At 42.1% G+C, this 56,555-nt stretch carries 61 protein-coding genes and 1 pseudogene (1 of these 62 only partly in view); 33 read left to right on the top strand and 29 right to left on the bottom strand.

What is annotated here, in order from left to right; all coding sequences use genetic code 11:
* Window positions 1–178 precede the first annotated feature (178 nt).
* Together rluC and MHN30_RS08335 are read left to right on the top strand one after the other, a co-directional pair.
* Window positions 179–1,129: a 23S rRNA pseudouridine(955/2504/2580) synthase RluC gene (gene rluC, locus MHN30_RS08340; protein WP_130164257.1), complete on the top strand. Its 951-nt coding sequence runs from the start codon at window positions 179–181 to the stop codon at window positions 1,127–1,129.
* Window position 1,130: 1 nt separating this feature from the next.
* Window positions 1,131–1,774 (top strand): annotated as a pseudogene (locus MHN30_RS08335) (HAD-IIIA family hydrolase).
* Here MHN30_RS08335 and MHN30_RS08330 read toward each other — a convergent pair.
* The gene (locus MHN30_RS08330; RefSeq protein ID WP_130164255.1) at window positions 1,760–2,362 is read right to left on the bottom strand and encodes a nucleoside triphosphate pyrophosphatase; all 603 of its coding nucleotides are present in this window, start codon (window positions 2,360–2,362) and stop codon (window positions 1,760–1,762) included. The pseudogene MHN30_RS08335 and the gene MHN30_RS08330 overlap by 15 nt on opposite strands.
* A gap of 119 nt (window positions 2,363–2,481) precedes the next feature.
* Here MHN30_RS08330 and yceD point away from each other — a divergent pair, with 119 nt between their 5' ends.
* From yceD to mltG, 9 genes are all read left to right on the top strand, one after another.
* Window positions 2,482–3,006: a 23S rRNA accumulation protein YceD gene (gene yceD / locus MHN30_RS08325; RefSeq protein WP_010374009.1), complete on the top strand. Its 525-nt coding sequence runs from the start codon at window positions 2,482–2,484 to the stop codon at window positions 3,004–3,006.
* A gap of 10 nt (window positions 3,007–3,016) precedes the next feature.
* Window positions 3,017–3,187: a 50S ribosomal protein L32 gene (rpmF, locus tag MHN30_RS08320; RefSeq protein WP_010374010.1), complete on the top strand. Its 171-nt coding sequence runs from the start codon at window positions 3,017–3,019 to the stop codon at window positions 3,185–3,187.
* Between the two features lie 11 nt (window positions 3,188–3,198).
* The gene (gene plsX / locus MHN30_RS08315; RefSeq protein WP_010374011.1) at window positions 3,199–4,245 is read left to right on the top strand and encodes a phosphate acyltransferase PlsX; all 1,047 of its coding nucleotides are present in this window, start codon (window positions 3,199–3,201) and stop codon (window positions 4,243–4,245) included.
* A gap of 53 nt (window positions 4,246–4,298) precedes the next feature.
* A complete protein-coding gene (fabD, locus tag MHN30_RS08310; RefSeq protein WP_211857749.1) occupies window positions 4,299–5,225 on the top strand; it encodes an ACP S-malonyltransferase in 927 nt (308 codons plus the stop codon).
* A gap of 13 nt (window positions 5,226–5,238) precedes the next feature.
* Window positions 5,239–5,985, top strand: coding sequence for a 3-oxoacyl-ACP reductase FabG (gene fabG / locus MHN30_RS08305; RefSeq protein WP_130164254.1), 747 nt, complete (start codon window positions 5,239–5,241; stop codon window positions 5,983–5,985).
* 216 nt (window positions 5,986–6,201) lie between these two features.
* Window positions 6,202–6,438: an acyl carrier protein gene (acpP, locus tag MHN30_RS08300; protein ID WP_010374019.1), complete on the top strand. Its 237-nt coding sequence runs from the start codon at window positions 6,202–6,204 to the stop codon at window positions 6,436–6,438.
* 86 nt (window positions 6,439–6,524) lie between these two features.
* Window positions 6,525–7,763 carry a beta-ketoacyl-ACP synthase II gene (fabF, locus tag MHN30_RS08295; protein ID WP_010604997.1) on the top strand — a complete coding sequence of 413 codons (1,239 nt, stop codon included), beginning with the start codon at window positions 6,525–6,527 and terminating at the stop codon, window positions 7,761–7,763.
* A 33-nt stretch (window positions 7,764–7,796) separates the two neighbouring features.
* The gene (gene pabC, locus MHN30_RS08290; RefSeq protein WP_045989938.1) at window positions 7,797–8,636 is read left to right on the top strand and encodes an aminodeoxychorismate lyase; all 840 of its coding nucleotides are present in this window, start codon (window positions 7,797–7,799) and stop codon (window positions 8,634–8,636) included.
* A gap of 5 nt (window positions 8,637–8,641) precedes the next feature.
* On the top strand, window positions 8,642–9,613 hold the full coding sequence (gene mltG, locus MHN30_RS08285; protein ID WP_239359227.1) for an endolytic transglycosylase MltG: 972 nt from the start codon (window positions 8,642–8,644) through the stop codon (window positions 9,611–9,613).
* Between the two features lie 37 nt (window positions 9,614–9,650).
* Here mltG and MHN30_RS08280 read toward each other — a convergent pair whose 3' ends face one another.
* The 7 genes from MHN30_RS08280 to MHN30_RS08250 form a co-directional block, all read right to left on the bottom strand.
* Window positions 9,651–10,259 (bottom strand): MarC family protein, encoded by a 609-nt coding sequence (locus MHN30_RS08280; RefSeq protein ID WP_239359226.1) that lies wholly within the window; start codon window positions 10,257–10,259, stop codon window positions 9,651–9,653.
* A 271-nt stretch (window positions 10,260–10,530) separates the two neighbouring features.
* Window positions 10,531–10,923: a hypothetical protein gene (locus tag MHN30_RS08275; RefSeq protein WP_239359224.1), complete on the bottom strand. Its 393-nt coding sequence runs from the start codon at window positions 10,921–10,923 to the stop codon at window positions 10,531–10,533.
* A 99-nt stretch (window positions 10,924–11,022) separates the two neighbouring features.
* Window positions 11,023–11,961 carry a LysR family transcriptional regulator gene (locus tag MHN30_RS08270; RefSeq protein WP_010374031.1) on the bottom strand — a complete coding sequence of 313 codons (939 nt, stop codon included), beginning with the start codon at window positions 11,959–11,961 and terminating at the stop codon, window positions 11,023–11,025.
* Window positions 11,962–11,977: 16 nt separating this feature from the next.
* Entirely contained in the window at window positions 11,978–13,702 is a 1,725-nt protein-coding gene (gene aceK, locus MHN30_RS08265) for a bifunctional isocitrate dehydrogenase kinase/phosphatase (protein WP_239359222.1), read from the bottom strand.
* A 162-nt stretch (window positions 13,703–13,864) separates the two neighbouring features.
* Window positions 13,865–14,341: a DUF4094 domain-containing protein gene (locus MHN30_RS08260; protein ID WP_130164249.1), complete on the bottom strand. Its 477-nt coding sequence runs from the start codon at window positions 14,339–14,341 to the stop codon at window positions 13,865–13,867.
* A gap of 65 nt (window positions 14,342–14,406) precedes the next feature.
* A complete protein-coding gene (locus tag MHN30_RS08255) occupies window positions 14,407–15,927 on the bottom strand; it encodes a DUF3413 domain-containing protein (protein ID WP_239359221.1) in 1,521 nt (506 codons plus the stop codon).
* Window positions 15,928–15,931: 4 nt separating this feature from the next.
* Complete coding sequence (locus MHN30_RS08250) at window positions 15,932–16,144, bottom strand: DUF1414 domain-containing protein (protein ID WP_010374035.1); 213 nt, start codon at window positions 16,142–16,144, stop codon at window positions 15,932–15,934.
* A gap of 65 nt (window positions 16,145–16,209) precedes the next feature.
* Between MHN30_RS08250 and yejK the strand changes: the two genes are divergently transcribed.
* The 3 genes from yejK to MHN30_RS08235 all read left to right on the top strand — a co-directional run bounded on the left by yejK (window position 16,210) and on the right by MHN30_RS08235 (window position 18,869).
* Window positions 16,210–17,223, top strand: a complete 1,014-nt coding sequence (yejK, locus tag MHN30_RS08245) for a nucleoid-associated protein YejK (RefSeq protein ID WP_039497545.1) — start codon at window positions 16,210–16,212, stop codon at window positions 17,221–17,223.
* Window positions 17,224–17,377: 154 nt separating this feature from the next.
* Window positions 17,378–18,454 (top strand): porin, encoded by a 1,077-nt coding sequence (locus tag MHN30_RS08240; protein ID WP_010604987.1) that lies wholly within the window; start codon window positions 17,378–17,380, stop codon window positions 18,452–18,454.
* Between the two features lie 10 nt (window positions 18,455–18,464).
* A complete protein-coding gene (locus tag MHN30_RS08235) occupies window positions 18,465–18,869 on the top strand; it encodes a phosphate ABC transporter substrate-binding protein (RefSeq protein ID WP_039497548.1) in 405 nt (134 codons plus the stop codon).
* Window positions 18,870–18,905: 36 nt separating this feature from the next.
* Here the strand turns inward: MHN30_RS08235 and MHN30_RS08230 are convergent, their stop codons facing one another.
* Genes MHN30_RS08230 through MHN30_RS08220 form a run of 3 tightly spaced genes read right to left on the bottom strand, consistent with a single transcriptional unit; the run spans window position 18,906 to window position 22,177 of the window.
* Window positions 18,906–19,946 carry a hypothetical protein gene (locus MHN30_RS08230; RefSeq protein ID WP_239359220.1) on the bottom strand — a complete coding sequence of 347 codons (1,041 nt, stop codon included), beginning with the start codon at window positions 19,944–19,946 and terminating at the stop codon, window positions 18,906–18,908.
* Window positions 19,894–20,511 carry a penicillin-binding protein activator LpoB gene (locus tag MHN30_RS08225; RefSeq protein ID WP_017219134.1) on the bottom strand — a complete coding sequence of 206 codons (618 nt, stop codon included), beginning with the start codon at window positions 20,509–20,511 and terminating at the stop codon, window positions 19,894–19,896. Before MHN30_RS08225 ends, MHN30_RS08230 begins: the two co-directional genes overlap by 53 nt.
* A 4-nt stretch (window positions 20,512–20,515) precedes the next feature.
* Window positions 20,516–22,177 carry a hypothetical protein gene (locus tag MHN30_RS08220; protein WP_239359219.1) on the bottom strand — a complete coding sequence of 554 codons (1,662 nt, stop codon included), beginning with the start codon at window positions 22,175–22,177 and terminating at the stop codon, window positions 20,516–20,518.
* Window positions 22,178–22,353: 176 nt separating this feature from the next.
* Between MHN30_RS08220 and MHN30_RS08215 the strand changes: the two genes are divergently transcribed.
* Together MHN30_RS08215 and MHN30_RS08210 are read left to right on the top strand one after the other, a co-directional pair.
* A complete protein-coding gene (locus MHN30_RS08215) occupies window positions 22,354–22,932 on the top strand; it encodes an LPP20 family lipoprotein (RefSeq protein WP_039497557.1) in 579 nt (192 codons plus the stop codon).
* 41 nt (window positions 22,933–22,973) lie between these two features.
* Window positions 22,974–24,320, top strand: a complete 1,347-nt coding sequence (locus MHN30_RS08210) for a murein transglycosylase domain-containing protein (RefSeq protein WP_130164246.1) — start codon at window positions 22,974–22,976, stop codon at window positions 24,318–24,320.
* Here MHN30_RS08210 and MHN30_RS08205 read toward each other — a convergent pair.
* Window positions 24,315–25,211, bottom strand: coding sequence for a TIGR01777 family oxidoreductase (locus MHN30_RS08205; RefSeq protein ID WP_130164245.1), 897 nt, complete (start codon window positions 25,209–25,211; stop codon window positions 24,315–24,317). The genes MHN30_RS08210 and MHN30_RS08205 overlap by 6 nt on opposite strands.
* Before the next feature lie 115 nt (window positions 25,212–25,326).
* On the opposite strand from MHN30_RS08205, the gene MHN30_RS08200 reads away from it, so the two are divergent.
* Window positions 25,327–26,364: an AI-2E family transporter gene (locus tag MHN30_RS08200; RefSeq protein WP_039497563.1), complete on the top strand. Its 1,038-nt coding sequence runs from the start codon at window positions 25,327–25,329 to the stop codon at window positions 26,362–26,364.
* 124 nt (window positions 26,365–26,488) lie between these two features.
* On the opposite strand, the gene MHN30_RS08195 is transcribed toward MHN30_RS08200, so the two are convergent.
* The 5 genes from MHN30_RS08195 to MHN30_RS08175 all read right to left on the bottom strand — a co-directional run bounded on the left by MHN30_RS08195 (window position 26,489) and on the right by MHN30_RS08175 (window position 29,586).
* On the bottom strand, window positions 26,489–26,923 hold the full coding sequence (locus MHN30_RS08195; protein WP_010374053.1) for a hypothetical protein: 435 nt from the start codon (window positions 26,921–26,923) through the stop codon (window positions 26,489–26,491).
* Window positions 26,907–28,250, bottom strand: coding sequence for an ATP-binding protein (locus tag MHN30_RS08190; RefSeq protein WP_010374055.1), 1,344 nt, complete (start codon window positions 28,248–28,250; stop codon window positions 26,907–26,909). The genes MHN30_RS08195 and MHN30_RS08190 overlap by 17 nt, the downstream gene beginning before the upstream one ends.
* Window positions 28,244–28,918, bottom strand: coding sequence for a response regulator transcription factor (locus tag MHN30_RS08185; RefSeq protein WP_010374057.1), 675 nt, complete (start codon window positions 28,916–28,918; stop codon window positions 28,244–28,246). The genes MHN30_RS08190 and MHN30_RS08185 overlap by 7 nt, the downstream gene beginning before the upstream one ends.
* A 2-nt stretch (window positions 28,919–28,920) precedes the next feature.
* Window positions 28,921–29,178 carry a PepSY domain-containing protein gene (locus MHN30_RS08180; protein WP_010374059.1) on the bottom strand — a complete coding sequence of 86 codons (258 nt, stop codon included), beginning with the start codon at window positions 29,176–29,178 and terminating at the stop codon, window positions 28,921–28,923.
* Between the two features lie 108 nt (window positions 29,179–29,286).
* A complete protein-coding gene (locus MHN30_RS08175; protein WP_010604975.1) occupies window positions 29,287–29,586 on the bottom strand; it encodes a YciI family protein in 300 nt (99 codons plus the stop codon).
* Between the two features lie 221 nt (window positions 29,587–29,807).
* On the opposite strand from MHN30_RS08175, the gene MHN30_RS08170 reads away from it, so the two are divergent.
* Window positions 29,808–31,232, top strand: coding sequence for a sodium-dependent transporter (locus MHN30_RS08170; RefSeq protein ID WP_010604974.1), 1,425 nt, complete (start codon window positions 29,808–29,810; stop codon window positions 31,230–31,232).
* A gap of 72 nt (window positions 31,233–31,304) precedes the next feature.
* Here the strand turns inward: MHN30_RS08170 and MHN30_RS08165 are convergent, their stop codons facing one another.
* Window positions 31,305–31,946 (bottom strand): CPBP family intramembrane glutamic endopeptidase, encoded by a 642-nt coding sequence (locus tag MHN30_RS08165; RefSeq protein ID WP_069022411.1) that lies wholly within the window; start codon window positions 31,944–31,946, stop codon window positions 31,305–31,307.
* Window positions 31,947–32,036: 90 nt separating this feature from the next.
* On the bottom strand, window positions 32,037–32,606 hold the full coding sequence (locus tag MHN30_RS08160) for an inner membrane-spanning protein YciB (protein WP_010374069.1): 570 nt from the start codon (window positions 32,604–32,606) through the stop codon (window positions 32,037–32,039).
* Between the two features lie 122 nt (window positions 32,607–32,728).
* Between MHN30_RS08160 and MHN30_RS08155 the strand changes: the two genes are divergently transcribed.
* Window positions 32,729–33,001 carry an HU family DNA-binding protein gene (locus MHN30_RS08155; RefSeq protein WP_010374071.1) on the top strand — a complete coding sequence of 91 codons (273 nt, stop codon included), beginning with the start codon at window positions 32,729–32,731 and terminating at the stop codon, window positions 32,999–33,001.
* 42 nt (window positions 33,002–33,043) lie between these two features.
* Here the strand turns inward: MHN30_RS08155 and trpA are convergent, their stop codons facing one another.
* Genes trpA through MHN30_RS08125 form a run of 6 tightly spaced genes read right to left on the bottom strand, consistent with a single transcriptional unit; the run spans window position 33,044 to window position 39,561 of the window.
* On the bottom strand, window positions 33,044–33,850 hold the full coding sequence (gene trpA, locus MHN30_RS08150; protein ID WP_045989645.1) for a tryptophan synthase subunit alpha: 807 nt from the start codon (window positions 33,848–33,850) through the stop codon (window positions 33,044–33,046).
* Entirely contained in the window at window positions 33,847–35,031 is a 1,185-nt protein-coding gene (trpB, locus tag MHN30_RS08145) for a tryptophan synthase subunit beta (protein WP_239359218.1), read from the bottom strand. Before trpB ends, trpA begins: the two co-directional genes overlap by 4 nt.
* Window positions 35,032–35,038: 7 nt before the next feature.
* Window positions 35,039–36,403 carry a bifunctional indole-3-glycerol-phosphate synthase TrpC/phosphoribosylanthranilate isomerase TrpF gene (gene trpCF / locus MHN30_RS08140; RefSeq protein WP_130164243.1) on the bottom strand — a complete coding sequence of 455 codons (1,365 nt, stop codon included), beginning with the start codon at window positions 36,401–36,403 and terminating at the stop codon, window positions 35,039–35,041.
* The gene (trpD, locus tag MHN30_RS08135; protein WP_130164242.1) at window positions 36,396–37,400 is read right to left on the bottom strand and encodes an anthranilate phosphoribosyltransferase; all 1,005 of its coding nucleotides are present in this window, start codon (window positions 37,398–37,400) and stop codon (window positions 36,396–36,398) included. Before trpD ends, trpCF begins: the two co-directional genes overlap by 8 nt.
* 9 nt (window positions 37,401–37,409) lie before the next feature.
* Window positions 37,410–37,991, bottom strand: a complete 582-nt coding sequence (locus MHN30_RS08130) for an aminodeoxychorismate/anthranilate synthase component II (RefSeq protein ID WP_010378569.1) — start codon at window positions 37,989–37,991, stop codon at window positions 37,410–37,412.
* Window positions 37,984–39,561 (bottom strand): anthranilate synthase component 1, encoded by a 1,578-nt coding sequence (locus tag MHN30_RS08125; protein WP_130164241.1) that lies wholly within the window; start codon window positions 39,559–39,561, stop codon window positions 37,984–37,986. The genes MHN30_RS08130 and MHN30_RS08125 overlap by 8 nt, the downstream gene beginning before the upstream one ends.
* A gap of 436 nt (window positions 39,562–39,997) precedes the next feature.
* Between MHN30_RS08125 and MHN30_RS08120 the strand changes: the two genes are divergently transcribed.
* From MHN30_RS08120 to MHN30_RS08095, 6 genes are all read left to right on the top strand, one after another.
* Window positions 39,998–40,843: a PHP domain-containing protein gene (locus MHN30_RS08120; RefSeq protein WP_045989649.1), complete on the top strand. Its 846-nt coding sequence runs from the start codon at window positions 39,998–40,000 to the stop codon at window positions 40,841–40,843.
* Between the two features lie 4 nt (window positions 40,844–40,847).
* A complete protein-coding gene (locus tag MHN30_RS08115) occupies window positions 40,848–41,468 on the top strand; it encodes an L-threonylcarbamoyladenylate synthase (protein ID WP_010378577.1) in 621 nt (206 codons plus the stop codon).
* Window positions 41,469–41,479: 11 nt separating this feature from the next.
* Complete coding sequence (locus MHN30_RS08110) at window positions 41,480–42,274, top strand: segregation/condensation protein A (RefSeq protein ID WP_239359217.1); 795 nt, start codon at window positions 41,480–41,482, stop codon at window positions 42,272–42,274.
* A gap of 53 nt (window positions 42,275–42,327) precedes the next feature.
* Entirely contained in the window at window positions 42,328–42,915 is a 588-nt protein-coding gene (gene scpB, locus MHN30_RS08105; RefSeq protein ID WP_010378581.1) for an SMC-Scp complex subunit ScpB, read from the top strand.
* Window positions 42,912–43,772, top strand: a complete 861-nt coding sequence (gene rluB, locus MHN30_RS08100; RefSeq protein ID WP_039497594.1) for a 23S rRNA pseudouridine(2605) synthase RluB — start codon at window positions 42,912–42,914, stop codon at window positions 43,770–43,772. Before scpB ends, rluB begins: the two co-directional genes overlap by 4 nt.
* A 225-nt stretch (window positions 43,773–43,997) precedes the next feature.
* Complete coding sequence (locus tag MHN30_RS08095) at window positions 43,998–44,402, top strand: GFA family protein (protein ID WP_239359216.1); 405 nt, start codon at window positions 43,998–44,000, stop codon at window positions 44,400–44,402.
* A gap of 300 nt (window positions 44,403–44,702) precedes the next feature.
* Here the strand turns inward: MHN30_RS08095 and MHN30_RS08090 are convergent, their stop codons facing one another.
* A complete protein-coding gene (locus MHN30_RS08090) occupies window positions 44,703–45,446 on the bottom strand; it encodes a YciK family oxidoreductase (RefSeq protein WP_239359215.1) in 744 nt (247 codons plus the stop codon).
* Window positions 45,447–45,642: 196 nt separating this feature from the next.
* Between MHN30_RS08090 and MHN30_RS08085 the strand changes: the two genes are divergently transcribed.
* The 3 genes from MHN30_RS08085 (at window position 45,643) to MHN30_RS08075 (ending at window position 49,612) form a co-directional block, all read left to right on the top strand.
* Entirely contained in the window at window positions 45,643–48,072 is a 2,430-nt protein-coding gene (locus tag MHN30_RS08085) for a VolA/Pla-1 family phospholipase (protein WP_239359213.1), read from the top strand.
* Window positions 48,073–48,176: 104 nt separating this feature from the next.
* Window positions 48,177–49,190, top strand: coding sequence for a protease SohB (gene sohB / locus MHN30_RS08080; RefSeq protein WP_045988127.1), 1,014 nt, complete (start codon window positions 48,177–48,179; stop codon window positions 49,188–49,190).
* Window positions 49,191–49,303: 113 nt separating this feature from the next.
* On the top strand, window positions 49,304–49,612 hold the full coding sequence (locus MHN30_RS08075) for a hypothetical protein (RefSeq protein ID WP_045988126.1): 309 nt from the start codon (window positions 49,304–49,306) through the stop codon (window positions 49,610–49,612).
* Between the two features lie 137 nt (window positions 49,613–49,749).
* Here MHN30_RS08075 and MHN30_RS08070 read toward each other — a convergent pair whose 3' ends face one another.
* Complete coding sequence (locus MHN30_RS08070; RefSeq protein WP_239359211.1) at window positions 49,750–50,670, bottom strand: NAD-dependent epimerase/dehydratase family protein; 921 nt, start codon at window positions 50,668–50,670, stop codon at window positions 49,750–49,752.
* A 154-nt stretch (window positions 50,671–50,824) separates the two neighbouring features.
* Between MHN30_RS08070 and MHN30_RS08065 the strand changes: the two genes are divergently transcribed.
* From MHN30_RS08065 to MHN30_RS08050, 4 genes are all read left to right on the top strand, one after another.
* A complete protein-coding gene (locus MHN30_RS08065) occupies window positions 50,825–51,241 on the top strand; it encodes a MerR family transcriptional regulator (RefSeq protein WP_130164235.1) in 417 nt (138 codons plus the stop codon).
* A gap of 392 nt (window positions 51,242–51,633) precedes the next feature.
* Complete coding sequence (locus MHN30_RS08060) at window positions 51,634–51,987, top strand: hypothetical protein (RefSeq protein WP_130164234.1); 354 nt, start codon at window positions 51,634–51,636, stop codon at window positions 51,985–51,987.
* Window positions 51,980–53,011 carry a trypsin-like peptidase domain-containing protein gene (locus tag MHN30_RS08055; RefSeq protein WP_130164233.1) on the top strand — a complete coding sequence of 344 codons (1,032 nt, stop codon included), beginning with the start codon at window positions 51,980–51,982 and terminating at the stop codon, window positions 53,009–53,011. The genes MHN30_RS08060 and MHN30_RS08055 overlap by 8 nt, the downstream gene beginning before the upstream one ends.
* Window positions 53,008–53,895: a hypothetical protein gene (locus MHN30_RS08050; protein WP_130164232.1), complete on the top strand. Its 888-nt coding sequence runs from the start codon at window positions 53,008–53,010 to the stop codon at window positions 53,893–53,895. The genes MHN30_RS08055 and MHN30_RS08050 overlap by 4 nt, the downstream gene beginning before the upstream one ends.
* A gap of 646 nt (window positions 53,896–54,541) precedes the next feature.
* Here the strand turns inward: MHN30_RS08050 and MHN30_RS08045 are convergent.
* Window positions 54,542–55,513, bottom strand: coding sequence for a transposase (locus MHN30_RS08045; protein WP_239359209.1), 972 nt, complete (start codon window positions 55,511–55,513; stop codon window positions 54,542–54,544).
* 128 nt (window positions 55,514–55,641) lie between these two features.
* Between MHN30_RS08045 and MHN30_RS08040 the strand changes: the two genes are divergently transcribed.
* Complete coding sequence (locus tag MHN30_RS08040) at window positions 55,642–56,106, top strand: nuclear transport factor 2 family protein (protein ID WP_130164230.1); 465 nt, start codon at window positions 55,642–55,644, stop codon at window positions 56,104–56,106.
* 156 nt (window positions 56,107–56,262) lie between these two features.
* On the opposite strand, the gene MHN30_RS08035 is transcribed toward MHN30_RS08040, so the two are convergent.
* Window positions 56,263–56,555: the final stretch of an ABC transporter ATP-binding protein gene (locus MHN30_RS08035; protein WP_130164229.1), read on the bottom strand. The gene runs 601 nt beyond the window's last position; the window shows 293 of its 894 coding nt (coding positions 602–894); its start codon lies beyond the right edge, outside the window; the stop codon is at window positions 56,263–56,265.

The following is a 56,555-nucleotide window of genomic DNA, read 5'->3' as shown; positions in this document are numbered from 1 at the left end:
AGATGCATGATAAAAGCTTTGGAAATATTAGCTCTAATCTGTATGATCTGCCATCCAAGATGTGCATCACGACATTGTTTTTGCGATAAAAAGCACCTCGCAAAAATTTGCGGCCTGATTATCCCACTAATAATGTCGAGATAGCAACTAAATTATTACTCAAATCAGTGATTAGGCAATGTCAGAGAAACCCGCATTACAAGTTAGCTTCGTTACCGTGACTGAAGACCAAGAAGGTCAAAGGATCGATAACTTTTTAGTTACGCATTTGAAAGGGGTGCCAAAAAGCGCCGTATATAAAATTCTTCGTAAAGGGGAAGTGCGCGTAAACAAAAAGCGGGTGAAGCCTGTATATAAACTACAAATCAATGATGAAATCCGTATCCCGCCTGTGCGTGTTGCCGAGAAAACAGAGTTTGTGCCTAAAAACCTAGATAAAGTCGCAAACTTAGAAGATGCCATTCTTTATGAAGATAAGTATCTGATAGTTATAAATAAGCCAGCTGGTATGGCGGTACATGGTGGCAGCGGCTTAAGCTATGGCTTAATTGAAGCATTAAGAGCATTACGCCCACAAGAGCAAAGCTTGGAGTTGGTGCACCGTTTGGATCGCGACACATCGGGTTGTTTGTTGATTTCAAAGCGCCGCGCTGTGCTTAAAGGACTTCATGAGCAGCTAAGAGAAAAGACCATGGAGAAAAATTACCTTGCACTGGTTTCAGGGCAATGGGATGCCAAACATAAAAATGTCACCGAACCGCTACGTAAAAATACCTTAAAGTCAGGTGAGCGAGTGGTGCGAGTCGATCATGAGCAAGGCAAGCCTTCTCATACTCGTTTTAGAGTCGTTGAGCGTTTTGAGTCCGCAACGTTAGTGCAGGCGTCACCAGTAACAGGTAGAACGCACCAGATCCGAGTGCATACTCAATGTAAAGGACATCCAATTGCGTGTGATGATAAGTATGGCGATCAGGTGTTTGATACCAAAATGCGTGAAGTGGGATTAAATAGGCTGTTTTTGCATGCCAAAGAACTCAGATTTATGCACCCAAAAACAGAAACGACACACCATGTAGAGGCGCCATTGGATGGGGCTTTGGAAGCATGCTTAGTTAAATTAAGGAAGTAACATGCGCTACAAGTGTGTGATTTTCGACTGGGATGGCACCGTCATGGACTCTGTGCCAAAAATCGTAAATACCATTCATTTGGCTGCTGAATCTTGTGGAATTGCACCCGTCAGTAACGAAGCGGCGAAAAGTATTATCGGCCTGTCTCTCGATAAAGCGATACTGACACTTTTTCCAAATCATGAAGACAAATTAGCGTCTTTAATTGCGGCTTATAAATATATCTATAAGCATCAAGACAAAACCCCAGCGCCTCTTTTGAAGGCGCTGAAGCGCTTTTAAAGCAATTACATGGCAGTGGTGTCAAAGTTGCGGTTGCAACAGGAAAAAGCCGAATAGGACTTGACCGCCTGATAGCAGAAAGCGGGTTGAGTGATATTTTCGTTACGACACGGACAGCATGTGAGGCGGAGTCTAAACCGCATCCCGATATGTTGCTTCAGATTTTGGCTGAACTAAACGTGGAAGCTACAGAGGCTGTCATGGTAGGCGATACGATAATTGATATGAATTTAGCGAAGAATGCAGGCATTGAAGCGATCGGCGTCACTATGGGTGTTGCAACAAGAGAGCAGTTATCGCAAACATCGGCTGCCCATATTTGCGATAACTATCATGACTTGTCTAACCTATTGTTGGCTTGATTGCTCTGCGAGCACATCAATACCAAACGTGAGCAGTGTTTTAGTGAGTTGAATAAGGGGAAGGCCAATCAGGGTATTGGGGTCTTCTCCTTCAAGTTTATCAAACAGACAGATCCCTAATCCTTCGCTTTTAAAACTTCCAGCACAGTTGTAAGGTGTTTCTGCATCACAATAGTTACTGATCTGTGCTTGGGTGAGTTGGCGAAAGTAAACGTGAAACGGTACCACTTCAGTGACCGTTTTGCCGCTTTCTATGTCGAAAACGGTTAAACCAGTCAAAAAAGTCACGCGATTATTGCTAAATAGGCTTAGTTGCTTAATCGCGTTTTCTTTATTATGTGGCTTTCCTAGGATCTCACCGTTGAATAGCGCAACTTGGTCTGAACCAATCACCACACCTTGTTGATATTTTGCTATTGCTGCTTTGGCTTTTGATTCGCTCAATCGCGCAACAAGTTGCTGAGCTGATTCACCTTCGAGTGCTTGCTCGTCTACATCCGGTGAAAAAGATGCAAAAGGAAGCATTAATTTTTTCAAAATTGACTGCCTAAATGGCGAACTTGAGGCTAGAATAAGGGGCGTTTTCATGAGATTTTTATCTTTGTGACAACATTGCCAACAGGATAATGCGCAATAACGCGAAAAACAAAGGGAAAGTGTATTTTTACTTTGACTAACACAGTAACTATCTATATGATGCAGCCCCTATGCAAAAGGTGAAAATTCCCATCACTATTGATCCATGCAGAGCAGCGCAACGTCGAGCATCTTATGACGGTGTTGTAATGCTTGAAGAACTTTCTCGATTGCAGCAAGTTGTGCGTGATCAAAATAGTGAAATAGCGGTAGACATTCATTTCAACATCGACGAACAAGGTTTGGTTGTTGTGCAAGGCAAAGTCCGAGCCCATCTAACCGTTGTATGTCAGCGTTGTAATGATGAATTAGGGTTGGATTTGGAACAAGACTTTGCGTATTCGCCAGTCGGATTAGGTGCAGAGTCGGATGATCTTCCCGAGCGTTATGATGTGTTGGAACTGGATGAAGAGGGTGAGGTTAATCTAAGACAGATCGTCGAAGATGAACTATTACTCGCAATTCCGATAGTCCCGACGCATGATGAAGCACTATGCTCTTATTCTGATAAGCCAAAGAGCTTTGGTGAAATTGAAGCAGAAGATAGCAAACCAAATCCATTTGAAATTTTGAAACAACTTAAGAAAGATTCTTAGGAGAAGGCTAATGGCGGTACAAAAAAGCAAGAAGTCACGCGCACGTCGTGGTATGCGTCGTTCACACGATGCGATCAGTGGACCAGCTCTAACTGTAGATCAGGTTTCTGGCGAGACTCATCGTCGTCATCACGTGACTGCTGACGGTTACTACAAAGGCGTTAAAGTAATTTCTAAGTAAGAGATTACTTTATGCTGACCGATCTAACCATTGCGTTAGATATGATGGGGGGCGATTACGGCCCCCGTTCATCTATCCCCGCAGCTATCGCTGCTGTGCTTAAGCACCCAAATCTAAATTTAATCCTCTGTGGTAATCAGCAAGTTATTGAAAGTGCTTTGACTAAAGCTAATATGCTGGATCATCCAAGACTCAAAATTAAACACTGTAAAGAAGTCGTCACTAACGGTTGTGAACCTGCCTCTGCACTTAGAAATAAAAAGCAGTCTTCAATGCGTATTGCGCTTGATTTGGTGAAATCTGGCGAAGCGCAGGCTTGTGTTAGTTCAGGAAATACAGGTGCGCTCTTTTTTATGGCCCACTATGTGTTAAAAATGTTGCCTGGCATCAAGCGTCCCGCGTTAATTTCAGCCGTTCCAACAGAGAAAAAACAGCCCGTTTATTTGCTTGATCTTGGTGCGAATGTACATTGCGACCCTGAAACCCTCTATCAGTTTGGTATTATGGGCTCAATCGTGGCTGGAGAGGCATTAAATATTCCTTCACCTAAAGTGTGTTTGCTAAACATTGGCTCTGAAGAAATCAAAGGCCATGATGGTATCAAGCAAGCTGCAAAATTAATGAAATCCTCATCTGTTATTAATTATCAAGGCTATTGTGAGGGGAGCGATATGTTCTCTGGCAAAGCCGATGTAATTGTGTGTGAGGGATTTGTCGGTAACGTCGCCTTGAAAACCTGTGAAGGGATTGCCAAACTCATCATGCATAAGTTTAGCAAAGCGTTAAAAAAGCACTTTTTTTATAAAGCGTTGGCCTTTTTACTTCGACCCGTTATAAAAAAATTGTATAGAAGGGTGAACCCCGACCAGTATAACGGCGCAAGTCTGGTAGGATTGCGCGGTATTGTTGTGAAAAGTCACGGAAATGCCACAACGAAGGCATTTTTAGCCGCGATTGAAGAGGCTGCGCAAGAAGTACAACGCAAGATCCCTGAAAAGATCCAAGCGGTGTTTGCTCAGGTCGACACAGAAAAACAACCGTCAGGTCCGCATCCCTAACACTGCTAAGTGACATGAGGACGTGGCGACAACAGAGAAAATAAGAGCACAATATGTCACAAAAAATCGCATTATTTTTCCCAGGACAGGGCTCACAAAGCGTGGGCATGTTATCTGAATTATTAGCATCTTCTGATATCGTTAAAGCGACTTTCGCTGAAGCCTCAGAAGCACTAGGCTACGATTTAGCCGAACTTGTGCTAAACGGTCCTGAAGAAGAATTAAACCAAACGCATCGTACTCAACCGGCATTATTAACCGCAAGTGTTGCTATCTTTAGAGCATGGCAAGAGAAAGGTGTTGAAGCTGAACTGACACTAGCAGGCCATAGTCTAGGTGAATACTCTGCACTAGTATGTGCAGAAGTATTAACCCTTGCAGATGCCGTTAAGTTAGTTGAAAAACGTGGTTTATACATGCAAGAAGCAGTTCCTGCTGGCACCGGGTCAATGGCGGCAATTATTGGTTTAGATGATGACGTGATTGCCAAGGTGTGTGCCGAATCTGCACAGGGTGACGTTGTTTCGCCGGTAAACTACAACTCACCAGGTCAAGTGGTGATTGCGGGTCACGTTGAAGCCGTAAATCGAGCTTCTGAAGCGTGTAAAGAAGCAGGAGCTAAACGCGCATTACCACTTGCAGTTAGCGTTCCATCTCATTGCGCATTAATGAAACCTGCGGCTGATAAATTAGCCAAAGATCTTGAAGCACTCGCTTTTTCAGAGCCAAAGTTTGATGTGATCAACAATGTTGACGTTGTTGTTGCAAAAGATGCTGCAGCAATAAAAGATGCGCTTATTCGTCAGCTCTATAGTCCAGTAAGATGGACTGAAACTGTACAAGCGGTTGCGAAAGAAGGTGTTACAACAACTTTTGAGTTCGGCCCTGGTAAAGTGATTTCGGGTCTTGTCAAACGCATCGACCGCTCAGTGTCGTGTGTGTCGGTAAATGATTTAGCTGCCATTGCAGCTGCAGAATAATAACGAGAGCATTATGAGTAATTTATTTTCTTTAGAAGGTAAAGTTGTACTAGTAACGGGTGCTAGCCGTGGTATTGGTAAAGCAATCGCTAACGCCTTAGTGGCGCAAGGTGCAAAAGTTGCGGGTACCGCAACGAGTGAGTCTGGTGCAGAACGTATCTCTGAGTATCTAGGCGAAAATGGTAAAGGTTATGCGCTAAACGTGACAAATGCCGACTCAATCGCAGCAACTTTGGATGCAATCAAAGCAGACTTAGGTGATATCGATGTGTTGGTAAATAATGCTGGTATCACTCGTGATAACTTGCTGATGCGCATGAAAGATCAAGAGTGGGATGATATCATCGATACTAACTTGTCATCTATCTTCCGCTTATCAAAAGCGGTACTTCGCCCAATGATGAAGAAGAAAAATGGCCGTATCATTAACATTGGCTCAGTAGTGGGCACTATGGGTAATGCGGGTCAAGCTAACTATGCTGCTGCAAAAGCAGGTGTAATTGGTTTTACAAAATCATTGGCGCGTGAGGTTGCATCTCGTGGTATTACGGTAAATACTGTAGCACCGGGCTTCATTCAGACAGATATGACGGATGAGCTAACTGATGAGCAAAAAGCAGCGACTTTGGCGAATGTACCAGCAGGTCGTTTAGGTCAGCCAGAAGAAATCGCAGCGGCTGTGGTTTATTTAGCATCAGATGCGGCAGCGTATGTTTCTGGTGAAACTTTGCACGTAAATGGTGCGATGTACATGGTTTAACCCGCTAAGATCACAAATCAATTGAAATTTTTGTGATCTTGTCGACAACGTACTTGAAATCGTCGCGAAAATAGGCGATAAAAAGATCCAAAGCTTTGTAACAGGTTTGACCAGAAAAAAAAGTACGGGTCAATCCTTGAATCCCAGAATGATGCGTCGTAAACTGCGCCGCAATCTGAAAATTAACGCAGTAGCGTTTAAATAAAGGAAAGAAGAATGAGCGACATCCAAGAACGCGTAAAGAAAATTATTGTTGAACAACTAGGTGTTAAAGAAGAAGAAGTTAAATCAGAAGCGTCTTTCGTTGATGATTTAGGTGCTGACTCTCTAGACACTGTTGAGCTTGTAATGGCGCTAGAAGAAGAGTTCGATACAGAGATCCCTGATGAAGAAGCTGAGAAAATCACTACTGTTCAGGCAGCTATCGACTACGTTACTGCTCACGCTGAGTAACTAGCTTTTCTATTAGGGCAGCACTCGCTGCCCTAACTCTTTCTAGACCCCCCAATTATTATAATAATCCCTTTTTGGAGGACACCGTGGCTAAACGTCGAGTCGTAGTAACTGGCTTAGGTATGTTGACGCCGCTGGGTAATGATGTTGCATCTACCTGGCAGGGCTTATTAGAAGGCCGTAGTGGCATTCGCAATATCACGCATTTTGACACAGAAGGTTTCGGAACTAAGTTTGCTGGTTTAGTTAACGACTTTGATGTCACTGAGTACATTTCCCCTAAAGATGCTAAAAAAATGGATGTCTTCATCCAGTATGGTATCGCCGCAGGTGTACAGGCTTTAAAAGACTCAGGTCTTGAAGTTAACGAAGAGAATGCCGCTAGAGTTGGTGTAGCCATTGGCTCTGGTATCGGTGGCTTGACGCTAATTGAAGAAAACCACGTTAAGCTATTAAATAGCGGTCCACGCAAGCTTTCTCCGTTTTACGTTCCTTCTACCATTATCAATATGATCTCTGGTCACTTGTCCATCATGCATGGCTTGAGAGGTCCAAATATTTCGATTGTGACTGCATGTACAACTGGCCTTCATAATATTGGCCATGCGGCACGTATGATTGCGTACGGCGATGCGGATGCGATGGTAGCAGGCGGTGCTGAAAAAGCGTCAACCCCAATTGGTATGGGCGGTTTTAGCGCGGCTCGTGCGCTTTCTACGCGTAACGATGATCCGCAAGCGGCTTCTCGCCCTTGGGATAAAGACCGTGATGGTTTTGTGCTAGCTGATGGAGCTGGTGTGATCGTACTGGAAGAGTATGAGCATGCGAAAGCTCGTGGTGCGAAGATCTACGCTGAACTGGTTGGCTTTGGTATGAGTGGCGATGCATATCACATGACATCTCCACCAGAAGACGGTGCAGGTGCTGCACAAGCTATGGTTAATGCATTGAATGATGCAGGGATCAATGCAGAGCAGGTTGGCTATATCAACGCACACGGCACTTCTACTCCAGCGGGTGACGTTGCAGAGACGCATGCTGTTAAGTCGGTATTTGGTTCTGCGGCAAAAAATGTGATGGTGAGCTCGTCTAAATCAATGATGGGTCACTTACTTGGTGCTGCGGGCTCAGTTGAATCAATTATTTCGATTCTTGCGCTGCAAGACCAAAAAGTAACGCCGACCATTAACTTGGATAACCCAGATGAAGGCTGTGATTTAGATTATGTGCCTCATACTGCCCGTGATGCGAAACTAGAGTACACTTTGTGTAACTCGTTTGGTTTCGGTGGAACAAACGGTTCGTTGCTATTTAAAAAGGTGTAGATCAGCCTTAGTAATCTTATAGCAAAGTAGGTTATGATAAAAAAGCTCGGCATTGCCGGGTTTTTTTATGTTTTGGATACCCTTAAAAAGGAAAGTGATGTGGATAATCAACAACTTTTTTCTAACACTGACAGAGGATTGGCCTATGGCGATGGCTTTTTTACCACTGCGTTAGTCTGTGATGGAAATGTTGATTTGTGGCCACTTCATAGAAACCGACTGGTGGAATGTCAGCAGCGCTTGGGCTTTCCTGAGTTACGACTAGACGAAATCGAGTTTTTGGTTCAAGAGCAAGTTAAAGATAAAGCGGAAGCGGTGCTAAAGATCCTTATCACTCGAGGGGAAGGAGGCCGTGGTTACCAAGCTCCTGAGACGCCTGAGCTGAGTGTGAGCATTCAGGTATTACCTTTTCCTTCACACTATACAACTTGGCAGCAGAATGGGATTGAGGTCGCATTAAGCCGAGTTAAACTGGGTATTCAGCCGTTACTCGCTGGATTAAAGACACTGAATCGATTAGAACAAGTACTTATTAAACAAGATGCACTGACATTGGTTTGCGACGATGTCATTGTGACGGACATCAATGATAGGGTGATTGAAGCGTCAGCGGCAAATATCATCATGATTAAAGACAACACGCTGCATACACCAGATCTTAGTGGCTCAGGCATTAAAGGGGTGTTTTTAAGCGCACTTGAAAGTAAACACGACATTAGGGTCAAAAATATTGCTTTTGACGAGTTAAAAGCAGCTGATGGTGTATTTATTTGTAATAGTTTAATGCAGTTGGTACCTGTAGTAAGAATTGAGAATAAACATTTCGATATCGCCGACTTACATGAATTGAAAAGGCGATTTTTAGGGAAGTAATATAAATGAAAAAACTGTTTATCATCGTCGCATTTTTGATAGCAGCAGCGTCATGGTGGTTATCTCAGCAAATAAATAAGGTTAAATTTGAACCACTTAATATCTCTGAGCCATTAGTTGAGATAAAGGCTGGGCAAACATTTAATCAGCTATGTCATCTATGGCAGCGTAGCGGGGCATTATCTAACTGCTTTCCTTATCAACTTTATAGTAAGTTAGAGCCTAAGTTATTCGCGTTACAAGCGGGCTTTTACGATCTTAAAGGGCTAACTGTGCTAGATGCCATCAGCAAAATTAGTCGCGGGGATCAACACAACTTTAGCTTTACAATCATTGAAGGGATGCCCATTTGGGAAGTCAAAAACAAGCTCCTCAGCGCCCCCTACTTAAGGCAAGACATTGATAAACTGACAGCACAACTGAATATATCGCAAAGTTCAGCTGAAGGATGGTTGTACCCCGATACCTACCACTATCATGGAAATGACTCAGCGCTGCGCTTACTTAAACGTGCCCATACCAAAATGCAGAGTGTGCTTGAAAAGGAATGGCAAAATAGAATGCCAGACCTTCCTTTAAACACGCCTTATGAAGCCTTGATCTTGGCTTCGATTATTGAAAAAGAAACGGGCGTAGTTGCAGAAAGAGATAAAGTAGCCTCCGTTTTTATCAATCGCTTACGTAAAGGTATGCGTTTACAGACAGATCCAACCATTATTTATGGTATTGGTGAGCACTTTGATGGTGACATTAAACGTGAAGATATCCGTGAAAAGACGCCATATAACACTTATCGAATTGATGGCTTGCCACCGACACCCATTGCAATGCCGTCTCGTGCTGCTATCCATGCGGCACTTAACCCAGCAACAACCGAATACTTTTATTTTGTTGCGTCAGGAGATGGTGGGCATCACTTTTCGAAAACACTGACTGAACATAATAAAGCGGTGAAGAAATTTATTTTGAAACAATGACATCGAAAGAGAGGGCTAACCCTCTCGTTACTCTCTATTACAACACAAAATATTCTTTAATACCTGCCAGTACACTAGATACTGCGACTGAAGCTAAAATAAGTCCCATTACTCGGCTGACGATACTTGCGCCACTATCACCAATCCATTGGTGAATTTTTGTCGCAACCAGTAAAAATATTAACACGATAGCCAATACGCTGAGCATAATCATCGAGGTTTGGAGTTGTTCAAATACATTGTTTTCGCTGTTTTTAGTCAGCAAAACGGCTGCCAACATTGCCCCTGGGCTTGCGATAGAAGGCATTGCTAAAGGGAAAATAGCGGTGTCGGATGCTTTACTGTCTAACTTAATCTCTTCACTCGGCTTACCCTCGCCAAAAATCATTGTCATGGCAAAGATGAATAGTACGATGCCTCCGGCAATCGCGAATGCAGGTAGGGGAATACCAATTGCGTTTAAAATGATTTCGCCTGCAATAATAAAAAACAGCAATACAATGGCTGCAACCAGTGTGGCTTTAACCGCTATTTTTCGTTTTGTCGCAATATCAAAGCCTGTGGTGGTTGCGATAAATACTGGAATGGTGCCAATGGGGTCGATGACCGCAAAGAAAAAAATGAACGTTGAGATATAGTGTTCCATAGTTCCCTATTATGAAATAAAGGTTGTTCACAAATTATACCAGTTGTATTAAGTAAATGATCTATCTTGAAGCGGGGAAATAGCTTTAGTAGCAAGGCAAAAATTTTGCTATTTAGTTGTTCTAAATGAGAAATTTTTAACGAAGCTAATATGCTATTTCACCCTTCAAATTGATTAGAGAATTAATTCAATTGGTATTACTTATGGTTGGCCGATTGTTATTGACCAACGGCAAATAATATTACTGATATCATGACTTTATTCTGAATATTCACTTAATTTTATATATTTTTTCATTCACAGTATGTACCCAAGCCACTGCGTCGTTGTAGTTCTCGAAGTTCTTAATCGTTAAGCCGTGCTTGTCAGCAAATGCTTCAATTAATCCACTTTTGGTGTCTGAGGGGGAGATTACTCGGGCAAGAGTAATCCCATCGACAAATTGATTGAGTTTTTGTAAAACGGTTAGCACGCTTGGATAGTCGTAGGTGATATGTAATTGAGAGACGTCGATAACTAAACTTTTTAGCTGATTCGATTTAAGTGCAAGTCCTAAATTTTTGTACATCTCGATAATATTGGCTTCCACGCATTCCCCGTATGCGGCTGCGTGGATAAGTTTCTCTTTACTATCAACCGTTGCTCTATAAGAGAATTTCGCCATGCTCTATTGCACCTTTTATGCATATAGATAAAAGGATAGTTCAATTAGCTGGCGATACCAATTTCAAAAAGCGCACCTAAGCAGAGCTTAGTTATATCGCTATGCTAGCTCTTCAGCTACCTCAGCAATTTTTTGTCTCAACCAAATGTGGCTCGCATCGCGGTGTAATAGCGGGCTCCAAATCATATCTAACTCAAACGGCGGAATAGGGAATGGCGGTTCCAGAACCGCTAAGGTCGGATCATCACGATAGATATTCGCGGCTTTTGACGGCAATGTTGCGATTAAATTCTGCTCTTTTGCTAAGTGAATTGCAACGTGATAATTACGTGTAAAAGTTGCGATGTTTCTGTGTTTTCCAAAGTGTGCAAGCGCCTCGTCAACCCAGCCAAGCTTCTGTACATCAGCGGGATCCATTCCAACCCCAACACCAAATCCGGTTTTACTTACCCAAATATGGCGAGATTTTAAATAGGCATCAAGCGTAAAGTTGGTAATAACCGGGTTATCGGATTTCACCAGACAGCAAAAACTATCCTTCCAAATTCGTTTGTGGTGAAACGATTGAGGTAGATTTTCGAAGCGGTTAATTGCCATGTCTACCTTGCCATTTTCTACATCATGAAAAGTAACATCACTCGGCGTGAGAATATCAAGGGTTGTATCTGGGGCTTCTTCATGAAGTTTAGTTAGAAGTTTCGGCGCAAGCGTACTTGCAGCATAATCGCTGGCCATAATCCTAAATACTCGATTACTACTCGCTGCTTCAAACTCCCTGTTAGGGGCTAAGGTTTCTTCCAAAGTCATGAGTATGCCACGGATCACAGGCTGCAGCTCAAGCGCGCGCTCTGTTGGCACCATGCCTTCGCTGGTACGTACCAAAATAGGGTCGTTAAAGAGGTTTCTGAGACGCTTAAGACCGTTACTCATTGCCGGTTGGGTAATACTTAATTGATTTGCGGCACGTGTTACATTGCACTCTCGAAGTAAGGTATCGAGGTAAACCAGCAGGTTAAGGTCAATTTTACTAATGTTCACTCAGTTTTCCTTTGTATTATTCTTCTTTTTTGGCATCTTGGAGAAAGCGATTTTCATGTGGATAAGGGTAAATATGTCTTACGACTTTCTCACGAATATCTCGTTGTGCTTGCTGCCAAAACAACACCTCAGCCAAATCAGCATGATGGCGCAGAAACATTTCCTTTAGTGTAGGATTTGTCAGAACAAATGTACACAACTGTTCAGGAAAGACGTCTTGTGGTGCACTGGAAATATCGCCAGAGTCGTACATATTATCAAGTCCTTGTTTTGGCAGCGCTCTAAAGTTCATTTCTGTGAGATATTGCACCTCATCATAGTCATAGAAGATAACTCTATGATGTTTACTTACGCCAAAGTTTTTTAACAGCATGTCTCCTGGAAAAATGTTTACAGCGAGCATTTCTTTGAGCGCATAGCCATAATCTCTAATGACTTGCTCGCACGTTTCTTCATCGGCTTGCTGTACAAAGAGGTTGAGCGGTGTCATGCGGCGCTCAATATACAAGTGCTTTATCACCATATTATCCCCCTCAATACGTATACTTTGAGAGATAGAATCGAGCAATAGCTGATAAAGGGCTGGTGAAATACGTGCAAGTGGGATCACTACATCGGAATATTCAATTGTATCTGCCATTCTACCCACACGATCGTGGCGCTTTACGAGTTGGTAGCGCTCTAAAACGGTTGTCTTTGTAAATGGCTTACTTTCTGGAAATTGGTCACGGATCACTTTAAAAACATAGGGAAAGCTTGGCAGAGTGAATACCATCATCACCATACCCGGTGTACCTGGTGCGACTTCAAATTGTTCTTCGGAATTAGCTAAGTGGTGTAAAAACTCACGATAAAATTCGGTTTTCCCCTGCTTATGAAAGCCGATGGCGTTATAAAGCTCAGCCTTTGTTTTATTTGGCATAAGTTGATTTAAAAACTTAACTAGCGCAGATGGAGCATGGGTCTCTACTAAAAAGTAAGCACGTGCAAAACCAAAAATCACCCGCATTTGTGAGCTATTGGTAAGCAGCGCATCAATCAGTAAGCCCCCTGTTTGTGCATGTAACACTGAAATGATAAACGGCTGTACACCAGATTTAGATACCACTCGGCCGACAATATAGGCACCTTTATTACGATAGAAAGGTGCGCTGAGGATATCGAAGCGCATTAAATGCGCCTGATGATGCGTGTTGGGTGCTTGTTTAAGAAACGCCTTAACGAGTAGTCGAATATCTCTATCTAAATCTTCAAACTCACAATGGAAGTCGATATGTTCAATGATTCTTTTTATGGTGGGCTTAAGGCCACTGACGACTGGAAAATAACTTCGATACTCAGCTTCTACAGGGAGTGATGTGGCGTTAGCAAGCTGGGTTTCAACAAAAATGAAATCGCTATTGTAATATCGGCGGTGAAAGAGACGACAAAAAACTGAATTATAGAAAGTTTCAGCAAGCTCTGGTTGAGGGTGAAAGGTAAGACGCTCAAGGTAAGCCTGTTTTACTTGATACCATAGCGATTCATCCAGTCGCGTCGAGCCATAGAGTTGCATTAACTTCTGTGCGGTTTCATCAACTTTGCTATCGTATTGGCTGATCCTCGCTTTACTTATTCGCTCTATCTCTCCCCAATTTTGAGCAGCAAAAGCGATGGGTGCCAGTTTGGTAATTTTTACAAATGCGTGATAGTGGTTTTGAAAACCTGATAAAATTCGCTCTGCTAACTGCTGTGCTTGCATCTACATCCCTCATAAATTATCCACGCGTAGTGGTTTCACTTTACAAGGTAATGTGCGAAAAGTCATCTGGTAATACCAGTCAAGGCATTTGCATAACTATAGCGAATGCTCATTGACCAAGTGTGATTCTCAAAAAGCAATCAATGTAAATGAGCGGCTATATCACTCATATTCTTTGAGTTGCTTTTCTAATTTTGAAATCTCTTTCTCTAGGCTTTTAATTGCTTTAGCATGTGCCTTATTAATGGCCTTTATTTCCTTTTTAACTTGCCTTACAACCTTTTTACGCCTGTCTTCATTCATCAGCTTAGTTAATTTATCCTGTTGCTCTCTAACCGCGGTATCTCTTTTGCGATTGAGCACGGCTTTTTCATGGTGTTTGGCTCTGAGCGCACGCTTTGTCCTTTTCGCAATTTGGTTACGTTCCAAATTGTTTAACGTTTTATAGTGCTGCTCAGAGGGAGCCGAGGCTTTAGGATCGGATGTAGTTATTGTATGCTGAGTCGCATTGGCCGAGCAGGGAAATTGGCTAAAAACGATGCCTCTGTCGGTCGTGCATTTGAAGTATTTTACCGTTGTTGTGGCGAAACAATGAGTAGAGACAAAAATCAGTACAAATAGTTTTAGATATAATTGCATGTGGCATCCTTGCTGTAACAGTTAATATCTACTTAACCATAGATGACATCCCACTTTGTTCAAGGTTATTGCGCTTCAGGGGCCGTGAATTTTTTTAATGTCTTAATACTTTGTATTAAAAATGGAATATCTAGATTACCGTTTAACACAAAGCCTTCCTTTGCTGACATCTGCTTGAAGCTACCATCTTGATTGACTAAGGTGATTTTGTCTTTTTTGAAGGCAACTAAGACACCTTGCGTAAAGTTGACGCCTTCTGCATGAGAGCGAGTTTTAATGTTCGATGCCAGCATACTTTGTTGAGCAAGGGGGTCGCAGCCTAGATAAGAGCTTAATAGGGTGTAGGTGATGTCATTGGGCTGCACAAGACCAGAAGCCTGAGCAAACAGCTCAATGTTCGTTACCGCAGAACTGGTTAATACCGTCGCTTGCTGTGCACTAATATCAATTGCCACGAACGGCTTTGAACTATCAATGTCAATTTTGTCACTTACTTCAATGATTGTTAATTTACTTGCTTGATGAGAAGGAACAAAAGAGAACTCGCCGTTAGCATCAACACTCATTAAGTCATTATTAATTGACCATACCGGAACTTGCTGCTGTAGCAGAACAGACTCTTTATAATAACTCGGTAGACCGTATATCAGGCTGAATAACGCATCGCTGCTATTTCCTGCGCGTAAAACAGAATCCATTCGGAACACGTTATTTTTACCGTTGCTCTGAAGTGCTGTTGCTGTTTTTTGGAACAGCGCCTCATCTGTGTAAGCATAAACGTTGATAGGTTGCTTTGTGGTATCTTTCTTTTCTTTGCATACCGCCGAAATTACAGGGGCTTTGTATTTTGAATGCGTATCACCAATGCTTAGTGAGTGCGCTTCTTCATACTGCTCGATATCAAGTAAATCATGTCTGGCAAGTAAGCTCTTTGCGGTTGTAGGATAAGAGAGGGGTAATACATTATCTTGCTTAGTGATATCGAAAAAGGCATTCGCATCAGCCCAAATATGCAAGCTGTGACTGAGCGCAAAGCAGGTAACAATGGTGCCAGTAGCATAGCGAGGGAATTTATAGGATTTAAGCTCGGCCAAATGACGCCAAGCATAATTGCCTGCGAGTAGTTCAAAAGTGAGCACCAGTCCAAGCATTGCAATGGTAATGATGAGATTAACTAGGGATGATCCGACTAAGGTTTCCCACAATAAAACAAAAATATCGGAAAGCGAAGCTGGGTTTATATGGTAGCCAAGTTGTAAGTAAACAAAGGCATCTACTGTTAGTACAACAATACCAACCGAGGCAATAATTGCAGCCATCCCGCGAATATGTCGCGGGTAAGGGAATATTAAACTAAGCGGAAAGATAGTTAATACAAACGCACAAAAAGTGATAAAGCTGGTATGGCTTATCCACGTGATCAGCATATAAAACCAACCGACAAAGGTACTTGGCGCTTTGTCGGCGAACAAATAAACTGAGCTAATCAATAAAACCAAGCCAATGTTAGCAAAGGTAAACCAGTGTCCCCAGCTGAGTAATTGACTTGCTTTTGATGAAAAAGGGCTGTGCGGTGTAAGATTCATTCCGTTACTTTACTGATTGTGTAAGTGCTTTGGCAAAATTTTCGGCAACAGATTGTCTCTTACTCTCTGGAACATGTTCTTTTAGAATGTGCGTGATAGAATTACCCAAACACATTAAGCTGAGATCAACTGGTGCGTTTTGCGAGCTTAATACATTAACTAATTGGTCAACAATTTCTTCTACTTGTTTATTGGAATACTTTGATTGGATAGGCATCAGTTGGTTCAATTTATAAAAGCAATAATTTTTACATTTTAACATTAGAGGCGTGAAAAACAAAGATGAGCGTTGAGGTAAAAAAACTAGTTGTTCACTATGTAGACAAACAAGACGAAGATACCGAAATACATCTACGTGACGATGAAATGCAAATCAATGACAAAGTTAATGTTTTCATTGAACAATTGCATCATGCCTACAATGGCAAACCGGGTAAAGGGTTCTGTGCTTTTAGCGGCGAAAAAAGCAGTGTGGTCGCGTCTGCGATGCAGAGTTATAGAAATAATGAGCTTAACTTTTGGAATTTAACCCAAGAAGCAACCAATGTGCTTAAAGAAGAGCTTAATAAGTATGCATTTCATGAAACTGGGTATTTAGTGTTTTGTCATTATCAGTATGTTGCCAGCAATTTTATTATGATTGCACTGATTAATATTAAAGAGCATTACACGATTACCTCAGACCTAGACTTATCCGCAGCAAAACACTTAGATATTTCACGTATGCAATTGGCTGCTAGAATCGATTTAGATGCTTGGGATACAGCCGCAGAAGAAAACCGTTATATTTCCTTCATTAAGGGGCGAGCTGGTCGAAAGGTTGCTGATTTCTTTTTAGATTTTCTTGGTTGTGAAGAGGGGATCGATCCAAAGCAGCAATCGCAAACTATGTTACACGCGGTTGAGGATTATTTGTCGACACAGCAATTTGAAAAGTCTGAAAAAGACGACATCCGCAAGGAAATTTTTGATTACTGTAACGACTGTGTTTCAAGCGGCGAGGATGCAGATGTTAACACACTGTCCGAGACGCTTTCTAAGTCTTCAGACGTAAAGTTTGAAGACTTTTATAAAGAGCAGGGCTATGAGCTGGAAGAAAGCTTTCCTGTCGATAAAAAGACAGTCACGAGTATGGTGAAATTTTCTGGGCTTGGCGGTGGAGTAAGCGTTGGCTTTGAACGTAAGCATTTGGGTGAGCGGGTTATTTATGATGCTGCGACTGATACGCTTACGATTAAAGGTGTACCGCCAAACTTGAAGGACCAAATTGAACGTTATTATAACGACGAATCTTAATTGTTAAAAAGCAGCGTAAGCTGCTTTTTTGTTCCTATTTCATCCCTTTTTCTGCAAATATTTTTATCAATTTGCTGCTTTTGCTAGCATTTTTTTAAATTTAACTATACTTGCAATGTAGTACTTGTAGAACAAGCAATTGGGATGAATCACAATGAAGATGAAACTAGCTTTAGGTTGTACCCTTTGCCTTGCCTGTTTTTCAGGGCATGCAGAGGTTAACTTTTCCGGATTTGCAAGTATCAATGCTGGTAAGGTGTTGAGCGGAAGTGGTGTTCCACAATTCGGAATAAACGATCCAATATTTCTCGCCGATTATCCTATCGTCAGTGTTTACGACGAGGATATCTCATTTGAACCTGAAACATTGATGGGCCTTCAATTTAGTGCTGATCTAACCGAAGGTTTAAGCGTTACTGGTCAGATTGTTGCGCGCGGCGCAGACGATTTTGATGCAAAGTTTGAGTGGGCTTATTTGTCCTATGAGATTAATGAGAATTGGACGTTCCAAGCAGGTAAAAAGCGCTTACCGCTATTTTATTATTCCGACTTTTATGATGTGGGTTATGCCTATATTTGGATGCGTGCACCCGCGGACAACTACACCTGGCAAATCTTTAATTATAATGGCATCAATATGCTCTACAGCGGCAGTATAGGCGACTGGTCATTAAGCGGGAATATTTACGCTGGTAAAGAAGACGATGATGACAATAAGCTGTTGAGCGAGTTTTTCTTTCAAGAGCCAACTAGAGAAATCTGGAAAGACATCCTAGGCGGCGTAATTCAAACCAGTAATGATTGGCTTGAAGTGCGTTTAACCCACATGCGTTACACCAACCAGCGGTATCGCTCTGGAGAGCCCGTCTTATGGGAGGGGAGTGATGAGCGAGATGGTAAGTTTTATGGTTTAGCAGTAAATGCAGACTGGGGAAATTTCTTTATTTTATCTGAGCTAAATCGGTTGGACTTAGACGGCAATCTAGACACCAAGATGCTGACACTGGGCTATCGCTTTGACAATATCACGCCATTCGTATCTTACGCAGATTTTGAAGGCGAGGGCGACGATGCCGAAAGCCATGAAACCACTTCGTTTGGAGTACGTTGGGATTTCCATTCTTCCGCCGCTTTCAAGATCCAGTATGATGAGGTAGAGGATAACTCCGTTGGTTTAGCGGTCGCAGGTGATAGTAAAGCCATTACAATTGGTATCGACATGGTATTTTAAGGAGAGAAGCATGAAAAAATTATTTTTACTTACTCTACTTTGCAGCGCTTATAGTTGCCTAGCCGTGGATGTCATTGTCAATCCTGCCAATACTTCTACACTGGATGAGAACGAAATTAAGCAAATTTTTATTGGTAAATCAAAGTCATTCTCCGATGGCTCTAAAGCACTTCCGATAACACAGGCTGATGGCTCGACGGTAACCGATGAGTTTAATGAAAAGGTACTTAATAAGTCATCAAGCCAACTTAAAGCTTATTGGTCAAAATTAGTATTTACTGGAAAAGGGACGCCACCAAAAGAAGCCGCCGATGATGCTGAGGTACTTAAACTCGTTGCGAGTAACCCTAACCTAATTGGGTTTGTGTCTTCGGGAGCTGCAGATAGCAGCGTTAAAGTGGTGAAATCATTCTAGGAAGGGATAAGTAAGGCCCTATTAAAGGGCCTTACTTCAGATTTTGCTATCAATGATTAACATCGTCAGCTTTTTGCTTAGCATTTTTGCTGACTTTTCTTCAGCATTAGACTTAGCCATGTTCTCAAAACTAGACGCTGCTTTTATTTGTGCAGAAACATGCGCCTTTTCTTTATCGTTTTCCATGAGTGTTAAACTCGAGTTGGCAAAAACATAATAAGTGCTGTTTTTCTTTACATCTTCGAAATCTACGCGAAAGTCAATTTGAAAGTCTGCACTTTGTTTTTCACCCACAACAGTAAGACCTTGCTTAGTCAAGCTTTCGGCTAACTGGTTGCGGATAGACTCCTGTCCCCAAAACTTTGATGAAATACTAAACGTTAATGACTGAATAAAATCATTCAGCATTTTGTTTTTGTTGCTCACTGAGGTTGGTATGGCAATGCTGCCGCCACCTAATTGCCTGTGATATTCGTTTGCTTTGCGTCTTTTGGCGATTAGTCGCTTAATTGCCATCGCTTCTTTTAGTTTTTCTGAATTGGTTAGTGCCGAAATAGTCGCGTTACTGATCTCTTCGTCAAGTTGCCTAATATCAAGCTCAGCGTGCATCCTCGACTCAACCTTGTTAAATGAGGCAAGGGCATAGGCCGTTTTTTGCTCCGAGGAGTAAAACTCCTGTTCAATATTGATCCCCTGTAATTGTATGCTTGGGACTCGAGAATATAAAATCTCATCCACTCGATACGAAAAATCGCCATTAGCCTGACTTTGAGCAACTTGTGTCGTTCCTTCAATTTCCACATTTAACTGTTTGGCAATCGCCAATCTAGCTGCTTCTTGGGCGGCAAGTTTGGCTTCCGTCCTATCTACAATATGACTCGCTGAACCAACGCCATACACTAGATAATCGGAACTCGGTTGCTGCGTAGCCCAAGTGGGTAAGCTTTCTTCCTTTGCAACAGCCTGCTTGGTAGACTGACAGGCAGATAAACTAAGGAGAATACACAGAGGTAACGCTAGACGTTTAGAAACCATACCCGCTGCGCTCTTGAAGTTTTTGAATTTTCTTCTGTCCATTCCACACCTCTCGGTTAGTCGTCATGTCTATTAATCGAAGATCTACTTGGTAAAAAGTGACTCGACTACCACCTTGTTCATCAACAAATGAGTTAATCGTGCCGGATAGTGCATAATCAGCACCTTGCTCTTGGCCGATCTCATTACGAGTTTCGAGGCTTGAATTAAGCTCTTGGTCTCGTCTTTCCTCACGAATTTCATCTCGTACATAGCGGTTTGCGACGAAGTCAGCTTGCCCGCTTCGCAATATGGCGCGCTTGAGGTCATTCAAAAAGGTGTCAACTGCAATATGCTGATGCGACTTGTTACGAACAGATTGGATAATGATAGCGGGTCGAGTGCCTTCTTTGGCACGGTGTTCACGTACCCAAGGGAAGCCGAGCATATCGCTTATCATTGCTTCAGCAACTAACTGAGAGTCTTTGGCATTCCATTTATCTGAAAGCGCTATTTCTTCATTGGTGTCCACGCGACTCACTTTGGTTGTTGAAGAACAACCCGTCATCGCTGCGCTAGACGCGATGAGCATTGGGACAACTAATTTAACTGCAAATTTAGGCTTCATGTATTCAGTCCATGTTAGTTAAAGATGATAAATAATTTTGTTTTTCTGGTTCAGCTACACCGGTGAAGGTGCGAATGTGGCTAAGCAACGGTGCTGTTTGATTCAGCGGTATATCCTGTTCAATCACTCTGCCAGTCCTTAATTGGGTTTGCAATTGCAGGCGAGTGGTATTTTCGGGTAATTTCACTCGAGCCACTCTAATTTCACTTGGTAAAGATTGCCATTGTCTAGTATCTGCCGCTGCTGTAATGGCGTTGGTGACAGATGATGTTAGCTGAGCAAGCCCTGCCAACAGCGAGTTCTGCTGGATGCCAACTTGCTTTATAGCTTTACTTGCTGTGACTGCTTTTAACACTTCTCGAGAAATAGCGGTGTAAATTTCCATATTGGCATTACCTAGCGCGTCATACAGTGTGAGTAAGTTTACCGAATAAAAGGGGTGTAATTCTGTAAGTTTTTGTCCGTTAGCGAAAAGCGCAACATGTTGGATATCGTTTTTATGGGGTTGTAAGTAAGTAACGGAGATTCTACTGCCATACTTGAGTGCATCAATCACCCCTTCGTCTACGGCTTTTTGCCATAATTTATCACCGAGAGGTAAGCGTTTTGTGACAGTGCCTAATACAACATCACTAAAGTCGCCTGTTGCATAGTTTTGAATGAGATCAAACAAACTGGTATCAGCAAACATTAAATTAAACCATGCGAACTGGGCTTGGCGTTCTTCTTTTGTCCCCCAATAAATCGGCGTAATCACTATCGCTTGTGCCTCTTCATCAGGTCTAAGATAAAGGTTAAACTCTTTGCGCTGCGGTGATACACCTAAGCTTTGAACTAATGTGAAGTAGTTTTCTTCCTTGTCTGCAACCATTCTGTTGAGATCTTGCTGTGCTTGTTGGCCTGCATATTGACCTAGTTTGTATTGTTTACTAAAGCCATTTTTGTATGCGCTCACCGCTCGCTCATATTGGATCCGAGCACTATCTAGCTCGCCTTGTTGTTCATATAAAACGCCACTTAAATACTGTGCAAATGCATCATCTTTATACTCAAGTTCACCGCTGATAAATGGTTGATTAAAAATAGCTTTAAAAATTTGCTCAATATCACTTCCTGCTTTTTGTTGATTTACGTAGCCTCCGGTTTGTTGCTGTAATTGAGATAGGTATAAGTCCAGTTGGCGCATTTCTGTCAGTGCAGAGTCATACAAAGCAACACGGTTTACCTTCGAGACGTTTGCCAACGACACATAATTAAGCGCCATTAATGTATGGATCATGGGTTTATGAAAAGCGCGACCAGTATATTTTTTGTAACTTGCGCCAGTAAAAGTAGAAAAAAGCTGGTCGCTGATGCTGACAGTGTAGGCAGCTTCAATGATTTCCTTTGCGTGAGAAAGGTGTTGATTACTTAATTCATAATGGTGTTGTAAATGCGCTAACATACCTGATTCAAGATAATACAATAGCTCGTCACGAGATGAGTTTTTATAGGCATAGTCAATACGCTGTTGGGCTGAGATAAAATCTCCTTGCTCCGCGTATTCTATGGCCTGCTTGTTAGCTTTAGGGGTCAAGTTACAGCCGCTCAGCATCAAGCAACCTGTAAAGATCAAGAGTTTTATCATGAAGTTATATAAATCAATTTGGAATCGCATTCCTTGCATACTTGTTCTTATAATGGCAGTGTTGTTGTGTTCAATCATATAACAATAAATTAAATAGTAAAAAATTGAATTGAAAGTGCTAAATTGTTAAAAATCGTTTTTACAATTTATTACTGTTAATCAATGATTTTTTTGATAAATTTTATTCCGTAATCAGGGCAATTAAGGAACCCAACATGAAAGCAAAACAACTACTTATATCAGTGGCCGTTATAGGGATACTATCGGCTTGTAGTTCAAGTAAAGACGATGCGGCTTCAAGTCCAAGAGTTAATATTCCAGAGTGGGTTCTCAATCCAACAATCGAAGATGGTATAGCGGCCGCAGATTGTGTGAAATACTCGGGCAATATTTCAATCGATCAAAAAATGGCGGTTGCAAATGCACGTCTTGCTCTTGCTCAACAGATTGAAACACGCATCGAAGGCCTTGATAAGACATTCGCGAACCGTACAGATGCAAACGAGGACACAACGGTAGGCGCAACCTTTAGCTCTGTATCCAAACAACTTACTAAACAAACATTAAATGGCTCCCGTATCGTTAAGGCCGATGTTATCGATATTTCTGGTAAAGACTATTTCTGTGCATTGACGACGTTATCACCTGATCAGACTAAAGAGCTTTTCAAAGATTTGATCAAAGAAAGTAAGCGCAGTGTAAACCCTCAGGATGAAAAGTTTTTATATCAAGAGTTTAAAGCTTACAAAGCAGAAAAAGATCTTGAGAAGGAAATTGCAAGGCTAACTAATTAAAGCGTGAGTTTCACGCTTTAATTTTTTGAAAGGAACGCTCTATGCGCAAATCGGTATACTCATTTTTAGTCATGGCGTTAAGTGCCATTCCAAGTGCAGTGGCGAGTCAAGCCCAGCTTTTTGAAGAGCTGTCAGAGAAAATGTCACGTTGGCAAACCTCCGAGCCTAGTGATGAAGAGCTGAGCGAGTTTGAGCAATATAAACGCCAACAATTAAGTGAGTTTGCTGATTATGTCGAAGAGCATTTTGAAGAGTACGATGCCTTTCGTGATAACGTGATCCAACAGTGGGGAGATATAACGGTTTCTGATCAAGCCGCATTTGTCACCTACAGTGATGATTTATCATCCAGAATGGTTGTCGACTTTGAAGCCAATGAGCTGGTCGTAAGCATTAGGCATGCGGCAGATGAAAAGGTATCGCAGGCTCAACTTCAAGCCCTATATAAAGAATTTATCGCGAAAGACCGTGCAGTAATTGATGTATTTAATGCTGATACGCTCGCGATAAACCAAAGTGAAACAACAAAACGTGAAGTGGATAACGCTGCTCGTGCAAAAGCATTGATCGCAGCGAAAAAGCAAATAGATAGCCAATTTGAACAACAGCAACGTTATATAGAACGCCAGACAGATGAGGCCATCATTGACGGCGAAGATACAAAATTAGCAGAGGCCCAACAACAAGCGCAACAGAAAAAGCTTGAACTGTTAAAGCAAAAACGTCTTAAAAAGCTATTAGAAACTGCAAGTAATACCGGTAAAAGTGAAGCAACAGTCGTATCTGAAATCGTGCTTAAGCTACCCAAACAGACTGAACTTTCCAAGCATCGAGCAGAACGTTATGTTAGCCAAGTGAATGCACAAGCGAAGCGCTTTGACATTGAGCCAAGTTTAATTTTTGCTGTTATGCACACCGAAAGCCACTTTAACCCAATGGCAAAGTCACATATTCCTGCGTTTGGTTTGATGCAGATAGTACCGACGAGTGCGGGTGTTGATGTGAATCGTATGTTGTACAATCGCGATGAACCGATGTCGGCGCCTTATTTATATGTGACGGACAATAATATTGAAGCGGGGACCGCTTACCTGAATATTCTCGATAAACGCTACCTGAGTAAAATACAGAATCCAATTAGTCGTAAGTATTGCATCATTGCGGCTTACAATACGGGTGCTGGCAATGTTGCCCGTGTGTTTAATGCTGATGACTCAAGATCAATCATAAAAGCGGCAAAGATCATTAATTCACTCTCACCAGAAAACGTACTAGCGGCGCTAGACAAAAGTTTACCTTATGATGAAACCAAACATTATCTGGACAAAGTCTTAACGCGAGAAAAGCTCTATATAGCGCCAGAAGAAGGTATTGCACAAAAGTTATAAGTTAAGCGCGCTCAAGGCACCTTCAATGTGATCGTGGCGGAATCGATAACCTGCATCGAGAAGTTTTTTTGGTACGACGCATTGGCCGTACAATAGCAATTCTGACATTTCACCATATGCCAATTTGAGGACAAACGGTGGTACGGTAAATAGGCAAGGGCGTGAGATAGCGCGTGCTAAGGCTTGAGAAAATTGCTTATTTGATAACGGGTTAGGGGCTGTAGCATTAACAACACCGCAGAGCTCGTCATGTTTAAGGATATACAGTATCGCCTGAATCATATCGTCGATATGGATCCAAGACATTATTTGTCTTCCTGAACCAATCGGACCGCCAACGCCAAATTGAAAGGGTGGCAACATCTTTGCCAAAGCGCCCCCAGATTTTGAAAGCACAATGCCTGTTCTTAATATGCAGACTCTAGTATGGCTTGACTCGGCTCTAAAGGCGGTATCTTCCCAATCTTTGCACAGCCTATGAGAGAATTCATCATGGTAATCCTTGAAATCTTCAGTGATGGTCAAGTTATCCGGTTGGCGTCCATAAAAACCTATTGCACTACCTGAAATAAACACCTTGGGCGTTGACGTCGCAGTATTTATCGCTGCAACGATTTGCTCAGTGATTTTTATCCGGCTATTGTAGATCTCTTGTTTTTTCTCTTTGCTCCACCGGCCATTGGCGATTGGTTCACCCGCAAGATTAATGACCGCATCAAGCTCATTAAAGTCGACATCATCAGTATCAGTAACGCAGCTAACCCCACTTGGTAATAGGTTTGCAGCTTTTGAAGGCGAACGGCTCAATACAATCAGATTATGTTTGTGTACTAAAAATTGGCATAACTTTTTACCAATTAATCCAGTTGCGCCTGTTATGAATATATTCATGCTCAATACTCTTTATTGTAATCAAATAAACCTACGTTTTAGCAAGGAGTTAGATCACTCATTTTCATTATAGGTGGTTTGTTTTAGAATGGTAAAAAAGCAAAAGGAGTGAACTGTGTCTTCACTGACTGGAATTAACAAAACGCTGGTGGTTTTGGCCTCGCTATTTTTAGTGTTAGGTGGTATCAAGCTTGCGTCTGAGATTGTTGTGCCGTTTATATTAGCCGCATTCATTGCGATTATCTGTAATCCCATGCTCAAGTTTTTGGCTCGCTTTAAAATACCAAAAGGGCTGGCCATTCTGGTGATTATCGCACTTGTGATTTTAATAGGTGCAAGTATTGGTGGGCTTGTTGGGCAATCAGTCAATGACTTCTCTAAGCAGCTGCCAACTTATAAAGAAGACTTACAAGAAAAGTTCGTTTGGTTGGTCAGTACTGCCGCGAACTACAATATATTATTGGATAAACAACAACTTATTAGTATGCTAGACCCAAATAAGCTAATCGATGTGGCCACCAACATGCTGACTGGCTTTGGTGGTGTGATGGCAAATAGCTTTTTAATTTTGCTTATCGTCGTCTTCATGCTTTTTGAGGCACCTTCTTTGGGCCACAAAGTGCATCTTGCCCTAGACGATCCAGAGATGAAAATGCAGCAAATTGATAGATTTTTAGATTCTATCAATAGCTATTTGGCGATTAAAACGCTGGTGTCATTGGCGACAGGTGTCGTAGCGGCTGTTTTTTTATGGGCGTTAGGTGTTGATTACTTCGTGCTTTGGGGCGTAGTTGCATTTTTGCTTAACTATATTCCAAACATAGGTTCAATCATTGCGGCTGTGCCGCCTGTTTTACTGGCCTTAGTGACACAAGGACCATTGGTGAGTGGCATTGTTGCTGTGGGTTACATTTGTATTAATACCTTAATGGGCAACATTATTGAGCCGAGGTTTATGGGTCGAGGGTTAGGTTTATCGACTTTAGTCGTGTTTCTCTCGTTAATCTTTTGGGGGTGGTTACTCGGAACTGTGGGAATGCTGCTTTCTGTGCCACTTACCATGGTTGTGAAAATTGCCCTTGAAACCAGTGAAGAGGGTAAATGGCTTGCAATCCTTCTCGGTTCAGAACAACCCGATAATAGACCATCTTAACCATGCTGAGAACCTGCAAATAAAAAGGAGCTAAAAACAGCTCCTTTTCTAAGCGTTTTACTCGTCATTAGCTGAAGCTCAGGTTATTAAGGCTTGCCACCTAATAATCTAATCAAAAATGCCGCTAGAGATTCAAATCTTCTTTCAATACTTTACTGCTTTTCAGCTCAATGATGTGGGCTTTTAAAAATGCAATTTTGCAATTTTTATAAGCCGTCGCTGAGCGCGTCGCGTTTGGCATATCTAGTAAGTATCGCCACCGGCAGCTATCTTCCATATATTCCTCCTGATTGCGAAGGGCACGTTCCATAATTGGCAAGATCTGAGTATTACCCGTGTCCGCTTGATACTTTTTAGTATCAAGCAATAACTTAGTGATCCAGGTTTGACGGTGACGTTCAAGTAAGTTGATATTGCCATCCAGGCACATGAGGAATTTTTTTGCTTTTTCCGGATGCGTTGACTCATACTTCGTACAGTCTTGTAGTGTGACATCGTCGTCTGCAATCACAAAAAAGGTTAATCCCGATACCAGTAGACTGCTAATTATTCTTTTCATGGTTAAACTCTATCGTAAATTTTGCGCCACCATGTTGGGAAGTACCGATTTGCATCAAGCCATGATATGACTTAACTAAATCAGATACGATAGCCATTCCTACGCCGTGGCCAGCTTCATAGGTGTCTAATCTTGCACCTCTGGTCAGTAGCTCTGAGCGGCGATGCTCTGGAATGCCTGGGCCATCATCTTCTACTTCTATGATTAGTAGGCGCTTTTTAGGTGCACTTACTTTTATATCGACCAAGGAACCACATGCTTTACAGGCGTTATCTATAATATTACCAAGAATTTCCATTAAATCCGTTTTATCGCCAAGAAATGCAACCTCCTCACCACATTCGGAGGAAAATTGAATGTGCTTGTCGTGATACACTTTAGTCATGGCGTTGAGTATTGAGTCTAGTACGGGTTTTACTGATGTTTGTTTCTTCCATGTATCGGATGCACCCGTTGCAGCACGTTTCAATTGATGTTCGATCATCGCATTGATTCTGTCTAGTTGCTCCTGAGCGTCTGCATCTTTTGCCAGTGGACTGGATTTGATCACCGCAAGGGGCGTTTTTAACGCGTGCGCAAGGTCGCTAAGTGACGCTCTATATCTCTCTTTTTGACGCTTTTGAGATTCCAATAGTAGGTTTAAGTCGGATTTGATTGTTAGGAGTTCGACGGGGTAAAGACCCGTGATCTTATCGCGCTCGCCAGCCTCAATCTCTTTAATTTCTTTATCCAATCGCTGTAACGGCCTTGCATTCCATACAAACCCAAATGCCATCAATCCTGCTATCACCACACCCATAACCAGCATCCAGTTGACCAAGGTGTTTCTAAACCCTGACATTAACTCCATCAGCGCGTCATTTTTCTTTAAAAGCACAAAGCGGGCTTGCTGCGATTGCTCTGCATTTCCGAGAATAACAGTTAGGCTAAGTTGCCAAAACAGTACACCATTATATTCAACTCGTTTAAACTCAGATGCTCCAGCTTGGTTTTCTGAAAAGTCAGGTGAAATTGAGAGATTTACAGCCGACTCGGAATACCAAACGAGGGAGTTATCTTGATAGACCAGAGCATAAGTATCAGAATTCAGTCTGTTTAACTCAGGTGCAAGAATACTGCGAGGCATTTCGAGTCCGTTAGAGACAAATTCGACTTCAGAGATAAGTGAGTAGAGGTGGGCTTCCAATGTTTTTTCAGTCGCATCGACTAAAGAAGAATAATAAGCCCTGCCCACGGAGAAAAACAGCGCGGGAAGGGCAATAATAAGCACAAAGACAAGGATAAATCCTTGTCTTATTTTAAGCGAAATTTGAGAGCTGTTTACCACTGATTTTTGAACCTATATCCACGTCCTCTAAGGGTTTCAACAGGGTTCAGAGTGCCATCAGGGTCTAGCTTTTTACGCAGTCTTAAGACAAACACTTCAATGACGTTAGAGTCTAAGTCAAAGTCCTGATCGTATATGTGCTCTGTGAGTTCAGATTTAGAAATAACTTTTTGTGGGTTAACCATTAGGTATTCTAAAACTTTATATTCATAGGCCGTTAGTGATAGCTCGTTATCGTTAACCCAGACTTGCTGTGAGCGAGTGTGGATTTTGATTGGGCCAATACAAATCTCTGGATTTGCTTGTCCAGCGCTACGTCTAATCAGTGCATTACAGCGTGCAATCAGCTCTTCAACATGAAACGGTTTAGTGAGGTAGTCATCAGCTCCTGCATCAAGGCCTTCTACCTTGTCTTGCCAACGGTCGCGTGCTGTTAAGATTAAAATAGGGATCTTTACGCCGTTAGCACGTGCTCTACGGATAATTTCAATACCGTCAAGTTTTGGCAAGCCGAGATCGATCACTGCCATATCTAACGGATATTCTTCAAGGTGAAATAATCCAGACTCACCATCATGACACAAGTCAACGCTATATTTTTCTTTCTCTAATGCATTTCGCAGGTTTTCTGCTAGTTGAATATCGTCTTCGATAACTAAAATACGCATCCTTAGTCCTTATTTACTTCACCTGTCTTCTTGTTTACTTTTAAGTCAACAATTCGACCATCTGGTTGGAGAATTCTTACCACAAAAAACTGATTTTCTTCAGAAATCTTAAGCGTCTTCCCAGCGTACTTATCAAGCGCCAGAGACACAGCTTCTTTTTTTGTAATCGTCTTTACATTCTTATCATTGCGGCTATTGGCGTCTGCTACACTCGAAGCGAACGCCAAGATCAACGCTAAGAGAGTGAGTTGCAATCGCATTTTAAGCTCCACAGTTTCATAGATACTAAGTGTCTAAACTTCATAAATCTCAAACAAATTTAGTGCTTTTGTAATTAACCTTTGCTGAACTTAACGTTCAGTAAACTTTTATGGCAGAACTCGCTTGTACGGTTTTACAATACTAGCAGTATAGACACCAGCATCAATATAGGGATCGGCGCTCGCCCATTGCTGCGCACTTTCTAAGTTTTCAAACTCAGCAATAACCAAAGAACCCGTAAAACCCGCTTCACCAGGATCTTCCGAGTCAATAGCTGGTAACGGGCCTGCTGCAAACAATCGATCTTGTTGTTTTAATTCTTCTAAACGAGCTAAGTGAGCAGGGCGCGCAGCAAGACGTTTTGCTAATGAGTTTTCAGCATCGGTTGAATAGATCATGTAAAGCATAAGTATTAGTTCCGGATTGGTTTCTAGGTTATTATTGTTATTTTTACGTATCTTGTCGGCTTTTCAGGGCCGTTTATCAATACTATGATAAAACGCCCTCAGTGCAAAAGTAAATGTACACAGAGTTTTTCAGTGATTAGACATTTAAACTTGAAAAACACTCAGCTTGACTGGTAGAGTCCTTCGGATATTTATAGAAAATAATAATAAGGTTGATTGCAATGAGTGCAAACCGTGAGCATTTTAGCTCCCGATTAGGGTTTATCCTTGCCGCTGCAGGTTCTGCTGTTGGTATTGGTAACTTAGTCGGCTTTCCTGTTTCCGCCGCAAAAAATGGTGGTGGGGCATTTTTACTAATCTATGCACTATTTGTAGTGTTTATCTGTTTACCTGTCATGATGGCCGAAATGGCAATGGGTAGGAAAGCCCAAAAGGACCCGTTTGGCGCATATAAGCTGCTATCGAATCACGATAAAAAGTGGTCAATAGCTGGATTTTTGGCTGTACTCACGCCGTTTATGATTGCCGTCTTCTACATGGTTATTACCGTTTGGATCTTTGGCTTCTTAGCGCAAACAGCTTTAGGTAACTTAGATGTACTCGCCTCTCCGAAGTACTTTGGCACTTTTATCAACGATACCAATGTTTTCATCTATATGTTGATAGTGGGTGTGATCGTTAATCTTATCTTGGTTGGCGGTGTAAAAGAAGGGATCGAAAAAGCGGCTAAGTTACTCATGCCAGCGTTATTTGTCATGTTAATTGGCCTTGTCGCATACGTACTAACCCTTGATAACGCAATGGCAGGTGTACGCTATTACATCGTTCCTGACTTCGAAAAAATGAATGCAAGTGTGCTAAATGGTGCGTTATCACAGGCTTTCTTTTCACTGTCTTTAGGTATGGGTATATTGATCACTTATGCTTCCTATATCTCTAAGAAAGACGACATTGTCGGTAGCTCTAAAATGGTCGCTATTACAGATTCATTAGTGGCATTCATTGCCGGTCTTATGGTACTTCCGGCTATCTTTAGTTTTAATCCGAATACCGATCCAAGTAAGTTATCGGACTCTTCAGTATCTATGATTTTCGATTACTTACCTAAATTGTTATTGGCTTTACAAGATGACATTGGCTACGTCGGTGCCTCAATTGTTGCTGGTACTTTCTTTTTATTGGTTTTCTTTGCCGCGATAACCTCGCTTGTGTCAATTGTCGAGGTGCCTACCGCGACTTTGATGGAAGAAAAATGTATTTCACGTAAAAAGGCTTTGATTATCTTAGCGTTGACCACAGGTATTTTGACTGTGCTATCTACGATGTCTTTTGGAATGGTGGATTGGCTTACAAGTTTTGTAAGTTATGGCGATGCTCAGAAGAGCTTCTTTGATCTAATCTACGACGTGTTTTACGACACTATTTTACCGTTGAATGGTTTGCTGTTGTGTCTATTCGTTACTTATCGCTGGAAAAAATCTGGTTTGAATGAAGAACTTGCGCAAGGCGCTGAGGGGTACGTAGGTAGCTTCACTGAGAAATACATTAATTTCTCTCTATCTACATTCATCCCAGTGATCCTGTTGGCTATTTTCATTAATACCGTTGCAACTAAATATTTTGCATTCAGTATCTTTGGTTTCTAGCAGCTGGACATTCGTTTTGGGCACGATGACATCGGCGTATTAATGCGCCGATGTTTACTCTCCACTAAGCCACTAAAATTTTACGCCTGAATCTAAGTACTGCCCAATTCCTATTGTAAACATCCACAGCCCCCACAAGCTATGTTCTAACACACACACCGCAAGCGAACGACTATGGGCGTAGGTATAAGAAAATAGTAGCCCTCCAACAAAAGATAACGCCACGGCTATCCAGTTGTCATAGATGCAGTGAGCAAGCGCAAACACTAATGCACTTAGCAAAACTCGATTGTTTTTATTTGGTAAAATCCTTTTATAGCGATGAAAGAAGTAGCTCCTAAAAATTAACTCTTGTGGTAAGACGGAAAGAATAGGGTAAGCAACTAATAATAATAACCAGTCGCTGGGGGAATTGAGCGGTAGGGAAAACCAATTTCCTTGGCTAACTAAACCATAGAGCATGGCTGAAAACATTGCACCTGCGAAAAACGTGGTAAATAATCGCTTTTTGACGGACGAAAACTCCCCCAAACTGGTTAACCTGAAGCGTTTGAAATGGGGGTCGGTTAGTAGTAAGTGGGTACAGACTGCCATTAAAATGATCAGTGCTGGAAAAAGCCAATTGTTGAGGTGATCACGGAATTGATAAGCGATAATGGGCAGGACAAAGAATACAAATACGAGTTCACACCACCGGTATTGGCTTGCGTTCAAGGCTAGTTCCCCAAAATATTTGGCGGCTACAAGCCGCTATAGTTAGCTCTCACTCGTTAACTATAGCAGCTGCAGATGAACCTTGAATGGTTACTCTTCAGGTAAATATTTTTGAATTTTAAACATGGTAAAGAGGAGGGCAACGAAGGTGATCCCAATTAAACCAAAGACTTTAAAGTTCACCCAAAAATCAAGAGAGAAGTGGTACGCAACGTAAAGGTTTAGGCCTGCGATGAAGAAAAGTAATACTGCCCAAAATAGATTTAATTGGTCGCAGTCTTTGGCTGGTAAATCAATATCAATCTCGCTTTTTTCCTTCTCAGCAACTGACTTTAACACGCCTTCGAGTGCGCCTTTTACCAAGTTTTTATTAAACAGGTATCTGGATATGAGCAGTGCCGCACCTAAAATGGCATAAATAATCGTGGCTTTCCATTTTATAAATTGCTCATCATGGAAGAAAATCGTCATCCCACCAAGGATCAACGCAATCGCTAAGAATACCCAATGACGTTTTGCGACTTCGCGCTTAGTGATGTATTGGTGTGCGACCTGTATAAGAGAGGCAATGATTAGCACACCCGTTGCCCAAAAAATATCGACAAACTTATAAACCGCAAAAAATAAGATGAGCGGTAAGTACTCAATTAAAAATGACATTTTTTATCCTAACAAAGTTGGTTGTAAGGGTTTTACCAAGATACGGCGAGAACATCAACATTGACTTTCTTTGATGAAACCCATAGCCTGCTGCGCTCATTCTATGGTTCAGAGGTATTTGCATGAATAAGAGCGATTTAGTTACAAAAATGGCGGAAATTAGTGGATTAACAAAGAAAGATTCACAGGCGGTGTTAAATGTCATTTTACAGGCCACTAAAAAGCGCTTGTCAGAGGGCGATCAGATGCAAATCAATGGACTTGGGACATTCGCGTTAAGTTATCATCCCCCAAAGCAAGGACGTAATCCTCAAACTGGTGAGACCATCACCATTGAGGGGCAAAACAAGGTATTGTTTAAACCGGCAAAAGCCTTAAAAGATAACTTGCGTTAATTCTAAGAAAAGCCAGTGTCTAACACTGGCTTGAAAGTAATATTACTTCTGCGTTGCAGCTTTCATTCGCGCAACAAAGGTTTTAAGCTCAAAGCACATAGTGCTAGGGTCATCTAAGTGTTTTTCGATGATTTTTACCACCGCCGAGCCACTAATTGCACCTGCCGCACCTGAGCTAATCGCATGCTTTACATGCTCCGGTTCAGAAATACCAAACCCTAGCAGTGGCGGCGCAGCATGATACTCGATAAGTTTGGTGATCATCTCTGTTGCCGGCATTTGTGCCGTCGTTTCTGTACCAGTCACGCCTGCACGCGAAAGTAAATAAGTATAGCCACGACCTCGGGTGGCGCATTCTCGTAACGTATCATCGCAGGCATTCGGTGTGGCAATGAAAATTGGCGCGATATCATTTGCCATTGCAGTGAGCCTAAACGGTTTGGCTTCGTGCAGTGGCACATCAGCAACTAAGATAGAATCCACACCCGCAGTTTTGGCGTCTTGATAAAACTGCTCAATACCACGAGCAAAAATCAAGTTTGAGTAAAGCAACAAACCAATTGGGATATCACTGTTGTAGCGACGAATTTCAGCGATGATCTCAAGACAGTCTTGTGTATTAACATCTTGCTTTAATGCACGGATGTTAGCCGCTTGAATAACAGGACCATCGGCGATGGGATCGGAAAACGGAATACCGAGCTCCAATGCATCAGCACCACCGTCAATCAGGCTTTTGATGATCTCAATACTGAGAGCCTTATTGGGATCGCCAATCGTCACGAAAGGAACAAATGCACCTTGGTTTTTTTCATTTAAGTGCGCGAACATCGCGTCATAACGTCTCATAGTTCACCTCGCTCAGATAGTACCTGGTGGACGTGAGCTAAGTCTTTGTCTCCGCGACCACTTAAGTTAACAACAATCACCGTTTCTTCGGTTTGCGCTTCTGCATATTTTAGTGCGTATGCCAGAGCATGGCTTGACTCTAGGGCTGGAATAATACCTTCGTGTTTAGCAAGCGCTTGAAAGGCATTTAATGCTTCAGTGTCGGTAATGCCAACATATTGTGCGCGGCCTGTTTCATGAAGGTAGGCGTGTTGTGGACCAACAGCTGGGTAGTCAAGACCTGCTGACACAGAGTAAGATTCTTCAATTTGGCCATCTTTATTCTGCATGATATAGGTATAGGCGCCGTGCAAGATGCCTTTACTTCCTTTACATAGTGCCGCGCCGTGCTCATCGGTATCTAGGCCTTTACCAGCCGGTTCCACCCCGATTAATTTAACGTCTTTTTCGTCAATAAAGTCTGCGAACATACCAATAGCATTTGAGCCGCCGCCCACACAAGCGATAACCGCATCAGGCAAACGACCTTCCGCTTTTAGTACTTGTTGTTTTGCCTCTTCACCAATCATTTTTTGGAACTCACGGACAATCGTCGGGAACGGGTGAGGACCTGCAGCCGTGCCGAGTAAATAATGTGCCGTTTTGTAGTTTGCAGACCAGTCACGTAATGCTTCATTTACCGCGTCTTTTAATGTGCCTGAGCCAGCGGTAACTGGGATAACTTCCGCACCCATCAAACGCATTCTAAATACGTTTGGTTGCTGACGCTCAACATCTTTAGCCCCCATGTATACTCGGCACTTTAAGCCGAGTAAGGAGCAGGCTAGGGCGGTTGCAACACCATGTTGTCCAGCGCCGGTTTCAGCAATGACTTCTTTTTTACCCATACGTTTGGTTAAGAGCGCTTGACCTAATACTTGGTTGGTCTTGTGTGCACCACCGTGAAGTAAATCTTCACGCTTTAAGTACAGTTTTACCTTAGGGTTTTTAACTAAGTTGCGTGTCTTGGTCAGTGGTGTTGGGCGACCCGCAAATTCATTCAAAAGTTGATAAAACTCCTGCTGAAATCCTGGGTCTTTTTGTGATTTATAAAATTCCTGTTCTAACTGCTTTAACGCAGGTACGAGTAACTCGGGCACGAACATGCCTCCGAAGTCACCAAAATAAGCTGAATTACTCATGTCCACCTCAATATTTTCGAATTTGTGTAAACGCGTTAGCGATTTTTTGAGCGCATTTTTTACCAGGCGATTGCTCAACACCTGAATTTAGGTCAAGACCATCGGCACCTATATTAACGGCGCCGTGAATATTGTCGGGATTTAGGCCGCCAGCCAACATATAATTGCTCGAACTACGATTTAATAGCTGCCAATCAAACACTTGTCCCGTGCCACCAAATGCAGTGTCGGTTTTGGTATCGTACAATTGCTTGTCTACGCCAGCGAAGGGGCTTGGCAGTGCTGTGTCCACCCCCTGTGCTTTCCAAATTTGACAGGTAACTGGAAGTTGTTTTCGCAGATTATCGATGTACAGCTCATCTTCATTGCCATGTAATTGCACTGCACTCAGTTTTAAGATTTGCGCATACTCTGCAACTTGCTCAAGCGGTGCGTTAACGAACACACCAACGTACTTGAGCGGCGCACTATCAGCAACGGCCTTCGCACAATCAATGTCGACATAACGAGGCGATTTTGGATAAAAGATAAGACCGCCGTATACCGCTCCAGCTTCATAAGCTGCTTGCGCATCTTGGCTTCGAGTAAGACCACACACTTTGTTTTCGCCCAAAATCAAGCGTCTGCAAGCAAGTTCCAAGTCTTGCTCAGCCATCAATGAACTGCCGACCAAAAAGCCGTCACAAATCGGTGATAAGCGTTTCACATCTCGGTGCGTGTATATGCCAGACTCTGAAATCACGACTTTGTCTTCGGGGATTAACTTTCTTAGTTTCTCCGTTGTTGCTAAATCCGTTGATAAATCTCTCAGATCACGGTTGTTAATACCGATAAGCTCAGCATCTAACGCAAGCGCTCTTGTCACTTCTTCTTCGTTGCTTACTTCCGTTAAAATCGACATATTAAGTGATTTGGCCACGCTCGCTAGTGCCAAATACTCTTCGTCATTTAATACAGACAACATCAAAAGAATGGCATCGCCACCGTGTAAGCGGGCGAGATAAACTTGGTATTCATCAATAAAGAAGTCTTTACAGATCAGAGGCTGATCAACCAGCTTTCTCACCGTGGCAAGGTATTCATAACTGCCTTGAAAGTATTTTTCGTCGGTTAGCACACTAATACATGTCGCGTACTTACGATAAACACTGGTAATTTCAGTCAAATCAAAATGTGAGCGAATAAGGCCTTTTGAAGGTGACGCCTTTTTGCACTCTAAAATAAATTGTGTCCCAGCTTGCGCCAACGCAGCGGTGAAGTTAAGCGTGGTGGGGGTTACTTCGTCGATAAAGTCACTTAACGGACGCTGCGCCTTACGCGCTTTTAATTCTTCGACTTTATCGGCAACAATTTTTTCTAATACATTAGCCATTACTCACCTCTACAATGTTAGCCAAGGTTGTCATGGCTTTCTTGCTAGCAAGCACTTCGCGTACTTGTTGGCTTGCGGTTTTAAAATCTGTGGCCTTATCGGTTAATACCAACAAGGCTGCAACGTTTGCAATGATCGCTGCATTGTGTGCAGCTTCGCCTTCACCATTTAAAATCGCAAGGCTCGCTTTCGCGTTATATTCTGGCGTATCACCAGCAATAGATTCAAGTGAATAGTTTTCTAGTCCAAAATCGCTTGGGGTAACGGTGTATTGCGTCACTTCACCCTGCTTTACTTCTGCGACTAGCGTTTCGCCGTGTAGGGCAATTTCATCTGTGCCACTACCGTGAACTACCATCGCTCGTTTCGTACCTAAACGGTTTAACGTTTCAGCCATGGGTAAAACAAGGGCAGGGTCGTAAACGCCGAGTAATTGCACCTCAGGCTTAGCAGGGTTTGCCAATGGCCCGAGAATATTAAATATCGTGCGTGTTTTTAGTTGCGTGCGAACCGGCATGGCATGTTTTACACCGGCGTGGTAATGCGGCGCAAACAAAAAGGTAAAGCCGGTCTCTGCTAAGCACTTTTCTGCAAGTGCGGGGGTCATATCAATGTTGATCCCAAGTGCTTTTAGTAAATCCGCGGAACCTGATTTACTGCTCACGCTGCGATTACCGTGTTTGACCATATTAATACCACATGCTGCGGCGACAATGGCGGCGGTGGTACTCACGTTGATGGTATTTGTGCCATCGCCACCCGTACCACAGCTGTCTGCTGCGAGTAGATTTTGCTTGTCAAATGCGGTGGCATGATCACGCATGGCCTGAGCTGCTCCGGCTATTTCCGCCGCTGTTTCACCTTTAAACTTTAGCGCAAGTAGCGCTGCGGTAAGTTCGATGTCGCTCAGTTGTCCAGCCATAATATCGCTAAACAAGGATTTGGCGGCGTCGAACGATAAATCTTGTTGCTGTAATAGAGGTTGTAACTTTTCCATCGTGCTCTCCTAAGCGCTAAGGTACGCGATACTTTGTTGTAATAGCTGAGCGCCATTGGGGGTCAATATTGATTCTGGGTGAAATTGATAGCCAATCACTTTGTGTTCACTGTGATAGATAGCCATCGGAATGGCCTGATATCTCGCGATCACTTGCAGTGCTGGTGGTACGCTTGTTGCCATCAGAGAGTGATAACGCGCCACGGGGAATTGCGTCCCAAGTCCGGCAAATACCGGATGCTCATCCGCTTCAATAATAGAAGATTTGCCATGTACCGTCTCACCCGCTTTGCCAACTTCACCACCATAACTTTGGGTTAGGGCTTGTTGACCGAGGCAAATCCCAAGCATGGGGAATTTACCTTTGCATAGCTCAATTAACGCGAGCAAACAGCCTGCTTCCGATGGCGCGCCAGGTCCAGGTGATAAAACTAAGATCACAGGATCAACCTCTGCACACATTTTATTGAAAATGGTTTCGGCAGAGATATTGTTACGATAAACGACCAAGTCAAGTCCTAGCAAACTAAGCTCATCCACAAGGTTATAACTGAAAGAATCAAAATTATCTAAAAAGTATACCTTAGTCATGGTTTGCTCCTTCATACGTGGACTGTACTGCTTTAATCACTGCCATGGCTTTAGCTTTGGTTTCATTTGCTTCACTTTGTGGATTTGAATCAAACACAATACCCGCACCCGCTTGCACGTAAGCAACGTTATCTTTTACAAACGCGGAGCGAATGACGATGCAGCTGTCCATCGCGCCATTGCCCATCAAATAACCTACCGCTCCGCCGTAACTACCACGACGCTGCTTTTCTGTATGGCGAACAAGTTCTGCGGCTTTAACTTTTGGTGCGCCGACGAGAGTGCCCATATTCATACAAGCCTGATAGGCGTGAAGCGCATCTAAATCCGGCTTTAATTGGCCAACGACGCGCGATACTAAATGCATGACTTGTGAGTAGCGGTCCACTTTCAATAATTCTTTTGCATGTCGAGTGCCTGCAATACTGATCCGTGCGACATCGTTACGAGCAAGGTCAACCAGCATAAGGTGCTCTGCACGCTCTTTTTGATCGTTGCGCAGCTCAAGTTCAATGCGGCTATCTAAATCTGGATTGATACTGCCATCAGCAAACTTACCTCGTGGTCTCGTCCCCGCGATGGGATAGACTTCAACTTGGTTACTCTGCTCACAATATTTGAGCGCCGACTCTGGAGATGCGCCAAATAGCACAAAGCGTTCATCCTTCATATAAAACATGTAGGGACTAGGGTTTTGTAGTTTGAGCTGTTTATAGGCGGCGAGTGAATTATGGCAAGGAAGTGAAAAAGTGCGAGAGGGAACGACTTGAAATATGTCACCGTTGATAATGTTGGTTTTCAACTTTTCAACGTGTTGACAATATTCGTCGTCACTCACATTGACTTTGACGTCTGCGCCGCCACTTTGTGGCTCAAACTGAAATTCAGTGATTTGATCACATTGACTGTTTAGCTCTTCTAGCTGTTTGCCTACTTCAAAACAATTGGCGTGAACCTCAGGGCCATTGAAAACATTACCAATGAGTTCAGTAGTTCGTGCTTGATGATCGATCACAACTAAGGTTTCAGCGAGATAGAAAACATAGTCAGGACAGTCGTTGTCCCCATCTGGTACTTCAGGAAGTTGCTCGAAGTTTGCCACCATATCATAGGCGAATACTCCACCTAAAAAGACGGAAAACGGCGTATCTGAGTTACGTTTAATTTCATTGATACAGGTTCTGAGCGCACTAAAGGCGTTATCCGCTTTTAGTTTTGTATGCTCATCAATGTTACTTTCCAATGCGTTGTACGTGAGCGTCAAAGTATTATCATTGAGGATCACGTCACAATTTGTGACCTTTTGCGCAAGGTACGGTAGCAACTGAGCACCATTGTTAGACAAGGCTTTGGCAATGACTTGGGCGCCATTACATTCGAATCGAATCGCACTATCCACAAGCACGATACTTTTCACATTGTCTTTAGACTCTATTTCTGCTGATTCGAGCAGTAACGAGTTTGCTTTGTTTAAACCTGCGTATAAAGACAGTGGGCTGGCAATATAATCGCGCCTTTGTCTTATGCTGGTGACCTCACCTGGTGTGGTCGTTATATGACTAAAAATCAAACCTCATTCCTCTTAATTTCTAGATATTCTGTTTAGAAAATAAAAAACCCCCGAAAGCTGAGCTCTGCGGGGGTTATTGTTCAGACACAACAATACCGTCCCGCTAGGGCATCCACCACCACCAAATTGTGTTTACTGTGATATTGTTGTTCATATAAGCCTCTAAAAAGTATAAAAAAACCCGCGACATTGCGCGGGTTGATAAATCGTAGATATAACGAAACACACCCGCTTAGTTCGAGTGCCACCACCAAATGTTTTTTTGAATTTGTTTGTTCATTTGTGAATATTTCGTTGTTTAATCTAAATTAGCTACAGTAAACCCTATTCTTGCTACGAGTGTCAAGGGCAAATATCAGAAAATAACCTAAGGTCGTATCAGTTAACTTGTGATATAATCAAAACGTTGATAATTCATAGAGATAGTTAATACATTTTGATTAAATATGACCTCCATAGCCATACTACTTTTTCCGATGGCCGCTTAGCTGTTGATGAATTGCTTGAGCGAGCAACGGAAAAAGGCGTTGATATTCTTGCAATTACAGATCATGACACGATAGATGCGATCCAGCCTGCCCGTGACTACATCAACCAAAATAATCTCACGTTAGAACTTATCAATGGTGTTGAAATTTCCACAAAATGGGAAAGCTTTGAGATCCATATTGTTGGATTGAATTTTGACCCTGAGCATGAAGCATTAACAAAGTTGCTGCATGAACAGCAGCAAAAGCGAGAAGCTAGAGCAAAAGAAATCGGCGAGCGATTAGCCAAAAAGGGCTATGAGCATGTCTACGAAGATGCCCTTGCACTTGCTCAAACTGCGCAGATCACCAGAGCGCATTTTGCTCAAGTGCTGGTTGAGCGGGGCGTGGCTAAAAACGTGCAAAGCGTTTTCAATAAATTTTTAGCACGTGGCAAAACTGGGTATGTGCCAAGTCAGTGGTGCGATATACAAACGGCCGTTACCGCTATTCACGCAGCGGGTGGAGTAAGTGTATTGGCACACCCTGCTCGATATAAGATGTCGAATAAGTGGCTAAGAAAGTTAATTGCTGAGTTTAAAGCGGTTGGGGGAGCTGCAATGGAAGTTGCACAGCCGCAGCAAGCGCCTACTGAGCGCCAATTTTTGGGGCGACTAAGTCAAGAGTTTGAATTGTTAGCAAGCCAAGGGTCAGATTTCCACTTCCCAATGCCTTGGGTCGACCTTGGTCGTAACTTGTATTTACCTAAAGATTGTCAAGGAGTTTGGCGTCATTGGGGAGGCAAAGAGGAATAAGCTTATGAGTCAATTTTTTCATATTCACCCAGATAATCCGCAAACGCGTTTAATTCGCCAAGCGGCTGATATTATTGAACAAGGTGGCGTAGTGGTGTTTCCAACCGACTCCGGCTATGCGATTGGTTGCAACCTCGGTAATAAGCAAGCTAAGGAGCGGATAGAGCGGATCCGCGGCATCGAAAAACACCATAACTTCACTCTTTTATGCCGTGATCTGTCGGAGCTTTCGACCTATGCCCGTGTCGATAATCAAATGTTTAGGATGATTAAAAATAATACGCCCGGTCCGTACACGTTTATTTTTAAAGGGACGAAAGAAGTTCCTCGTCGTTTGCTCAATGAGAAGAAAAAAACCATCGGGATCCGTGTGACTGATAACCCAATTACTTGCGCGTTGTTGGAAGCACTAGGTGAACCTTTGATGTCATGCTCTTTGATTTTGCCAGGAGAGCAGTTTACAGAGTCTGACCCCGATGATATCCGCATGCGTCTTGAGAAGCACGTAGACTTGATCATTCATGGTGGCTATTTAATCGAGCAAGCAACCACTGTTATTGATATGTCCGAAGACACCATTGAAATTTTGCGTCGTGGCTGTGGCGATACGTCGCCTTTTGAATAACGCATGTTGAGATGACAGAAGCACTCCAACAGAAATTACCGCTAGCCTTTTTACACGGTGAAGCGGTAATTGAAAAGCCGGAAGATCTTTATATTCCCCCCGAAGCCCTAGAAGTTATCTTAGAGACCTTTGAAGGTCCGTTGGACTTACTGCTTTATCTTATAAAAAGACATAAATTAGATATTCTAGAATTACCGATTTTTAGTATTACTCAGCAGTATGTTCAGTATGTTGAAATGATGAAGGACATGCAGCTCGAACTTGCGGGTGAATACTTAGTGATGGCAGCTTTGCTGGCACAAATAAAATCAAGAATGCTACTACCAAAACACGAAGAGTTAGAGGAAGAGGAAGACCCCAGAGCAGAGCTGGTGAGGCGCTTACAGGAATACGAGCAATTTAAGCAAGCTGCTGAGAACTTAGATGAGATCCCTCGTGTTGAGCGTGATATCTTTGTCGCTCATGCGCTGGTAGACAGTAGTGCCGACAATGAGCCAGAATTCCCAGACATTGAACTGAGGGAATTACTTTTGGCGCTGTCGGAAGTGATGGCTAGAGCCAAGACCTTTGAGCACCATCATATATCCGCTGAAGCACTTTCGACTCGAGAGCGTATGAGCTTTATATTGCAATTGCTACGAGAACAGAATAAGCCGGTAGAATTTGCGCGATTCTTTACCTTGGACGAAGGGCGCAGTGGTGTGGTGGTTACTTTTATTGCCATGCTCGAACTCATTAAGGAGCAATTGGTTGACTATATTCAGTCAGCAACGGCAGCGTCGATTTACCTGCATTTAAAAGGCTAGGGGATGGCTGCAGCCTCTGCTATACTCCGCATTTTTATCTTCAAGCATAAAATATGAAAAGACGCGTTAGCGATGAACAACTGGTTGAATTGGTTGAAGCAGCGATTTTCGTTTCAGATAAGCCGTTATCTAAAAAGCGCTTAAAAGAAACTGTGCTGGAAGATATCAGCGTGTCATCACCGCGTATTGATCAGGCACTGGAAACACTGGTTAATCATTATCAAACTCGCGGTGTAAGGCTGGTTGAGGTTGGTACCGGATACCGTTTTCAAGCTTGCCCGAGCTTGAGCCCTTGGTTAAGTAAACTGTGGCAGGAAAAAGCACCAAAATACTCACGTGCTACACTTGAGACTTTGGCATTGATTGCTTACCGACAACCAATCACTCGAGGTGAAATAGAGCAAGTGCGCGGGGTCACCGTGAGTTCTAATATTATCAAAAGCTTGATAGATCGCGAGTGGATAAAAGTGGTGGGTTACAAAGAGGTACCGGGTAAGCCTGCATTGTATGCAACGACAAAACAATTTTTAGATTACTTCTCATTATCTGGTCTCGGGGAATTACCTCGATTACCTGAACAACATAATGAGAAAATAGAACAGTTATTAAACGATCCTTCTGTGAGAGAACCATCTGAATGAGTGAAAAACTACAAAAAGTATTGGCAAGAGCTGGCGTTGGCTCAAGACGCGAAATGGAAAAGTATATTGAGTCTAACCGCGTAAGTGTAGATGGAAAAGTTGCCAAGCTAGGAGATCGAGTAGAAGAGACTTCGGTGATCCGTGTAGATGGACATATTGTTAAAATAGAGCAGCAAGAAGAGCGCATCTGTCGCGTACTTATGTATCATAAGCCAGAAGGGGAGCTGTGTACTCGTCGCGACCCTCAAGGTCGTCGTACTGTATTCGATAGGCTACCAAAGTTAGATGGTGACCGTTGGATAGCAATTGGGCGATTAGATATCAATACATCAGGCCTGTTACTCTTTACCAATGATGGTGAGCTAGCTAATCGCTTGATGCATCCAAAATACGAAGTCGAACGTGAATATTCTGCCCGGGTATTTGGTGAAGTAACAAATCAAACGTTGCGTACATTAACCAAAGGCGTTGAGCTAGAAGACGGTCCTGCAAAATTCCTTAAGATTAAACCACTTGGCGGTGAAGGTCTGAATAAATGGTTCAATGTAACACTGACCGAAGGGCGTAATCGTGAAGTTAGGCGTCTTTGGCAGTCGCAAGAGGTTGAAGTGTCGCGTTTGATCCGTATCCGTTATGGTAAATTGGAGCTTAACAAACGCTTGCCACAAGGTGGATGGGAAGAATTAAAATTAGAAGACGTTAACTACTTACGTAAATCGGTAAGCATGAGAGCCGAGCAGCAAACTAAGTTGTCGGTCATGCCAGAAAAGCGTAAAGACAAGCGCGCGAAAATTAATAAAATTCGCAAAGCAGTGAAAAAACATAATCAAAGGGTCAAAACCCCAAGAAGAAAGTAATTTAAGCTTTTTATACCAATTAGCTTATTTAAGTGAGCTATTTTGAGGCGAGAAAATCTTGTCGATAACAAGGCAAAAATTTTGCTATTTAGTTGTTCTAAATGAGAAGTTTTTAACGTAGTTAGCGTCAGATTTGCTCCTTCAAATTGATCAAGTATTAAGACTAATTGGTATTAAACACCAGCCTAGTGAGCTGGTGTTTTTGTATTTGATAAGGAGATGCAAATGAAAGAGATGTTTGCTGGTAGTTGTCTGTGTGGTCAGGTTAGATATCTTGTAGAGGGCAATGCGCAGGGCTTTTATTTATGTCATTGTGAATATTGTCAAAAAGACACAGGCTCCGCACATGCTGCGAATTTATTTTTTCAAAATGCAGTGTTAACTTGGCTTACGGGCGAAAAGTTGATAACGCGCTTTACTTTACCGAATACTAAGCACGTTAAAGCCTTTTGCGCTTGTTGTGGTTCTGCATTACCAAACCAGCAGCCTGTTGGTTTAGTGGTACCTGCCGGTAGCTTAGATGATGCACCGAGCCTTACGCCAACCGCACACCTATTTATCGCGAGTAAAGCTGAGTGGGATGAAAAATTAGAGCAAGTGCAGGCGTTTGAAACCTTGCCGAGAGATTAACTTAAGTAATATAACCTGAGCTGCGGATAATTAATGCCTTTCTAGCAACCAGTTTTAGCGCTAACTGCGTTGAATTCACTTCCAATAGCCAGCTATTGGAAGTGAATTCGCCTTGCCTACAGGATGTAGGTACCTTAGCGAGAGCAGGACGCGGAAGCGGTGTTTTCCCTAAAACTCGCTGGCTAGACAAGGAAAAAACTAAGTTGTGCTTTAGCGACAATGAGTTGGAACATTCCTTATCCAAACCTCAGGTTAATATAGAAGGCTGCAATTGTGGATCTGCAGCCTTTAAAGTACTAGTTAGTAGGTTTGGGCATCTAAAGATTGGCCATTAACTCCGATTGAGTCATCAGACATCAAGTACAGGTATGTTGGCATTAATTCTTCAGGTGTTTTTAGTTTATCTTTATCTTCACCTGGGAATGCTGATGCACGCATACTTGTTCTTGTCGCACCAGGATTAATGCAGTTAATACGAATATTGGTTTTACCCACTTCTTCGGCCCAAGTTTGCATCATACCTTCGGTTGCGAATTTAGAAATTGCATATGCTCCCCAAAACTCGCGACCTTTGCGTCCTACACCCGATGAAGTAAAGACTATAGAAGCGTGAGGCGCTTTTCTCATTACTGGGAATAGCGATTTGGTGATCACCGCTTGGGCTGTTACGTTTACCTTCATTATGTTTTCAAAGGTTGAAACGCAAAAGTGTTCCATTGGACCTAAAGAGCCTAAAATAGACGCATTATTTAGCAAGCCATCAAGCTTCCCAAATTGCTGCTCGATGGTGGCAGCCAAGTCTCGGAAGTGTTGTTTGGTTGCACCACGTAAATCTAAAGGTACAATTGCAGGCTGTGAGTAACCGGCGTTAACAATTTCATCATAAACGGCTTCTAGTTTACTGGTGGTTTTGCCCAATAAAATAACCGTTGCACCATATTTGGCGTAATTAATCGCCGCAACACGGCCGATGCCGTCGCCAGCACCTGTTACTAATATCGTTTTATTCGCAAGTGCGTTTTCAGGAGCTTGATAAGTCTGCATTCTGGACTCCAATTAAGATGTTTGGGCTATTTTATCACAATGCAGTAGCAAGTTAGCGAATTTATTGTAAATATGGCTGGCGAAATAACAAAGTTTGAGTTAAGTTTAACTGGTCTAATGTCTTATTAAAAATGCTATTACATAGATTTAACGAGAATTATCACAATAATAATAAGATTATGTCGGAGCCTATAAAATGAAAAAAATGCTACTCTCACTCGCAGTATCAGCAGCACTCGCTGGCTGTGGAGGCGGTGAAACGTTAGAAGATGTAAAAAATGATACTACACCCGTTTCTCCAACGATTTCTGTTAAATTTGATCCATCGGGCGGTGTGATCTCAGTTCCAAACGATATCCTTTTATCCGGCACTCAAGACGGTACCTTAAATCTACCTGACGAAATGTTAGGAGTGAAAGATGGTGAAGGTAACCCTCTGGTAACGCGTGCAAGCTATGCAAACCCTAGTATTGTGATTGGCGCCTTAGATGGTTGGTCGACACAAATGCCTTACGTTATCGACATGACGACACCGAATGGTTTGACACTTGATGCGCAAAGCGTCATGACTCCGGGCTCTGTACGAATTTTTGAAGTTGCAATGGGTGGACCATTACAAACCGACGAAGATTGTGCTCAGGTGCCTTCAGGTATCGCTTGTAAGCCAATTGCTGAATTACAATTTGGCCCTGATGGTGATTTCGTTACCATGGCTAATAGCACAGGTAACGGTTTAGTTATTATCCCAGTTAAACCATTCAAACCTGAAACTACGTATATTACTGTTTTGACCAAAGGTCTTAAGGACTCAAAAGGTCAAAGTGTAGATGCTTCTTCGACTTACACGTTGTTGCGCCAAGACGCGCCATTGGTAACTGATGCTCAGAAATCGCTACAGGCTGTGATTCGTAGCTATGAAGGGGCGGTAACTGCAGCGGGTTCGGTGAGTAAAGAAGAGATTATATATACAGCTGCAATGACGACACAGTCGACTGGTCACGCATTGGCGGCGACTAAGCAATTGTTAGCCGCTAAATTACAAGGTGGTGCTAATCCTGTTGTCGCTGTACCTGCACAACCGGTGATCACCGTTGCAGATGCCCTTGTAGGAAAAGTGCCTGATGCTATTTTACCTGCTTTTAGAAGCGTGCGTTTATTGCAAGGTCAAATACAACTACCTCAGTACTTATCACAACCAAAAAATAAAGATATCTCTGCGCTAGCTGATACCTATTGGCAAGCACGCTGCGACAGCGCGGTAGCTGTCGCTGGATATGCGGCGCAAGCTGGTGGTTTACCAGAGCCAACAGAACCAAATGATATCGCTTGTAATACACTTTCGGGTGGAAAGCTGAGAGATTTAGGTTTAGACGGTACTAAGTTCTTGACTAAGTACAATCCAATTCCTAAAGAGCAGTGGCTTGCAAATGTTCCTGTGCAAATCACAATGCCTGCGGATGAGTCTCAGCGCCCTGAAGGCGGCTGGCCTGTGGTTATCTTGCAACATGGTATCACGAGTAAAAAAGAAGACATGCTCGGCTTGACGTTGTCATTAACGCAAGCTGGATTTGCCACAGTTGCAATTGATCACCCAATGCACGGTGCTCGCGGTTTAGATATCGATGGTGATGGCACTGATGATTTTAATGCCTCGACAGGTAGCGTGTTGTCCTACATGAACCTAACATCGTTGTTAGTTGCGCGTGATAACTTAAAGCAATCAGCTGCAGATTTAATGGGTTTACGTTTAGGCTTAAACTTCATCAATCTAGCATCTGGCGGTCAAGTTAACTTTAATACCCAGCAAGTTAGCTACTTAGGTCACTCACTTGGTTCTATTGTAGGCCCAAGCTTCCTCGCTCAAACCAATGCGCCATTAAATCCAGCAATTGATGGCTTCTTTAAAGTTGAGTCAGCAGCACTTGCAAGTGGTGGCTCGGGCATTGCTAATTTCTTGATTGAGTCAAAATCATTTGGCCCGTTTGTTCAAGGCTCCGTGTTAAGCTCTGCAGGCAACCTCGCATCGCAAGCGTTTAATGCCTATCTGCAAGAAGGCGCAATTGCTGACTGTGGTACGTTTGCTACGGATCAAAGCAAATATGTTTCTTGTGCATATGGAACGTTTAGAGCGAATTTAGAAGCGGCTGGAGACACCGCGACATTAGCACTGATTGATGGGACGGTGACGCAGTTTGGTTTTGCAGCACAAACCGCATTAGGTAGTGCCGATCCACTTAACTATGCAGCTTCCGTGAAAGCGCTACAAACGCCAGTATATATGAGCGTTGTTACGGGTGGTGTTGATGGCAATGCAGCTGACTTGGTTATTCCTCCAACAACAGAACGTAGCTTCTTGTCTGGTAGCTTACCACTTGCTGGTTTCATGGGCTTAATGCCTGCAAGTGAAACGCAAATGAGTCAAGACGGAACACCTGGAAGTTATGTAGTGAAGTTCTCTCAGGGTCACCATAGTTCAATCTTAACGACAGGCTTTGATGAAAAAGCCGGTGGCACAGCAGCAGGACACGCAGCGGCGTCGATTGAAATGCAAACACAAGTTGCAAGCTTCTTGAAGTCAAAGGGTTTGGTTTTACAAGTATCTAACTCGGATGTTGTTGCAAACTAAGACATTTTTCGAGACTATAAAAGGCCGCAACTAGCGGCCTTTTTTGTGTTCATTTTATATTGAAAGAAAATGGGCCCCTTTATGAGCTAAATGAGGAGAACGACTTGGCATTTTTGTTTGAATATGGGTTATTTCTAGCCAAGACAGTAACCATTATCTTTGGTATTGCAGTCGTCATTATTTTGATGGTGGGAGCAAGCTCAAAACCAAAATCGAAAAAGGGTGAAATTGAAGTTACCGATTTGAGCGACAGTCTGTCGCAATCTAAACAACAGTTTTTGCAGCAAACGCTTGATAAAAAGGCGTTAAAAGCTCTAAATAAGTCGCAATCAAAAGCGCAAAAAAATAAAGATAAAGAAGCAAAGAAAAACGTTTTTTATCTTGAATTTAACGGAAGTATGGACGCTCACGAAGTCGCGGGTTTAAGAGAAGAGATCAACGCTATTTTAACAATTGCAGATAAAGAAAAGGATCAGGTTGTTGTGTCTGTAGAAAGTGGTGGTGGGGTTGTTCACGGTTATGGACTTGGTGCATCGCAGCTTACGCGTATCAAGCAAGCGGGTATTCCTCTAACAGTCTGTGTAGACAAGGTTGCTGCAAGTGGCGGATATATGATGGCCTGTGTTGCAGATAAGATTATTGCAGCACCATTTGCAATTATTGGTTCAATCGGCGTAATTGCGCAAATCCCCAACTTCAATCGTTTATTGAAAAAGAATAACGTTGACTTTGAAATGGTAACCGCGGGTGAGTATAAGCGTACACTCACGCTGTTTGGTGAAAATACGGATAAAGGCAGAGAAAAGTTTAAAGAAGAGATTGAAGAAACGCATGGTCTGTTCAAACACTTTGTCTCTGATAATCGTACCGAGCTTGATATTGAGAAAGTAGCAACTGGAGAACATTGGTTTGGTACACAAGCGTTAGAGCTTAAACTAGTCGATGAAATATCAACCAGTGACGATTTACTCATGTCCCTAAATGAAAGTCACCAGCTTTATAAGGTGGCTTATAAGGCTAAAAAAGGCGTTGCTGAGAAGTTTGGACTTCAGTTAGGGCTCGCTATTGAACGTTTCTCCGTAAAAGCGTTAACAAAACTAAATCAATCTAAATATTAGTGATTGTTGTTCAGTTTATATCAATAAGCTTTATTTCAAACTATTAACAATACTTTATAGACGGCATCGTGTTCACAAAGCGCATGATGCCACGCTCTAAAAGAGAGGTTGTTATGAATAAAGTTATTGTACTTTCCCTACTTACCTTTAGTCTGACTTTAGGTTTAAATCAGGCGAATGCTAAACCGGAGAAGTTACCACCGGGCCTTGAGAAAAAGTTGAAGCAGGGCAAGCCTCTTCCACCGGGTTGGCAAAAAAAGCTCCAAGTTGGAGAACGCTTAGATCCAGATATCTACGACCATGGCAAAGTGATTTATCGCGACAGAGATCGGGATTTGGTAACGATAAGCGTTGAAGGTAGAGTCATCAGGGTACTTGAAAACACCCTAGAAATTGTCGAAATTCTTAAAGGGATGAGATAAAAAGCATCAACTCTGTGCGGTGCAATTTCCCGTACAGAGTCCAAGTTTAGCAATTTAAGTGTTTGTTCCTCGCCAAAGCGTATGTTAGTTGTAGCACTTAACTTAACGCCTAATGATCTAGGTATCAAATAACGTCGTCATTCCTTGAGAGTTGTTGTTAGTCCATCTCGGTAAGTGGTAATTTCAAACTCCGTAAAGCGCTGCTTAAATTTATCTGATACAAATATGTTGTCGACTGCATATCGAGGTAACAGTTCTCGTGTTTCTCTTATAGGTTTGCTAACAATGCTTAGCAGTGATAGCTGCCATTTCTTTAATATTGAATACTTGCCTTGAATGCCGAGTATTTCGCTCGCTAAGTTAACGATTTGCTTGTAAGTGAGTCGATTGTCATCACATGGTAGATGCCATGTCTGGCCATACGCATCAGAGGTATTGCCTAGTAACGCCATTGCTCTGCTAGCATCTGGCGTGTATATCAAGGTACGTAACGTATTATCGCTGATAAAGATTTTCGCAGCATCGCCTGTTCGCAGCTTATCAAGAACCGCTGTATTGGTGATACTTTGCGTTTTACCCGGCCCATAAAACTCAGGCGCGCGACAAATCATCGCATTGACTTGGCCTGTGCTCATCGCATCGAGCAGCATATTCGCTATTAGGCCTCTAACTTTGCCTTTTTCGCCATATGGCAAAAAAGGTGTTTCTTCTGTGAGACGTTCATTGCTTTGCGGATACATATAGGTGTTATCAAAATACACTAATTTGGCATTATGTTTTGCGCACGCATCGATGACATTTCGCATCATAATAGGAAATTGCTCAACCCACATGTTTGTGTCAATCGGCAGTCCTGCGGTTAAGTAAACAATTTCAGAGCCAGCTACTGCTTTTTGCGTTTGACTGCCGTCAAGTAGATTAGCGCTGAGTAATTCGTCCGTGTTGTTTATCTTTTTTGGTGTTCGGCTGACAAGACGAATGTTATCGGTAAAGTCTTTCTTTAAAGCTCGGGCGAGTTCACTACCAATTTGGCCGTTTGCTCCAAGTATTGTTTGCATAAAAATTACCTTAATTTGTATCTGTTTTGTGCAAGCATAAGGTTAAAGTAAACTTGAAGGTCAATACTTAATTTATGATATCTGCTATTGTTTGGGATAAGTACAGACTTTTTCATTTAAGGTAGCAGACTGAGTGCAGTAGGAACTTGAGTTTATGAAAATTGGTGAATTATCAAAAATAACAGGCTTGGCGACGTCGAAAATTCGATTCTATGAGGATATTGGCCTACTTAAATTAGTTAAGCGCGCTGCCAATGGTTATAGGACGTATCCTCCTGAAGCTGAAACTGTATTGCATTTAATTTCAAATGGTCAAAAAGCAGGCTTTAGTTTAGATGAGCTGAGTAAATTACTTCCGAGTGATCTAAGTGACTGGAAACATGATCAGTTACTTAACGCTTTACGTCAAAAACTTGCTGATATTGAACTGATGGAGAAAAAGCTTGCAGACAACAAACGACAATTAAACTCCATCCTTAATGACATAGAAGCCAAACCGCGTGACATGGCGTGTGCCGACAATGCCAAGCGAGTGATATCACAAATAGGGATGGGTAAAGGTAGGAGGTAGATGCAAAAAAATGCAGTAAACTTGCCAAAGCGGAGATTATTTTTTGTAATGTTTGTCAACTGAGTAGTATCAAGATCAGCGCGATATCTGAAAGCAATCAAATCAATGAAATCTATCATTATTTGTATCTATACTGGAAAAGTGAGATTAAAAAGTATGGAAGCACTTAAAGAATACGTGGATAGTGATAATGTAATTGTTTTTATTTTATTCTTGATTTTTAATTAATTTGGTGCCAATGTTATTTACGCATGGTCAAGGAAGCCCAGTATTCTCCCCACCTTGTTATAAGACAGCTTTATCAAAGCAATGTTGAAGTCGTTTGTAATGTCTGAAATTTTATTGATAATAAAATTAAAATCTGATTATAAAAAACAATTAAGGTTTTTGTTATGGCGATCAATGAAGCGAAAATTGGAACGAAAAATTTTGTTATAGATAGTAGTCTACCTAATTCGAATGTGGTTCTGGATAAAAACTCTGACTCTGATATTCAACCAACAAGTTCGACAATTGGAAAAAAATTAGAAAGCGTTAATGAAGATCTAGTTGAGCTAATGGAAAGTTTAAATAAAGAGTTTCAATATTGTTGGGAAAAAGCTGTTGAATCCGGTCGAAGCCCTGATGAAATGACTGTAGAAGTTGCTTTTGCGTTTGAAAGTGCAATAAATGCTTGGGTACTTTCTGGGAAAGGTTCTGCTGGAGTGAAAGCATCATTTAAATGGGTTAAAGGTCAGCATGGGTAATAAAAAAAATGTAGAAATGCTTGATCGGGTTGTACGTATTATCGATAAAGAAAAGCGTTTTTTAGGTACTGGATTGCTATTAAATGAGAATGGGTGGGTTCTAACTTGTGGTCATTTATTTAAAGACTTAAGTATTCAAGATGGAATATCTTTGAATAAAAAACTTGATTTGGAGATTCAAACTTTCGATAACAATGTTTATGAGTGTGACTATTTAGAAGAAAAATTTTATGACGCACAAAACCTATTTGATTACGCCATAATTAAAACCAAGTGTAGTCATAAATGTAAAACAAAGTTAAACGTAAGAAGGAAAATTGAAGAAAACACTAAAGCGCACATGCATGGTTTCAGTGGAAATGCAGACTTCCTCTTACGTATCAACGGAACTATAATCGGACCTACATACTCTTATAGCACATGTTCAGACCTTCCTGCATTGCAGCTCCAGTGGGATAGCAACGGCACATATAGTGGTTTTAGCGGTTCCCCTATTCTTGTAAAAGATTCAAGACTGGGCTTATTTCTTGCGGGAGTTCAAAACAGCGAATTAAATAAATTAGATATGCAATTTGGTACGCCATTGATAAACATATTAGACCATTCGAGTATTCTAACTGATACGGTTGAAGGGGTTTCGGATATGGAATACCGAAAAGCTGGCTTCAAACTAGAATACCTAGTTGAACTTAATACTTCTGAACCTAGCGAGTCGGATATTAATTTTGAAGGTCTCATGGCTGAAATCAAGCAACATACTCCTAAGTTAGTTGGCCAGATTTCAGAAAAAAAATTGTTAAATCGACTGATTAAAAAGGTTTCTAAGAAAAAACACATCGTTGGTTTTGTTGTTTGTCATCAAAGACCTAATAAGAATACTGTTAGGAGAAGCTTAGCAAAGCACTTTGGGCGAAACAAATGGACTCAAAACATGTACGATGTAGTTACAGAAGAAGAGCTGGTGCAACTAAGGAAATATTTAGAATATGTTCAAGTTTTACTTTTTAAGGGCATAGAAAAATGAGTTATTGTGCAGCGATAGAACTTTTCGGAGCAATCGAAAATGGACGGTTTGATTCTGACCTGTTTTACAATATGTGCAATAGACTTGCTCTAACTTTGGATTCAATTCCACCTGATAATGTCACTTGGTTTGTTGATATATATACAGTGTATGCTGAATCCACAGATGAAGAATCACTCTTTCAGTGGGTATCAAAGCTTTGCGCATATAATACTAAAGATAATCAAGAAGATATAGAATCACCATGGATCTATAAAGGTATTATTTTAGATGGAAAACTTGGGGTAAAAAAGACGAAAAATGGTCTTGTTGCTTCACACCAATTCGGAGCTTTCGCTGAACTTAAAGCATACTTGAATAAGTTTCAAAGCATTGGAGTAAAAGTAGGTTATGTTCCTACTTCAGAGAATGCTAGGAAGTTTATGTTTACGAATGTTTTTTGGACTGGTCATAAAGATGTTCCCTACGGTCTTTTTACAGATGTAAAGCCGGTCTTGGCCGAAAATATGGAGCTAGAGTGCATTTCTAAACTTGCCACATTAGCAACAAATACAGCGCGCTACTCAAGAACATGGGCACGACATTATATTTCTGCAATAACCAGGATACTGATAAATTCAAACGACATTGAATTAGATAAGGTTATTGAAATTCTATCAAAATCTAGGTCTGTTGACGGAATCGAACTTGCGGGACTAGTTTTGATTAATCATGTTTACAGAGAGCAAATTACTGATTCTAATCTCTCTAATGCTATGCTCTCTTTTCCTCGGCTAGGAAAGTTATGTACATTATTAGAGGATAAACACGCATTTCCCGTAGGTATTGTTGAGAAAGGCTCTATAAAACAATATTTAAATTTATTAAGAAATGGCAGTCGATAAAAGTGAGATAGTAGACGATAGCGACTTTAGCTGAAGAAATACGCCCAGAGAATCATTGATGACATATATGGACGCTCTGCTGCTGTCAAGTAATACTCATCCAACATGATTGTTTTTAACAGCCTTGTTGCTTCTTTTATTTATCTCTCATTTACTATTTGTATGTATTGATAAACAGTCACTTTGAGTCACCCTAAATAAGGTGCTGCTCTGACATATATTCGGGCTTAACTGACTTTCAGCGCCCCTAATGAGTTTCGAACCTAGTCACCCAAAAAGTAGAATACACCCACGCGGCATTGAATGCCTTGCCTATAACGGGTTTAACTAGGTAGGTTTGACCTTTTGTTCATCGTTATATTTACAGCAATGAGAATATGGCTATCAAGGGCCCATAAACACCCACTCGTGGGGGATCTATGAGGGATCAATGGGGATCAATGACACCCACCGTTATTTGTATCTAAGCTGGCAAAGTGAGATTAAAACGTGCAGAAACACTTAAAGAATATGGGCAAAAAGCGTTCTTAGATAGGGTGACCTTTGGCGGATAAGCGTATCGCTACACTAAAATTGGATTATCGCGCACGGCAAAGCGCTGTAAATACAGGAGTAAGAAATTCTAGCGTTGAGAATGTGAGTTTTGCTAAGTCAACAAGCGCTCGCAGTTTGTCAGATTCGTCCGCCGTCGTTTTTGCAGTGTTTCACAGTAAGTGGTTATTGTTCGCTCTCGACCAACGGCACCGTGAAATACCCGAGAAAATTGCGTAGTGAGTTTTATCCAGTTCTCCGGTTCGATATTTAATCGAGTAAGGATGGGTTGAGACTCAAAGATATAGCCACGCTTGTCGGCGCGAATACATTGGCCTGTGAGTTCAATCAATTCAATATAGGATTTGAGTTCAAAAGGCAGGCCTTTTGGCATATGTTTTCGTGGGCTGCCCGCAAAACGTAACAGACTTTTTGGTTGTTTACCTAATTTCGCATGGTCAATGCGTTTTTTGATGCTTGTGTGGTCTGAAGTTTCAGGCGTTGCGGCAATGTTGGCTCTAATGGGGTTTAGGTCTACGTAAGCGAGGCAGCCAGCCAGTGCAGCTTCATCCAGTAGTGCTTGGGATTTAAATCGTCCTTCCCAAAATCTGCCTGTACAGTTATCTTCTATATTTGCTCGGCGGGCGATGTCTTCGTTAAGCACCCGCATAAACCAACTAATATCCGCGAGTCTTTCTCTGTACTTATCAACCAGCTCATCTAGCATCAATTGCTCCGACTCATTGAGTGACTCACCTTCAGTAAATTTTTGGCTTATCCAATTGCCTTTAAACAACTTATGCCACCGTATCACAACCGCTTTATCCGACAGACGCTTAGCTTTTTTATCATCAACATATAAAACAATGTGGGTGTGATTACTCATCACGGCATAAGCACAGATATCAATACAAAACACGGAGCCCAACATCAGGAGCTTTTCTTCAACCCAATCCCGGCGATGTTCATATGATTTTCCGGTAAATTTATCTTCACCGCACAGAAAGGCACGTCTTACGCAACGGGAGATACAGTGGTAGTATTTGGTGTCGGTTAAACTGATTTGCTTTTTACGGGCAGTAGCCATAGTTTGGTTTCCTCAATCCTTTGAGTGCAGAATTAAAGCTTAGGCGGTATCTTAGAAAGGTGCAAATTAGTGGTGGGTGTCAGCGATTTGAGCGATTTGGCTTTAGGTACAGCAGGAAGGAAAGATCCGTGAATAAATTTATATTAGTGTTATTTTGTTTGCTTTTTTCGTTTTCTAGTAGTGCACACGATAATTTCACATCAGAGCAACTAATTGAGAAAGCAAAAGTATTTGTAGCGGCAAAAAATGCGCGTCAACAACCCAATTCAACAATTAAAGAAATAGAAAACTATATCTCATTACTTTCTGATGACTTTATCGATGAGCACGTCAAATTTAAATTTACTTATACAGATAAATCTAAACTCCGAGAAGATATGATTAATAAATTAAAAGATGAAGTCATCCATAGTTCAATAGAAATAAATGAGGTAATGGTTGGCGCTAATGTCGTCATTGTGAAAATGACCGAATCAGGCAAAGTAAAACCTGCTCATTTAGATAAAACTATTGAATATAGTAAAACCAATATTGTTTCACTTGAGTTTAATAAAGAGGGCTTAGTTACGCACATTCGTCGACACCACGGGTAATTTATAACCATACAAACGCTTTAACAAATTAGTAGTGGATGTCAGCGATTTGGTCCGATTTGGCTCAAAAAAACGCCCGATGAAGTTCATCGAGCGCTTTAATTTCAAAAAGTGTCAACCCACATGCTAAGACGGGTCAACTAAACTAACCGTGTGCTAGCCGAACAGTTCATCTTCTAGTGTTTTACCGTTAACTAAAGACTTGTAACGCCAGCCCTGTTCACGGCAAAGCCTGAGTACATCAATATCAACCTGTTGGCCGCTACGATACTCAATAAGCAGGGCGCCACTGGCATTTACCGTCACCTCTTCAACGCCTTGTAAGGTCCTCAAAAGCGCTATGTGACTACTGGTGCCAGACTCTTTAAGTTTTACAGTCAGCGTGGCAAGTTCCGCTTCTTGAATGCGGTCAACAGCGGTTAATTTACCATGCTGTAAATGTAATACCT

It is taken from the genome of Pseudoalteromonas sp. OF7H-1 (assembly GCF_022347825.1).
GTDB lineage: Bacteria > Pseudomonadota > Gammaproteobacteria > Enterobacterales > Alteromonadaceae > Pseudoalteromonas > Pseudoalteromonas maricaloris.
This window is presented reverse-complemented; position numbering and strand designations above follow the sequence as displayed.

Bases quoted from the DNA above. Each gene is read 5' to 3' on its own strand.
- MHN30_RS08050 (WP_130164232.1), top strand. From the start codon at position 53,008: ATGAGTTATTGTGCAGCGATAGAACTTTTCGGAGCAATCGAAAATGGA.
- MHN30_RS08095 (WP_239359216.1), top strand. From the start codon at position 43,998: ATGAAAGAGATGTTTGCTGGTAGTTGTCTGTGTGGTCAGGTTAGATAT.
- MHN30_RS08330 (WP_130164255.1), bottom strand. From the start codon at position 2,362: ATGAAAACGCCCCTTATTCTAGCCTCAAGTTCGCCATTTAGGCAGTCA.
- MHN30_RS08180 (WP_010374059.1), bottom strand. From the start codon at position 29,178: ATGCGATTGCAACTCACTCTCTTAGCGTTGATCTTGGCGTTCGCTTCG.
- trpA (WP_045989645.1), bottom strand. From the start codon at position 33,850: ATGAGACGTTATGACGCGATGTTCGCGCACTTAAATGAAAAAAACCAA.
- MHN30_RS08115 (WP_010378577.1), top strand. From the start codon at position 40,848: ATGAGTCAATTTTTTCATATTCACCCAGATAATCCGCAAACGCGTTTA.
- MHN30_RS08060 (WP_130164234.1), top strand. From the start codon at position 51,634: ATGGCGATCAATGAAGCGAAAATTGGAACGAAAAATTTTGTTATAGAT.
- MHN30_RS08175 (WP_010604975.1), bottom strand. From the start codon at position 29,586: ATGCTTTACATGATCTATTCAACCGATGCTGAAAACTCATTAGCAAAA.
- MHN30_RS08250 (WP_010374035.1), bottom strand. From the start codon at position 16,144: ATGCCTATCCAATCAAAGTATTCCAATAAACAAGTAGAAGAAATTGTT.
- MHN30_RS08240 (WP_010604987.1), top strand. From the start codon at position 17,378: ATGAAGATGAAACTAGCTTTAGGTTGTACCCTTTGCCTTGCCTGTTTT.
- MHN30_RS08205 (WP_130164245.1), bottom strand. From the start codon at position 25,211: ATGAATATATTCATAACAGGCGCAACTGGATTAATTGGTAAAAAGTTA.
- MHN30_RS08235 (WP_039497548.1), top strand. From the start codon at position 18,465: ATGAAAAAATTATTTTTACTTACTCTACTTTGCAGCGCTTATAGTTGC.
- MHN30_RS08110 (WP_239359217.1), top strand. From the start codon at position 41,480: ATGACAGAAGCACTCCAACAGAAATTACCGCTAGCCTTTTTACACGGT.
- scpB (WP_010378581.1), top strand. From the start codon at position 42,328: ATGAAAAGACGCGTTAGCGATGAACAACTGGTTGAATTGGTTGAAGCA.
- fabG (WP_130164254.1), top strand. From the start codon at position 5,239: ATGAGTAATTTATTTTCTTTAGAAGGTAAAGTTGTACTAGTAACGGGT.
- yejK (WP_039497545.1), top strand. From the start codon at position 16,210: ATGAGCGTTGAGGTAAAAAAACTAGTTGTTCACTATGTAGACAAACAA.
- MHN30_RS08075 (WP_045988126.1), top strand. From the start codon at position 49,304: ATGAATAAAGTTATTGTACTTTCCCTACTTACCTTTAGTCTGACTTTA.
- MHN30_RS08215 (WP_039497557.1), top strand. From the start codon at position 22,354: ATGAAAGCAAAACAACTACTTATATCAGTGGCCGTTATAGGGATACTA.
- MHN30_RS08195 (WP_010374053.1), bottom strand. From the start codon at position 26,923: ATGAAAAGAATAATTAGCAGTCTACTGGTATCGGGATTAACCTTTTTT.
- yceD (WP_010374009.1), top strand. From the start codon at position 2,482: ATGCAAAAGGTGAAAATTCCCATCACTATTGATCCATGCAGAGCAGCG.
- fabD (WP_211857749.1), top strand. From the start codon at position 4,299: ATGTCACAAAAAATCGCATTATTTTTCCCAGGACAGGGCTCACAAAGC.
- MHN30_RS08275 (WP_239359224.1), bottom strand. From the start codon at position 10,923: ATGGCGAAATTCTCTTATAGAGCAACGGTTGATAGTAAAGAGAAACTT.
- rluB (WP_039497594.1), top strand. From the start codon at position 42,912: ATGAGTGAAAAACTACAAAAAGTATTGGCAAGAGCTGGCGTTGGCTCA.
- MHN30_RS08220 (WP_239359219.1), bottom strand. From the start codon at position 22,177: ATGCAAGGAATGCGATTCCAAATTGATTTATATAACTTCATGATAAAA.
- MHN30_RS08225 (WP_017219134.1), bottom strand. From the start codon at position 20,511: ATGAAGCCTAAATTTGCAGTTAAATTAGTTGTCCCAATGCTCATCGCG.
- MHN30_RS08055 (WP_130164233.1), top strand. From the start codon at position 51,980: ATGGGTAATAAAAAAAATGTAGAAATGCTTGATCGGGTTGTACGTATT.
- trpCF (WP_130164243.1), bottom strand. From the start codon at position 36,403: ATGGCTAATGTATTAGAAAAAATTGTTGCCGATAAAGTCGAAGAATTA.
- MHN30_RS08090 (WP_239359215.1), bottom strand. From the start codon at position 45,446: ATGCAGACTTATCAAGCTCCTGAAAACGCACTTGCGAATAAAACGATA.
- MHN30_RS08160 (WP_010374069.1), bottom strand. From the start codon at position 32,606: ATGTCATTTTTAATTGAGTACTTACCGCTCATCTTATTTTTTGCGGTT.
- MHN30_RS08155 (WP_010374071.1), top strand. From the start codon at position 32,729: ATGAATAAGAGCGATTTAGTTACAAAAATGGCGGAAATTAGTGGATTA.
- MHN30_RS08045 (WP_239359209.1), bottom strand. From the start codon at position 55,513: ATGGCTACTGCCCGTAAAAAGCAAATCAGTTTAACCGACACCAAATAC.
- mltG (WP_239359227.1), top strand. From the start codon at position 8,642: ATGAAAAAACTGTTTATCATCGTCGCATTTTTGATAGCAGCAGCGTCA.
- aceK (WP_239359222.1), bottom strand. From the start codon at position 13,702: ATGCAAGCACAGCAGTTAGCAGAGCGAATTTTATCAGGTTTTCAAAAC.
- MHN30_RS08070 (WP_239359211.1), bottom strand. From the start codon at position 50,670: ATGCAAACAATACTTGGAGCAAACGGCCAAATTGGTAGTGAACTCGCC.
- trpB (WP_239359218.1), bottom strand. From the start codon at position 35,031: ATGAGTAATTCAGCTTATTTTGGTGACTTCGGAGGCATGTTCGTGCCC.
- acpP (WP_010374019.1), top strand. From the start codon at position 6,202: ATGAGCGACATCCAAGAACGCGTAAAGAAAATTATTGTTGAACAACTA.
- plsX (WP_010374011.1), top strand. From the start codon at position 3,199: ATGCTGACCGATCTAACCATTGCGTTAGATATGATGGGGGGCGATTAC.
- MHN30_RS08210 (WP_130164246.1), top strand. From the start codon at position 22,974: ATGCGCAAATCGGTATACTCATTTTTAGTCATGGCGTTAAGTGCCATT.
- MHN30_RS08280 (WP_239359226.1), bottom strand. From the start codon at position 10,259: ATGGAACACTATATCTCAACGTTCATTTTTTTCTTTGCGGTCATCGAC.
- MHN30_RS08185 (WP_010374057.1), bottom strand. From the start codon at position 28,918: ATGCGTATTTTAGTTATCGAAGACGATATTCAACTAGCAGAAAACCTG.
- MHN30_RS08230 (WP_239359220.1), bottom strand. From the start codon at position 19,946: ATGGACAGAAGAAAATTCAAAAACTTCAAGAGCGCAGCGGGTATGGTT.
- MHN30_RS08255 (WP_239359221.1), bottom strand. From the start codon at position 15,927: ATGAATCTTACACCGCACAGCCCTTTTTCATCAAAAGCAAGTCAATTA.
- MHN30_RS08130 (WP_010378569.1), bottom strand. From the start codon at position 37,991: ATGACTAAGGTATACTTTTTAGATAATTTTGATTCTTTCAGTTATAAC.
- rluC (WP_130164257.1), top strand. From the start codon at position 179: ATGTCAGAGAAACCCGCATTACAAGTTAGCTTCGTTACCGTGACTGAA.
- rpmF (WP_010374010.1), top strand. From the start codon at position 3,017: ATGGCGGTACAAAAAAGCAAGAAGTCACGCGCACGTCGTGGTATGCGT.
- MHN30_RS08065 (WP_130164235.1), top strand. From the start codon at position 50,825: ATGAAAATTGGTGAATTATCAAAAATAACAGGCTTGGCGACGTCGAAA.
- MHN30_RS08085 (WP_239359213.1), top strand. From the start codon at position 45,643: ATGAAAAAAATGCTACTCTCACTCGCAGTATCAGCAGCACTCGCTGGC.
- MHN30_RS08170 (WP_010604974.1), top strand. From the start codon at position 29,808: ATGAGTGCAAACCGTGAGCATTTTAGCTCCCGATTAGGGTTTATCCTT.
- pabC (WP_045989938.1), top strand. From the start codon at position 7,797: ATGATAAAAAAGCTCGGCATTGCCGGGTTTTTTTATGTTTTGGATACC.
- trpD (WP_130164242.1), bottom strand. From the start codon at position 37,400: ATGGAAAAGTTACAACCTCTATTACAGCAACAAGATTTATCGTTCGAC.
- MHN30_RS08260 (WP_130164249.1), bottom strand. From the start codon at position 14,341: ATGCAATTATATCTAAAACTATTTGTACTGATTTTTGTCTCTACTCAT.